The sequence below is a fragment of the Cupriavidus sp. FW305-26 genome, assembly GCF_058787975.1.
In genome coordinates, this window is the sequence record NZ_JBYTAH010000052.1 from 1 (window position 1) to 55267 (window position 55267).

The window sequence follows — 55267 nt, forward strand, 5'->3', positions numbered from 1 at the left end:
CCCCTCTCCCCCCGCTACGAGCGCTATCGCGCACTGACGCTGCGCCGCCACGGCCCCATCCTCGAAATCATCATGGGCGCGGCCCAGTCGGCCAACCAGAAGCTGGCCACGGCGGACGCCAACATGCACCGCGAGCTGGCCGAGATCTGGCGCGACGTATCCGCCGACCCCGAGGTGCGCGTGGCGCTGATCCGCGGCGAGGGCAAGGGCTTCTCCGCCGGCGGCGACCTGGCGCTGGTGGAAGACATGGCCAACGACTTCGAGACCCGCACCCGCGTCTGGCACGAGGCGCGCGACCTGGTCTACAACGTCATCAACTGCGACAAGCCGGTGGTCTCAGCCATGCACGGTCCCGCCGTCGGCGCCGGGCTGGTGGCGGGCCTGCTGGCAGATATCTCGATCGCGGCCAGGAGCGCGCGCATCGTCGACGGCCATACCCGGCTGGGCGTGGCCGCCGGCGACCATGCCGCGATCGTGTGGCCGCTGCTGTGCGGAATGGCCAAGGCCAAGTACTATCTGATGCTGTGCGAGTCGGTCAGCGGCGAGGAAGCCGAGCGGATCGGCCTGGTCTCGCTGGCGGTGGAAGAGGACGAACTGGTGGCGCGCGCCTTCGAGGTGGCCAACCGGCTGGCGGCCGGGTCGCAGACCGCGATCCGCTGGACCAAGTACGCCCTCAACAACTGGCTGCGCATGGCCGGCCCCGCCTTCGACACCTCGCTGGCGCTTGAATTCATGGGCTTTGCCGGCCCCGACGTGCACGAAGGCGTGGCGAGCCTGCGCCAGAAGCGGCCGCCACAGTTCAGGTAACGACGACGCAGCCGCCGGCCCGACGGGCCCTCCTGGCCAATCCCGGGGCTGCGCCGCACACGGAGCGCTCGACCATGTTCGGACAGATTCCCGATTTCACCAACGGCTTCGACTTCATGCGCCGGCTGTGGGGCAGCGGCAGCGGCATGCCCGCCGGCATGATGCCCGGCCTGCAGGCAATGACGCCGCCGATGGACCTCGACGACCTCGACAAGCGCATTGCCGACCTGAAGGCCGTGGAGAGCTGGCTGCAACTGAACACCAACCTGCTGCGCACCACCATCCAGGGCCTGGAAGTGCAGCGCGCCACGCTGGTGGCGCTGCAGACCTTCGGCAACGCGCTGTCGCCCGAGGCCATGCAGTCCGCCATGGAAAACGTCGCGCGCGCGGCCAACACGCCCAGCGCCGCGGCGCCGGAGCGCGACGCCGGCGCGGATGCCGACAGCGGCACGCAACAAGAGCCGCCTGCCGCCGAGCGCCCGCAAGCTGCGGCAAGCGACACCGATTCCGCCTTGCCGCCCAACGCCGCGCTGTGGTGGGACCTGCTGCAACAGCAGTTCAACCAGATCGCCAGCAGCGCCGCCGCGGCCAGCATCGCCCCGTTCGGCATGGGCGGCGTGGGCGGCTTCGGCACCGCAGCCAGCCCCGACGCCGCAGCGCAAGCGGCGGCTGCAAAACCGAAGACGGACGCGCCTGGCACGGCCGCCTCCGCCGGCACGGGCAAGCCCGCCGCCAGGAAAGCGCCGGCAAAGAAGGCGCCGGCCAAAAAGGCGGCCAAGGCAAAACCGGCCAGGGACGCCGGCAACGGCGAGGACAATGGCAAGAACGGGGGCAACAACGGCGCCAACGGCAGCAGCGCAGCCTGACCGCCAGATACTCCGACAAATCGTCCACACCAACGCAATGCACCGCGAGTCCTTCCCGGCCCCCCACCCCGCGTCGCAATCCGGACCCAATCCCGCCGCCACCGCGCTGATCATGATGGGCGGCGGCGCGCGCGCCGCCTACCAGGCGGGCGTGCTGAGCGGGCTGGCGCGCATTGCCGCGCGGCACGGCAAGGGCCATGGCGCGATGCCCTTCGGCATCATCGCCGGAACCTCGGCAGGGGCGATCAACGGCGCCGGGCTGGCAATCCAGGCGGGGGACTTCCAGGCCGCCACGCAGAGCCTGGCGGCGCTGTGGCACAGCATCCACGCCGACGACGTCTACCGCACCGACGTGCTGCGCGTGGGCGTGTCGGGTGCGCGCTGGCTGTCCACGCTGGCGCTGGGCTGGGCCACGCAGCGGCGCGCGCCCCGTGCCCTGTTCGACAACACCCCGCTGGGCAGCATGCTGGGCGAGCTGTTCGAGCCCGAGCGCGTGCAGGCCAGCCTGGACAGCGGTGCGCTGCAGGCCTTCGCGGTCACCGCGCTGTCCTACAGCACCGGGCGCCACGTGACCTTCTACCAGTCGCACCACCGCATCCATCCGTGGCACCGCAGCCAGCGCATTGCGATCCCGGCGCCGATCACGGTTGACCACCTGCTGGCATCCGCGTCGATCCCGTTCCTGTTCCCGGCCATGCCGCTGGAGCTGGACGGCCACCATGAGTGGTTCGGCGACGGCACCATGCGGCAGATGTCGCCGCTGTCGCCGGCGATCCACCTGGGCGCGTCGCGCGTGCTGGCGATCGGCGCGGCCTCGCGCCAGCGCTCGGGCTGGTACGACACCATGCCGGCCGGCGGCTACCCGTCGCTGGCGCAGGTGGGCGGACAGGCGCTCGCCAGCATCTTCCTGGACGGGCTCAACGCCGACCTGGAACGGCTGCTGCATATCAACCGCCTGCTGGCGCGCATGCCGGAGCTGGCCGGCGACCGCGAGGGCTGGCGCCCGGTGCAGGTGATGACGATCTCCCCCAGCGAGCCGATCGAAGCCATTGCCGCCGAGCACCAGAAGCAGCTGCCGCGCACGGTGCGCGCCCTGCTGGCGCCACTGGGCGGCACCGAGGCGCGCGGCGCCGCCTTCGCCAGCTACCTGCTGTTCGAACCCGCCTTCACCCAGGCCCTGATGGCACTGGGCGAGCGCGATGCCGAGGCCCAGGCGGACGAGCTGGCGGCGTTCCTGTTCGGCGTCGTCCCGGGCACGCCACCGGCCGCGCTGCCGGTGGACGAACGCGCGCTTTCGCCCTGAGCACCCGCCCGCACATGGCGTCCTGCCAGGCGCCGCGGCTGGCACATTGACGCCTCGGCGCTCCGCTGATCGCCCGCAATATGCAGCCGGCTGCGCCAAACCGCGTCAAAAAGCGTTGCATTTGCCCCGATCCGGACTAAAAAAGGAGAAGAGAATAATTCGCATCTGGTAGAATCTGCCCGTAATTTCAAAGGCTTACCATGCTCTACCCCGAACTGTTCAAATCGTTGGAAGCCGTCCGCTGGCACATGGACAAGGACATCCCCTGGGACTCCTTTGACGCCAGCATGCTGACGGACGACCAGGCCAAGACCATCCGGATGAATGCGATCACGGAATGGTCCGCCCTGCCCGCGACCGAGATGTTCCTGCGCGACAACCGCCACGATTCTGATTTTTCGGCGTTCATGAGCATCTGGTTCTTTGAGGAACAGAAGCACTCGCTGGTGCTGATGGAGTACCTGCGCCGCTTCCGCCCGGACCTGGTGCCGACCGAGGAAGAACTGCACGCGGTGCGCTTCGAGTTCGACCCGGCCCCGCCGCTGGAAACCCTGATGCTGCATTTCTGCGGCGAGATCCGCCTGAACCACTGGTACCGCCGCGCCGCCGAATGGCACACGGAACCGGTGATCAAGCATATCTACCGCACCCTGTCGCAGGATGAAGCCCGCCATGGCGGCGCCTACCTGCGCTACATGAAGAAATACCTGGCGCAGTTCGGCGACAGCGCGCGCGCCGCCTTTGCCAAGATCGGCGTGCTGATGGCCTCGGCCCGCCGCACCGAGAAGCCGCTGCACCCGACCAACCTGCACGTCAACAAGGCGCTGTTCCCCAACGACACGGTGCAGTCGCGCCTGCCGGATCCGGACTGGCTCGAGCACTGGCTGGACGAGCAGATCCGCTTTGACGAAGGCTGGGAGAAGAAGGTCATCGAACGGATTCTGCACAACATGTCGCTGCTGTTCGAACGCACCTTCGAAACCGTGCAGGACCTGAACCGCTACCGCAAGGAACTGAACGCCAGCCTGCAAGGCTCGGGCGGGGCCCAGCCGGCGCAAGCCTGAGCGGCCAGTCCGGCAGCACGAAAAAAAGCCCCGCCGAAGCGGGGCTTTTCTTTTCCCTTCTTTTGCCTTGACGCATTCCCGACAAATGCGACCCGCGGCGGCGCACCGGACCTGGTCCGGCTGTGGCGGGTATTCTGCGATGCTGATTTCCTTGTCCCGGAAATTCAAGCGCCTGGCATGATAAACGAGCGAGTTGCCACGCAGGTAGTAACCGGTTACTACATCATTCCATTCCCGTCCCGCGCACTGCCGCGCCCTCGCGCGGCGGCGGCAAACCCATGCCTGGCGTCCGTTTGTCGAATAGATTTATATCCGGAAATAGAATATTTAAATCACGCCTCAATTACCCTGGCCATCAATTCGATGTAAATCCAGCATTACGAATTCATTTAATTCGTGGCGTAATGCCTCGCAATTCCGATAACATCGGAATTAGCGCCAGCCGCAGCTGGCAATTCTCCGCAGCGCCATTTACCCGGGTGGCATCGCGGCACTTGGGGCGGCAACGCGCAGGCCGCGCATATCGACGCCGTGCGGCAGGCGCTGCAGGGCGCCTTGCGCGGCATTGCCACCGCGTCGGTGCAGCAGGCCCGGCCGGTCTCCGATCCGGCAGCCAGGGATGTCGCCAACGACGCGGCCATGAGGCTGTGCGTGACGGGGTAACCAGGACCCCGCCGCCGGCGGGGATCCCAAGAAGGGGTACCATCTCGGGCAAGCACGCCGGCTCCGACCAGGGGCCAGCCTCCACTTTCCGATGCCGACCCCATGTCCGTACCCGCTTTCGAATCCAAGCTGACCCTGCCTGACACCCCCGCCGCGCTGGCCGCGCGCATCGCCGCCTTGCCGCGCCCGCTGGTGTTCACCAATGGCGTCTTCGACATCCTGCACCGCGGCCATGCCACCTACCTGGCACAGGCGCGCGCACTGGGCGCAAGCCTGGTGGTTGGCGTCAACAGCGATGCTTCCGTAAAGATGCTGGGCAAGGGCGACGACCGTCCGCTGAACCATGAATCGGACCGCATGGCGCTGCTGGCCGCGCTGGAGTCGGTCGACCTGGTGGCGATGTTCCGCGAACAGACCCCGGTGGAACTGATCCGCCTGGTGCGCCCCGACATCTACGTCAAGGGCGGCGACTACGACATCGACACGCTGGAAGAAACCCGGCTGGTGCGCAGCTGGGGCGGGCAGGCCTACGCCATCCCCTTCCTGCACGACCGCTCGACCACCAAGCTGCTGACCAGGGTGCGCCAGGGCAGCTAAGGCAGCCCAGGGCGCTCAGGAGCAGGCCAGCACGTCCTCGGCGCCGTAGCGCTGGCGCATGGCCTCGAGCCGGGCACGCGCCGCGTGGTCGGCATCGCGCACGCGCAGCCACTGCCGCGTGAGCGGCCGCGCGGCCTCGGTCAGCATGGCGGTACGCACGCCATAGCCGCGCAGGGTATCGAGATATTGCTCGGCACGCTCGCGCTCGCGGAAGAGGCCCAGCGACACCGTATAGGTGGGGGCCTCGGGCGTGCCAGCGGTCACCAGCGAGTACTCGGTCACATTGCGCCGGCGCAGTTCGGCCAGCTTGCGCTCGGCATGCTCGCGCGTGGGCTGCGCGGGCAGATGGACCCACCAGCGCACCTGTTCCTGCCGCGCGAACGCTTCCACGCGCAGCGCGGCGGCGGCCAGGTCTTCAGTGGCGCGGCGCGCCGCCTGGGCGCTGAAGCCACCGATCTCGACGCAAGCTGCCGCCAGCGTGGCGGACGGCAGCGCGCTGCGCGGTGCGGCACCCGCCGCCGGTGCCGACGCCGGCGCCTGCACCCGCATCCGCTCCCCACGAACTTGCTGCTGCAGCCGTTGCGGTTCACGCGGGGTTTCAAACCAGCCGGCCAGCGGGTTCGCGCCGAACACCCCGAGCACCGCCCCCAGCAGCACGGCATTGGCGAGCAGCAGCAACAGCGGGACGATGCGCGGCGAGCGTGGCCGGGCGGGCTGGCCTGGGGCGGTCATGGGTCGGGGCGGATTGAGGCTGTGAGAAGTTGCGCTGCGCGCTAGTCGCCGGCCGATGCCATCGCCATCGCGTGCAGGCCGAGCAGCACCAGATTATCGTGCATCTCGAACGGCACGGCGAGCGCGCCTGCCAGCGCGCCGCGGGCACCGCCGGACAGCAGGCAGCGCACGGGGCCCGGCCCGCGCTCGCCCAGCGCACGCCAGGTGCGTTCGATGGCGCCGGCCTGCGCGGCCAGGCAGCCCGCGGCAATGGCGTCGTGCGTATTGTCGGCCCAGCGCAGGTGCGCGCCGGCCACGGTGCCGGCATCGTCCACGTCTAGCGCCGGCAACTGCGCGGTGTTGCGCGCCAGCGTGCCCAGCATCAGCGCCAGCCCGGGCAGGATCAGGCCGCCCTCGAAGCGCGCGCTGCCATCCGCCGCGGCCGTGACGATATCCAGCGTGGTGGCCGTGCCCGCGGTCACCACCAGCAGTGTGTCGTGCGGCAGCCAGCGGTGCGCGCCGATGGCGCCGACCCAGCGGTCCACGCCCAGTTGCGTGGGCTCGCGGTAGCCGTTGGCCAGGTTGCCGTGCGCGGCGGCGCTGCGCACCCATTGCACCGGCGCACAGCCTCCGAAGGCGTCGGCCAGCGCCGCATCCACGGCGGCCGCGATCACCGGCCCGGCGACGTTGCTGATCCACACCGACGGCATCGGCCCGCTGCCGCGCAGCGCGCGCAGGTCAGCGGCCAGCGCCTGCAGCGCGCCGGCGTCGGCATGGGTAACCGCGCCGCCGTGCTGCCACGGCGTGGGCAGCGCGCCGGTGGCGGGCAGCGCCGCACCGGCTTCGCACCAGGCCCACTTGAGGCGGGTATTGCCGATATCGATCAGCAGGAGCGGCGCGCTCATGCGGTGTCTCCCTGCCCCGGCGCGGGCCGCAGCGACAGCTCGCCGCTGGCGATGCGCTCAAGCCCCGCCGGCGTTTCCAGCAGCAGGTGGCCAGCCTCGTCGACGCCGCGCGCCATGCCTTCGGCGATCACCTTGCCCTCGTGCAGCAGCCGCACCGGCTGGTCGCGGTAGGCATCGGCCGCGGACCAGCGCCGTGCCATCGGCCCGAAACCGTGCGCCAGGAACGCGATGCGCATGGCCGCCAGCCGTTCCAGCAGCGCGGCCAGCAGGCGCGGGGCATCGCGCTGCGCGTCGAAGCCGGGCATGGCCTCGGCCACGCCAGCCAGCTCGCGGCCCAGCGCCGCTTCCATCTGCGCGTCGCGCACCAGGTTCAGGCCGATGCCGATCACGGCCCAGACGCGCTGCGGCCCGGCGGGCACCGACTCGATCAGGATGCCGGCCAGCTTGCGGCCATCGATCTGGAGGTCGTTGGGCCATTTCAGCCCGATCCGTGCGCCGAGTCGCGCATCGACATCGCCCAGGGCCTCGGCCAGCGCCAGGCCCACGGCCAGGCTCAGGCCGCTCAGTTGCGCCGGCGCCAGCGCCAGCGGCAGTGCCACCGAGAAGGTCATGCCTGCCTGCCCCTGCCATGGCCGGCCCTGGCGCCCGCGCCCGGCGGTCTGGCGGTAAGCCAGGCGCAGCCTGGCGGCGTCGGTCCACGGCGCCTGGCGGCAGGCCGCGGTCAGGTCGGCATTGGTGGAGCCGGTTTCCTCCACCAGCTCCAGCGTCCAGTCGCTCAGCGCGGGCGACAGCATGCCGCGCAGCGCGCCGGCATCAATGCGCCAGTTGGCGCCGGATGGGGCGGAAGGGTCGGATGGAGTCGGAGGAACGGCGGACATGCGCGGCAAAGGGTTGGGATCGATGGCGATCGTAGAAAACACAGGCGGGGACGGGGTGCGGCCCGGGTGCCTGCGGCAGATGCCGCATTGTAGCCGCGCCGCCGCCTCGGCACGGCGCGGTCGCGCCAGCGGGGCGGGTGGCTTAGAATCGAGACTCGGCCATCACATCGCATGCCCTTGGAACGCCAGACGACGCCAGACTTCGATATCACGCGCGGGGACGGAACCGTCAGCGTAGCGCTGCGTGGCGACTGGACCGCGCTCGCCCTGGCCGGCTGCCACCAGGCGCGGCAGCTGCGCGCGCAGCTGCATGAGCTGGCGCAGGCGCCAGACAGCGCGCAGTGGTCGCTGGCCGGCGTCGAGCGGCTGGACCATATCGGCGGGCATCTGCTGTGGCAGGCCTGGAACGGCGCGCTGCCGCAGCGGCTCGATGCCAGCGAGGGCCAGCGCCGCGTGTTCGAGCGCATCGCCGCGGTGCAGAACGAGGGGTGGAAGAAGCACATGGTGGACCGCTTCAACCCGGTTACGCTGTTCGGCGCCAACGTGCTGTCGTTCGGCGCGCAGCTGCGCAGCGGCATCACCATGCTGGGCCAGCTGGCCTTCGATCTGCTGCGCTTTGCGGGTGTGCCGCAGCGCGGCCCATGGCGCGAGATCTCGGCCAATATCTACAACGTGGGCTACAAGGCGCTGGGCATCACCGCGCTGGTCGGCTTCCTGATCGGCATCGTGCTGTCCTACCTGTCGGCCAACCAGCTGCGCACCTTCGGCGCCAGCACCTTTATCGTCAACATCCTGGGCATGGCGGTGATCCGCGAGCTGGGCCCGGTGCTGGCGGCGATCCTGATCGCGGGGCGCTCGGGTTCGGCCATCACCGCGCAGATCGGCGTGATGCGCGTGACCGAGGAGCTCGACGCGATGCGCGTGATGGGCATCTCGCACGGCTTCCGGCTGATCATGCCGCGCGTGATCGCGCTGGCCATCGCCATGCCGCTGCTGGTGGCGTGGACCGACGTGATGGCGCTGGCCGGTGGCATGCTGGCCGCGCGCATGCAGTTGGGCATCAGTGCCACCTTCTTCCTGCGCGAGCTGCCCGATGCGGTGCCGGTAGCCAACCTGTGGCTGGGGCTGGGCAAGGGCGTGGTGTTCGGCATCCTGATCGCGCTGACCGCATGCCACTTCGGGCTGCGCATCAAGCCAAATACGCAAAGCCTGGGCGAAGGCACCACCGCCTCGGTGGTGACCGCGATCACCATCGTGATCCTGGCCGACGCGGTCTTCGCCGTCCTGTTCAAGGACGTGGGCCTGTGAGCGCCGCGCCAGCTACCGCCACCCAGGACGGGAAGGTCCAAAAGGACCGCACCCCGGTCATCGAGGTGCGCAACCTGGTCAAGCGCTTCGGCAAGGCCATGGTGCATGACCACGTGAACCTGGACGTCTACCGCGACGAGGTGCTGTCGATCGTGGGCGGGTCCGGCAGCGGCAAGACCGTGCTGCTGCGCCAGATCGTGGGGCTGGAGCGGCCCACCTCGGGCAGCATCAAGGTGTTCGGCGAGGACCCGACCCGGCTGCGCCCGGCGCAGCTGCAGGCGCTGCGCAACCGCTGGGGGCTGCAGTTCCAGCGCGGCGCACTGTTCTCGGCGCTGTCGGTAATCGACAATATCGCGCTGCCGCTGCGTGAGCTGCGCGCGCTGCCCGACAACCTGATCTGCCAGGCCGCGCTGCTCAAGCTGCAGCTGGTGGGCCTGTCGGCGCGCGATGCCGACAAGATGCCGTCGGACCTGTCCGGCGGCATGATCAAGCGCGTGGCGCTGGCGCGCGCGCTGGCGCTGGAGCCCGAGCTGCTGTTCCTGGACGAGCCCACCGCCGGGCTGGACCCGATGGCCTCGGACGACTACGTGGCGCTGATCCGCGAACTGCGCCGCGAACTGGGCCTGACGGTGGTGATGATCACGCACGACCTGGACACGCTGGTGGCGTTGTCCGACCGCGTCGCGGTGCTGGCCGACCACAAGGTGATCGCCGCGGCGCCGATCCCTGAAGTGGTGAAGGTGGACCACCCCTTCATCCGCGAGTATTTCCTGGGCGAGCGCGCCCAGCGCGCCATGCAGGCGCTGCCGCCGCACGCGCAGCCGGATGCGCCGCCCCCTGGAGAAGCATGATGGAAAACAAGTCACACGCATTCCTTGCCGGCGTGTTCACCATCGGGCTGGCCGTGCTGGTGCTGTTCGCGATCTTCTGGTTCAGCACCGACCACGCGGTGCGCGTGCCGTATGACCTGATCACACGCTCCACCGTCAACGGCCTGCAGCCGCAGGGCGATGTGAAATACCGCGGGCTTGCGGTGGGCAAGGTCGAGTCGATCAAGTTCGACCCGCAGGTGCCGGGCCAGATCATTGTGCGCGTCAACGTCAACAAGGACACGCCGATCACGCGCACCACCTATGGCACGCTGGGCTTCCAGGGCGTGACCGGAATCGCCTACGTGCAGCTGGACGACAGCGCTACGCACGACGGCACCACGGCCTCGCCGCCGCTGCCGACCTCGCCCAAGGCGGTGGCCCGCATCGCCATGCGCCCCGGCTTCTTCGAAGAGCTGGAAAAACGCGGCGATTCGCTGCTGACACAGGTCGAGACGATGATGGCCTCGCTCAACGACATGTTCCAGGGCGCCAACCGCGCCGAGCTGATGGCCGCGATCCGCTCGGTGCGCAAGACCGCCGAGGACTACTCGCGGTTGTCCGATTCGCTGGGCCCGGCCGCCAACCGGCTGCCGAAGGTGACCGAGAACCTGAACGCCACGCTGGAATCGACCCGGCGCCTGACGCAGGAGCTGGCCAACCCCAACGGCACAGTGATGCGCACCGTCGACAGCGTCGGGCGCGACCTGCAGGGCGCGGCCTCGTCGGTGCAGTCCGCGGCGGGCACCTTCAGCGAAGAGACCCTGCCGCAGCTCAATGGCCTGGCCCGCGACGCGCGCCAGACCGCGCGCACCTTCGAGCGCGCCGCCGGCCAGTTCAACGAAAGCCCGAGCAGCGTGCTGTTCGGCGCGCCCGCGCCCGCGCCGGGTCCGGGCGAGCCGGGCTTCAGCGCGCCGTAGCGCGGCCCGCATGCCGCCCCTCACCCGATACCGCCAACCGCGAGATACCGCCGTGAACCCTGCGACCGAGATGCCACGCTTGCTCCGATCCGCGATCTCCCGCCTCCAGGCCGCCCTGCTGCTGGCCGCCGCGGGGCTGGCGCTGTCAGGCTGCGCGCTGACGCGCGGCAACGACCCCACCGTCACCTACGACCTCGGCCCGCCGGCCGCCACCACCCCCGGCAACGGGAACCCTGCGCCGGCGCGGCTGCCCAAACTGCGCGTGGCGCAGACCGATGGGCCCAACTGGCTGGATGGCAACGCCCTCTTCTACCGGCTGCAGTATGCGCAGGCGCAGCGCCTGCAGGCCTACGCCACGCAGCGCTGGGTGATGTCGCCCACGCGCCTGTTCGACGAGCGGCTGCGCGAGGCCGTGGCCGCGCGCGGCACGCTGAGCTGGTTCGGCGACAGCAGCGTGCCGGCGCTGAAGGTGGACCTGATCGAGTTCGACCAGGTGTTCGACAGCGCCACCACCAGCGCAGGCGTGGTGCGGCTGCGCGCCACGGTGTTCCAGCATGGCATGCTCGGCCAGCAGACCTTCGAGGCACGCCGGCCCGCTGCCAGCGCCGATGGCGCCGGCGGCGTGAAGGCCCTGGCCGAGGCCAGCGACGCGGTGATCGCGGCGCTGCTCGACTGGATCGGCACGCTGCAGCTAAAGTAGACACGCAAGGAGAAATGCCATGGAGCCGGCTCCCCCGCCGCCCTCCGCGCCGCCCCCGGCGGCTCAGCCAACGCCGGAAGCCACCGGCCCGCAGCACTCGCCGCTGGCCCGAGTGGGGCTGATTTGCTTCACGCTGCTGGTCGTGTACGCCAGCCTGTACCCGTTCTCGGGCTGGGTCGACAACGGCGTTTCGCCGTTTGCCTTCCTGAGCGCGCCCAAGCCCCGCTACATCACCGACTTCGACCTGCTGACCAATGTGCTGGGGTACTTCCCGTTCGGTGCGCTGGTGGTGCTGTCGCTGCATCCGCGCATGTCGGGCGGGCGCGCCACGCTGGTGGCGCTTGTGGCCGGGACGCTGCTGGCGGCCTGCATGGAGGCCTTCCAGACTTGGCTGCCAAGCCGCATCTCTTCCAATATCGACCTGATCACCAATGCGCTGGGCGCGCTGCTGGGCGGCGCGGTGGTGGCGCCGTTCACCCGGGCCCTGATCGACGACGGGCGCCTGACGCGCCTGCGCCATGCGTGGTTCGAGCCGCACGCCAGCTTTGCCATCATCCTGCTGCTGCTGTGGCCGTTTGCGCAGGTGTTTCCGCAAGAGCACCTGTTCGGCATGGGCGGCATCGTGCGCGAATGGCTGACCGACCCAGAGTCCTGGCCGATGCAGGCGCTGCAGATGGTGTTCCCGCAGCTTGAGGCCTGGCAGGACCATTTCGGCCTGCGGCCCGAGGACATGCAGAGCCAGCAGTTGCTGGAATCGCTGGTGACCGCCAGCAGCTGGGTCGGCACCGGCCTGTTCGCCTCGATCGCGATGCGCCGCAGCGCGCCGATGCTGCGCATCCTGGCCGGCCTGCTGGCGGCCGCGCTGCTGCTCAAGGCTACCGCGGCCGAACTGCAGTTTCCGTCCGAGAGCGCTTTTGTCTGGCTGTCCGAGGGCGGGCGCTTTGCCTTGCTGACCAGTTCGCTGGTGCTGGCGCTGCTGCTGTACCTGCCGCGCTGGCTGCGCGCGGTGCTGGCGATGGTGGCACTGATCGTGCTGGTGGTGCTGACCAATGTGCTGCCATCCAACCCCTATGCGTGGATCTCGGAGCAAGGCTGGCGCATGGGCCGCTTCATCCACTTCAACAGCCTGGCGCAATGGCTGGGCTGGCTGTGGCCGTTCCTGGCATTCTGCTATGTGATCTGGCGCTTCGAACAGGTCAGCCTGCGCCGCCATGCCAGGAAAAAAGCCGCGGCGCGCCGTGAGGCGGCCGCGGCCGGTACGCAGGAATAGCGCTGACGGGGCCTAGTGCAACTGCCCGCCTTGCTCGCGCACATCGGCGCGGGTCGACAACGCCGTCGCCACCGCCGCGCGCAATCCCTTCACCAGCGTTTCCTGCGCCAGGCTGGGCTGGCCCGGATGGCGCGCCGCCTGCTCGGGCAGGTAGGGGATATGGATAAAGCCGCCGCGCACGTCGCCATCCGGCTGCTGCGACAGCCGGTGCATCAACCCGTAGAAGACATGGTTGCAGACGAAGGTGCCGGCGGTCTGCGACACCGAGGCCGGCACGCCCGCCGCGCGCATGTCGCGCACCATCGCCTTGATCGGCAGCGTGGCAAAGTAGGCGGCCGGGCCGCCCGCGACGATGGCGGTATCGATCGGCTGGGCGCCGGCGTTGTCGGCAATGCGCGCATCGTCGACATTGATCGCCACGCGCTCCACCGACATCTCGGCGCGCCCGCCGGCCTGGCCCACGGCAATCACCAGCGCGGGCCGCAGCACGTCGACCAGCTCGCCGATGGTATCGATCGCCGCACCGAACACGCACGGCAGCTGCCGCGCCACGATCACCGCGTCGCCCACGCGCTCGCCGTCGAGCGCGCGCACTGCCTCCCATGAGGGATTGATCGGTTCATTCTCGAACGGCTCGAAGCCGGTCAGCAGCACGGTACGCATGGCGAGGCTCCGCGGTTACATCAGGAAGTACAGCAGCGCGATATTGGCCACCAGGATCGCCAGCGCGGTCGGCACCTGCGCGCGGATGACGGCGTTCTTGTCGTCGAGTTCCAGCAGTGCCGCCGGCACGATATTGAAGTTGGCCGCCATCGGCGTCATCAGCGTGCCGCAATAGCCCGAGAACATGCCGATCGCCGCCATCACCGCCGGATTGCCGCCGAACATGCCGACCAGGATCGGCACGCCCACGCCGCCGGTCATCACCGGGAAGGCCGCGAAGCCGTTGCCCATGATCACGGTGAACAGCGCCATGCCCACGCAATAGACCGCCACCGCCACCAGCTTGTAGTCCATGTTGATATAGGCGGTGGACAGGTGCGCCACCGCCTTGCCCACGCCCGCGTCGGCGAACACCAGGCCCAGCATCGCCAGCATCTGCGGCAGCACCAGCGCCCAGCCCAGCGACTCGGTCAGCCGGCGCGACTCGCGCAGGCCCTGCGCCACGGTGTCGCGCGTGAGCCAGCACACCACCGCCAGCGAGATCAGGCAGCCGATCCCCAGCGAGACAAAGGTCACGTTCTTGGGATCGAGCAGCGGCACGCCGGCGATCTTGACGTCCTTGAACAGCATGGTGCCGATCACGGTCACCAGCGGGATCAGCAGCGCCGGGATGAACAGCCTGTTGCCCAGGCGGCGCGCGCTGGCGCGGCGTTCTTCCTCGGGCAGGCTGTGGTGCTTGCCGTGGCCGACGCCGCCGAAGCCCGCAATCAGCGCCATCACCACCGCGCCGATGCCGACCGCGGCCGGCGGCAGCCGGTCGCCGATCAGGAATACGATCGCGTACAGCAGCCAGAACAGGCCGGTGCTGAGGCGGCGCGGATGCTCGCGGTCGGCGAAGGTCATCAGCGCGGTGATCGCCAGCACCAGGCCCGCGAGCCAGTAGAGATATTCGATGGAAATGATCATGGCGGGCTCCTTACTCTGCGCTCTTGGCAGGTACGGCGGCCGCGGCGGCCTTGCCGCCCAGTTCGCGCTCGAGCCAGCGGTCCAGGCGCTTCAGGCGCACGGCGTGGATCAGGAAGGCGCAGATCGCGGTGGGGATGCCCCACACAGCAATATGCAGCGGCTCAACGTCGATGTTCGACGACAGCAGGAAGGTGTGCATCAGCGCGATCGCGCCGAAGGCCACGAAGATGTCCTCGCCAAAGAACAGGCCGACATTGTCGGTGGCGGCGCAGAACGCCAGCACGCGCTGGCGCACCGGCTCGGGCAGGTGGCCGAAGCGGTTCTCGGCCGCGCCCTCGGCCATCGGCGCCAGCAGCGGGCGCACCATCTGCGGGTGCCCGCCCAGGCTGGTCAGGCCGATCGCGGCGGTCAGCTCGCGCACGCCCAGGTAGACGATCAGCAGGCGGCCAACCGTGGCCGAGGCAATGCGCGCGATCCATGCCTGCGCATGTTCGCGCAGCCCGTGCCGCTCCAGCAGGCCGATCACGGCCAGCGGCAGCAGGATGATCAGCGGCAGGTTGCGCGCCTTGACGAAGGCGGTGCCGATCGCCGAGAAGATCTGCATCAGCGGCATCGGCGCGGCCAGCCCCGTGGCCAGCGCGGCGAGCACCACCACCAGCATGGGATTGAAGCGCAGCACGAAGCCGACAATGATGACGCCGACCCCGACAAGGGGCCAGAGATTGACTGCCTGTTCCATAAGAGACACCAAACGAGTGTGACGGAGGCGAGCGGACGGCAGCCGTGTCAGCGCACGACAGCGCCGGCCGCAGTGGATGCTGGCGGTTGAGACGGAGTGCTCAGTCGCCGGCGCGGACCGCGATGCCTTCCGCGCCCAGCCGTTCCCGGATGCGCCGCGCAAAGGCCAGCGCGTGGGCGCCGTCGCCGTGCAGACACACGGTTTCGGCTTGAATCGGTACCCAGGTGCCGTCGATGGCGCGCACGCGTTTCTCGCGCACCATGGTCAGGGTCTGGTTCAGGGCGACTTCCTCGTCCTCATGCAGCGCGCCCGGCGAGCCGCGCTTGACCAGCGTGCCGTCGGGGTTGTAGCCGCGGTCGGCAAAGACCTCCTGCTTGACGCGCAGGCCGGCTTCCCTGGCGATATCGATCATCTGGCTGCCGGCCAGGCCGAAGAACACCAGGTCGGCATCGAAGTCGCGCACCGCGCGCACGATGGCGCGGGCCAGCGCCGGATCGCGCACGGCCTGGTTGTACAGCGCGCCATGCGGCTTGACGTGATGCAGCTCGCCGCCCTGCGCGCGCACGATCGCGTCGAGCGCTCCGATCTGGTACAGCACGTCGGCGTAGACGTGTTCCGGGTCGCGCTGCATCTCGGTGCGGCCGAAGTTCTCGCGGTCCGGGTAGCTCGGGTGCGCCCCGATCGCCACGCCGCGCTCCAGCGCCCACTTCACCGTCTGCACCATGGTGGCCGCGTCGCCCGCGTGCCAGCCGCATGCGATATTGGCCGAACTGATCAGCGCCAGCAGCGCCTCGTCGTTGGCACAGCCTTCGCCAAGGTCAGCGTTCAAATCGATCTGCATTGCCATTCTCCTGTGCGGCGCACTGCGTCGCCCGATTGATGTTGCGCGTGCGCGCCTATGCCGCCACGCGCGTGCTTGCGCGCCGCCGCGCGGCGATGGGCATGCCATCGCCCTGCCACCGCAGCGCCTGGTCGATCTGGCGCAGGTAGCGCTCCAGCTCGGCCTGCGCCGCCTCTGCCTGCGCCAGCGTCACCTGCACGAAACGCACCGGCGCACCCAGCGGCACCTGCGCCAGCCGCCACAGGTCCGCACCGATCACCACGCCGATCTTGGGGTAGCCGCCAGTGGTCTGCGCATCGGCCATCAGCGCGATCGGCTGGCCGCCCGGCGGCACCTGCATCACGCCCGGCACCACGCCATGCGACAGCAAGTCGGCGCTGCGCTCGGCGCGCCGCGCCAGCGCGGGCCCGTTCAGGCGCAGCCCCATGCGGTTGCTGTTGGGCGTGACGGTCCAGTCGGCCTGCCACAGCGCGGCCCGCGAGGCCGCGTCGAAGTCTTCATATTCAGGCCCCGGCAGCATCCGGACCGGCGTGGCCTTGCCCGCGATGCTGGCAGGCAGCGCCCACGCCGGCGCCTGCACGCCGATCCAGTCGGTCTCGGCCGCCAGCCCCGGGCGCCCCGCCGTCAGGCGGTCGCCTTCCTGCAGCGCGCGCCCGCCCAGACCGCCAAAGCCTGACTTCAGGTCGGTGCTGCGCGAGCCCATCACCGGCTCGACCTCGATGCCGCCCGCCACGCACAGGTACACGCGCGTGCCGCCGCGCGTCGACGGCAGCGTCAGCGTCTCGCCCTTGTGCACGTCAAAGGCATGCCACGACCACACCGGCACGCCGTCCAGGTTGGCGCCGCATTCGGCACCAGCCAGCGCCACGCGCATATCGGCATGGAAGCGCAGCGCGGCGCGGCCCAGCGTGAATTCAATGGCGGCACAGCCCGGCGCATTGCCGAGCAGGCGGTTGCCCACCTCCACCGCCAGCATGTCCATGGCCCCGCAACGGCCGACGCCAAAACGGCGAAAGCCGGTACGGCCCAGGTCCTGCACCGAGGCAAGCGCGCCGGGACGAATGATTTCGATCACGCGATGATTTCCTCGGCAACAAAGCGCACGGTATCGCCGGGCGCAAACAGGGACGGCGGATCCCGGTCCGCCACGAAGAGCTCGGCATCGGTGCGCCCGATCAGCTGCCAGCCGCCCGGCAGCACCGCCGGATAGATCCCGGTCTGCTCGCCGCCAATGCCGACCGACCCGGCCGGCACCGCCACCCGCGGCTCACGCCGGCGCGGCGTGGCCAGCTCCGGCGCCAGACCGCCCATATAGGCAAATCCCGGCTGGAAGCCCAGGAAGTAGACGACGTACTCGCCGGCGGCATGGCGGCGCACCACTTCCCGCGGTGTCAGCCCGGTATGGGCCGCCACATCGCCCAGGTCCGGGCCATGCTCGCCGCCGTAGCGCACCGGGATCTCCACCAGCTTGCCGGTGGCATTGCGTGCCTCGCCGGAGGCCCAGGCGAGCTTCAGGTTGCGCTCCAGCGCGTCCACATCGGCGCTGCCGTCGAAGATCACGGTCAGGTTGTTCATGCCCGGCACCACGTCCACCACCCCGCGCCAGTTCTCGGCCCGGGCAGCCATCGCCCAGATCCGGCGCTGGACTTCCAGCGATGCGGGGGGAGCCACGCTGTACAGCAGCGCCTGCTCGGCGAGTCGGTGGACGGTGCAGTTCATGAGATTCCCGGTAGCGCACTTGCTACCAGTTTAGGCAGGCAAGCCGGAATGTGACGTGTTTGTATTTCATCGATAATTTATCGATGAATTCATAATATCGAAATGAGACGAGGAGAAACAGTCAGGATTGACCCTAGGGGCGCAAGGGCCACTGCGACCGGCTGCACCATGGCCGGGCACCAAAGAAAAACGGCCGGGAAATCCCGGCCGTCTCTGCTCGATCAGTGTGCAGCGCTGTCGTTCAGGCAAACCCAGCCTGATGCGCCTGCTGGTCGGCATGGTACGAACTGCGCACCATCGCGCCCACCGCAGCGTGGGTGAAGCCCATCTTGTAAGCCTCTTCCTCGAACATCTTGAAGGTGTCGGGATGCACGTAGCGCAGCACCGGCAAGTGGTGGTTCGACGGCGCCAGGTACTGGCCGATGGTCAGCATGTCGATATCGTGGGCGCGCATGTCGCGCATGACTTCGAGGATTTCCTCGTCGGTCTCGCCCAGGCCCACCATCAGGCCGGACTTGGTCGGCACGTTGGGGTTGCGGCGCTTGAATTCCTGCAGCAGCTTGAGCGAGTGCTCATAGTCCGCGCCCGGGCGCGCCTGCTTGTACAGCCGCGGCACGGTTTCCATGTTGTGATTCATCACGTCCGGCGGGCAAGCCTGCAGGATGTCCAGCGCCTTGTCCAGGCGGCCACGGAAGTCGGGCACCAGCACTTCGATGCGCGTGGCGGGCGACAACTCGCGCGTCTGCGAGATGCAGTCGACATAGTGCTGGGCGCCGCCGTCGCGCAGGTCGTCGCGGTCGACGCTGGTGATCACGACGTAGTTCAGCTTGAGCTGGGCGATGGTGCGGGCCAGGTTGCCCGGCTCGTTCACATCCAGCGGATCGGGGCGGCCGTGGCCGACGTCGCAGAACGGGCAGCGGCGCGTGCACTTGTCGCCCATGATCATGAAGGTCGCGGTGCCCTTGCCGAAGCATTCACCGATGTTGGGGCAGCTCGCTTCCTCGCACACCGTCACCAGGTTGTTGGCACGCAAGATGTCCTTGATCTCGTAGAAGCGTGAGCTGCCGGTGGCGGCCTTGACGCGGATCCAGTCCGGCTTCTTGAGCTTTTCGGCCGGCACGATCTTGATGGGGATGCGTGCGGTCTTGTCGGCCGACTTCTGCTTGCGGGTCGGGTCATACTGCTCCGCGGGGGACTGCGGGGCTTCGCTGGAAGTGGCGATCAGGGCGTCGCTCATACATTTCTCCGCACGCGCTCAGCGTGCATTTCGCTTTTGACTAGGAGGCCAGGGCCGTCTCACCCGGCTGCTTCGCTTCAGCCGGGGCGGCAGTTCCTTCGGCAGCCAGCGCGCGGGCTTCGTGCGCTGCCAGCACCTCGCACAATGCTGCCGCCAGGCGCAGTGCGATTTCCGGTTGTTGTGCCGCGGTCACGGGCAAGGGGGCGCCGTTGGCATCCGCCGCCGCGAAGGTGGCGCCTGCGCTGGCCATGTCGACTGTTTCCAGCCCGGCATAGCCGCAGGGATTGATGCGCAGGAACGGCGACAGGTCCATCTGCACGTTGAGGCTGACGCCGTGGTAGCTGCAGCCGTTGCGGATCTTGAGGCCGAGCGCGGCAATCTTGGCGCCCTGGTGCGGCCCGTCGGACAAATAGATGCCGGGGGCGCCGGGCTTGCGTTCGGCTGCGAGATTATACGCCGCGAGCGTGTCCAGCACCGCCTGCTCGATGCCGTGCACCAGTTCGCGCACCATCAGGCGGCGGCGGCGCAGATCGAGCAGCAAATAGGCCACGACCTGGCCGGGACCGTGATATGTGATCTGCCCGCCACGATCGATCTGCACGACGGGAATCTGGTCGTCCGGGGCGAGCAGGTGCGCGGGGTCGCCCGCCTGGCCCAGGGTGTAGACCGGCGGATGCTCGACCAGCCAGACCTGGTCGGGCGTCTCGGGCGTGCGTGCGGCGGTGAAGGCGCGCATCGCGTCGAAACACGGCTGATAGTCCTCGCGGCCGCGTTCGATGACTTGAATCGGATGCATGGCGAGAGTGTAACGAAAAGGGCCGGCTTGCGCCGGCCCTGCCTCGGTCACTTGTGCTGCCCGCTCAGGGCGTGGACCGGCGGGAATCGTCCGATGCGTCACGCGACCAGACCAGGCGCAGATGCCCGCGGCTGCGGTGTGATGCGGACGATGCCCCGCCGGCCTTCGCCTCAGGATGCAGTGACCTGGTCCTGGTTAGGCGTCCACTCCGTGCCTCGAACCAGACGGCGCAGGCTGCGATATACCAGGTGCGGCACATCAGCCAGCGCCAGCGCCGGGCGGCGGGCTTCCGCGATCAGGGCGAGGCGCACCGGGTGCAGCGCACGCGGGTCAACGCTCAACACCACCTCGTCACCCGAGCGCAGCAGCAGGCTGCCGCCACAACGCAGCCAGTAGTCCTCTGAATCTTTCTCGCGGGTCAGCCATACGTCAGCGCCGCGGGCCTCTTCGACATGCAGGCGCTGGGCAGCATGCACCGACAGCGTGGTGACTTCGCCAGGATTCAGGGTGAACACGGTCGTTGTGAGCACGGTTTTCATGGTGGTTCTCCGTTCAGCCGGCCTCGGCGGGGATACGCCAAACCCAGTACGAATTCGCGGCGGGGTACCGGAACTGGCCCGGCAAGGGGACCAGGCCAGTTAAATCCTCTGAATATCGCCGTGAAGTAAATGACTACTGCGGGGGCCGGTGATGGAATATTAGTGATTGCCCGGCCACTATCAAAACGATATATTTTCTTTGTTCTTGTTAGACAAACTCACATACACACGACCGCCTGGAGACCACCATGGCATGGAAGAGCGCCTGGGAAAAGGACCTGCCGCGCGGCTGGCACCGCGAGCTGCCGCGCCTGCCGGCGCTGACCGCGCTGCGCGCCTTCGAGGCCGCGGCGCGGCACGAGAGCTTTTCGCGCGCGGCCACGGAGCTGTTTGTCACGCACGGCGCGGTCAGCCACCAGATCCGCGCGCTGGAAGACGAACTGGGCATGCCGCTGTTCGAGCGCCACGGCAAGCGTGTCGCGCTGACGCCGTCGGGGCGCCTCTATGCCGAGCGCGTGCGTGACGCGCTGCTGCAGATCGCCGATGCCACGCGCGCGCTGCAGGCCGGCAACCGCGACAAGCGCCTGACCATCAGCACCATGCCGTCGTTTGCCGCGCGCTGGCTGACGCCGCGCATCGGCAGCTTTATCGAGCGCCACCCGGAGCTGGATGTCGAGCTGCTGTCGTCGAACACGCTGGTCAACTTTGCGCACGAGGAAGTCGATATCGCGCTGCGCATGGGCAGCGGCGACTATCCCGGCCTGTATGTGGAACGGCTGCTGGACGACGTCTTCTTCCCGGTCTGCAGCCCCGGCTTCAATGGCGGCCGCCTGCCCGAGCGGCCGCAGGACATGGCGGGGCTGCCGCTGCTGCGCGGCGAGGGCGATCCGTGGAAGCCGTGGTTCGAGGCCGCCGGGCTGGACTGGCCCGAGCCGCGCAAGGGCCTGCTGCTGGAAGATTCCTCGCTGCTGCTGCAGGCCGCGTCCGAAGGCCAGGGCATTGCGCTGATCCGCTCCTCGCTGGCCTACAACGACCTGCTGGCCGGGCGCGTGGTGCGGCTGTTCGATGTCAGCATCCCCTGTCCATGGCTGCTGTACTTCGTATGCGCCCCGGGCTCATTGAACCTGCCCAAGGTGCAGGCGTTCCGCGGCTGGCTGCTGCCCGAGATCGAGCGCTTCCGCGAGGTGCTGGCGCAGTGGGAGTGAACTAGTCTTCCGACGCTTCGCCGGAGTCAGCAGGATCGGCGGCTGCGTCCGCCGCCGGCCTGGCGCGCGCCCGGCCGGCCCGCGGATGGGCCTTGTCGTAGACCTTCGCCAGATGCTGGAAATCGAGCGCGGTATAGACCTGCGTGGTCGAAATGCTGGCATGGCCCAGCATCTCCTGCACCGCGCGCAGGTCCCCCGACGACTGCAGCACGTGGGTGGCAAATGAGTGCCTCAGCATATGGGGATGCACATCGGCCGGCACGCCGGCGCGCAGCGCCTGTTGCTTGAGCCGCAACTGCACCGTGCGCATCGACAGGCGCCGCCCGCGCGGGCCGAGGAACAAGGCGTGGGCATCTTCCGGCAAGGCGCCTGGGCGCAGCAGCGTGTCGCGCACCGCCAGCCAGGCACGCAGCGCCTCGATGGCCTTGCTGCCGACCGGCACCGAGCGCTGGCGCGAACCCTTGCCGGTCACGGTGACTTCCGCTCCGGCCAGGTCGAGCCAGCCGCTGGAGCGGTAGCCGTCGGCATCGGCATAGCGCAGGTCCAGCTGCACCAGCTCGGACAGCCGCAGCCCGCTTGAATAGAACAGCTCATGGACCGCTTGGTCGCGCAGTGCCTGGGCATCCGTGCCGGCAGGATGCGCGACCAGTGCCACCGCATGTTCGACCGACAAGGCCTTGGGCAGTGCGTGGCCAGAGCGCGGCGCGCGCACGCCGTCGACCGGGTTCACCGTGACGCCATGGCCGTGGCGCGCCGCCCACTGGAAGAAACCGCGCCAGGCCGACAAGGTGCGCGCGATGCTGGTGCCGACCAGCCCGGCGCCATGCAGCCGCGCGGCAAAGTTGCGGATATGGTGGGTCTGCAGTGCCAGCAGGGCCACGCCGGGCGCATAACGCGCCGCGTGCCCCTGCAGCACGCGCAGGTCGCGGCTGTAGCTGGTCAGCGTGTGCTCGGCCAGCTTGCGGCTGCCGCGCAGCCAGTCCAGGTAGCGTGTGACCAGCGGCTCGGGTGCCGGCGGCGGGCCGTCGCTGGCAGGAGCGATATCCGCAACCACGCTGCGGGGCGGCCGGCGTGCAGTCATGGCGTCAGGCGTGGGCCGCCGCGCCTCAGTCGCGCAGCCGGTGCAGCGCGGCGCCGGCGACTTCGCCGATCTGCGACAGGTAGGCGGTGCCCATGCCTTCGTGGAAACGGCGCGGATCGGGCGAGCCCAGCACCAGCAGGCCAAAGGCTGCGCCGCGCACGTCGGCACCGGCCTCGGCATCGCCGGCACGCACCGGCACGCGCAGCGTCACCATCGCCAGCGAGGTGATATCGTCGCGCTCCAGCAGCCCCGCGGCCTCGAAGCCGCCGTTGCTGCCGCAGTACGGCGCACGCAGGCCTTCGGCAAAGATGCGCAGGTCTTCGCTGGCGCCCTGCGCCACTTCCATATGGACGTATTGCTCGGCGACATCCCACAGCCTGAGCGCCACCGCCGGCACATCGAACACCTGCTGCAGGCCGTCCTGCACTGCATAGGGCAGCGCGTGCGAATCGGCTTCGGCCAGCAGGCGCAGCTGCCAGGCATGCATGCGTTGCTGGGTGCGGTCGTTGTCATGGCCGTGGCGGACCAGGTCCGCCAGGCGCAGCTCCAGGCCCTTGTTCTTCTCGCGCAGGATTTCCATCTGGCGTTCCTGCAGCGACACGGCGCGGTGGCTGTGCGGGCTGGTCAGCTGCACCGCGGCCAACAGCTCGGCGTGTTCTTCGAAGAATTCGGGGTGGCTCTGCAGGTAGGCGGCAACGTCTTGGGCGTTCATGGGGCGTGGACCGGTAGAGGTAAAGTGGGTGGCAGTTTAGCAAAGGGGACCGGCGGCACAGCCGCGGCCCCCTTTTTACGCAGGCTGCGCTACGTCTGGATCAGCCGCTTCTGCCGCGAAATGCTCATCAGAATGCCGATGCCCGCGCCCAGCGTCACCAGTGCGGTGCCGCCATAGCTCATCAGCGGCAGCGGCACGCCCACCACCGGCAGGATGCCGCTGACCATGCCCATGTTGACGAAGGCATAGGTGAAGAAGATCAGCGTGATCGATCCCGCCAGCAGCCGCGAGAACAGCGTCGGCGCATTGGCCGCGATAAACAGGCCGCGGAAGATCAGCAGCAGGTACAGCACCAGCAGCACCGCATTGCCGATCAGGCCGAACTCTTCCGAGTACACCGCGAAGATAAAGTCGGTGTGCTTTTCCGGGATGAATTCCAGGTGCGTCTGCGTGCCCTTGAGCCAGCCCTTGCCCTCGACCCCGCCGGAGCCGATGGCGATGATCGACTGGATCGTGTGGAAGCCCTTGCCGAGCGGATCGCTGGTCGGGTCCAGCAGCGTGCAGACGCGGTGCTGCTGGTAGTCGTGCAGCACCGGCCAGTTCACGCCCGGCGCGCACATATCGTTCTGGAACGTGATCAGCAGCGTGATCGCCACCACCAGCAGCCCCAGCAGCGGCAGGATCAGCCGCCACGACAGGCCGGCGAAGTAGATCACGTACACGCCCGCGGCCATCACCAGCAGTGCCGTGCCCAGGTCAGGCTGCTTGGCGATCAGGCCGACCGGGATCAGCAGCAGCCCCAGCGCCACCACGAAGTCGAACCACTTGATCACGCCCTCGCGCTTCTGGAAATACCAGGCCAGCATCAGCGGCATCGAGATCTTCATGATCTCGGACGGCTGGATCACCATGCCGACATAGAGCCAGCGGCGCGCGCCCTTGCGGATCAGGCCGAACATGGCCACCGCGATCAGCAGCGCCACTCCGACCGTGTAGATCGGCACCGCCACCCGCATCAGCGTCTGCGTAGGCAGGTAGGCGATCACGATCATCACCACATAAGACAGCAGGATATTGCGCAGCTGATCCTCAACCCGGCCCGGCATGTCGATGGCGGCCGAGTACAGCGCCACGATGCCAGTGGCGAACAGCAGGAAGACGATCAGCGAGAGTGGTTTGTCAAAACCGGTCAGCGCGGTCTTGATCAGGGACAGGACGCGGCGTCGATCCATGCGCGTCTCCTTCAGCGAGTGGCGTCGGCACCGCTGGCTGCCTTGGCAGCCACGGGCTTGACGCGTGGTTTGGGCGCGGGCGCCTTGGCCGGCACGACCGGCGCGGAAGCCGGCGGCGGCACCTTCGGCTTGCTGTGGCCCAGCGCCTGCAGCATGCGTTCATCCAGCGTCTGCACAACCGAGGCCGGTGCGATCGCGGCCGGGTCCAGCGCCGCCGCGATCGCGTCAGACGCCCCGGCATGCGCGCCCGACGCCGCGGCGACCGCGCTGGCGGCCGCGCCGCTGGCCGGCGCGCTGCCGCTCGACATCACCGTGGCGCTGGCAATGCTGGCGGTCTGGCCGGTGGTGAACACGCTCGGCGTTGCCACCGGCGGGCGGCCCGCCATGCGCTCGGCTTCCGGCGGCGCGATGGCTTCCAGCTCCGCCGGCCATTTGCCGGTCAGGTAGTAGTCCATCACCTTGCGCGCGATCGGCGCGGCCACCGCGGCGCCGAAGCCGGCGTTCTCGACGATCAGCGCAATCGCGATCCTGGGGTTGTCCGCGGGCGCGAAGGCCGTGTACAGCGAGTGGTCGCGCTTGCGCTCGTCCAGCGCGTGGTGGTTGTACTTCTCGCCCTTGGCCAGGCTGTAGGTCTGCGCCGTGCCGGTCTTGCCCGCCGATTCGTAGGCGGCGCCGGCGAACACGCGCGCGGCCGTGCCGGAATGCGTCACCGCCACCATGGCGCGCTTGATCACGTTGATGTCGGCCTGCTTGAGCGGGATCGTGTAGCTTTCCTTGGGCACGGTCAGCGTGCGCTTGCGCGTGACCGCATCCTCCACGGCCTTGACCAGGTGGGGCTTCATCACCTTGCCGTCGTTGACGATGACCGAGGTGGCCTGCGCCAGCTGCAGGATGGTGAAGCTGTTGTAGCCCTGGCCGATGCCCAGCGAGATGGTCTCGCCGTCGTACCACTTCTGCTGCTCGGGCTTGCGGTACGCCTTGCGCTTCCACTCGGTCGACGGCAGGATGCCGCGGCTTTCGCCCTCGATGTCGATGCCCGTGATCTGGCCGAAGCCCAGCGGCTTCATGAAGTCATGGATGCCGTTGACGCCCATGTCACGCGCCAGCGCGTAGTAGTAGGTGTCGCACGAATGCACGATCGAGCTGTGCATGTCGACCCAGCCATGGCCGCCCGGCTTGTCGTCGCGGAAGGTATGGTTGCCCAGCGTGAAGAAGCCGGGGTCGGACATGCCCCAGGCCGCGGTGCGCTTGCCGGTGGTCAGCGCGGCCAGCGCCATGAACGGCTTGTAGGTCGAGCCCGGCGGGTAGGTGCCGCGCAGCGGGCGGTTCAGCAGTGGCTTGTCGGGCGAGTTGTTGAGCTCGTTCCAGGTATTGGTGTCGATGCCCTCGACGAACAGGTTGGGGTCGTAGGTCGGCTTGGAGACAAAGGCCAGGATGTCGCCGGTGGACGGCTCGATCGCCACCAGTGCGCCGCGGCGGTTGCCGTAGAGTGCCTCGGCCAGCTGCTGCAGGCGGATGTCCAGCGACAGGATCAGGTTGTTGCCAGGCGTGGCGGGTGAGGTCGAAAGCGTGCGGATGGGGCGCCCGCCCGCGCTCACTTCCACTTCCTCGAAGCCGGTCAGGCCGTGCAGCTCGCTCTCGTAGCTCTGCTCCAGGCCGATCTTGCCGATGTAGTTGGTGCCCTTGTAGTTGTCGGCGTCCTTGCGCGGATCGTATTTGGCGCCGTCGGCATCGTTGGCCTCGTCCATGGCCTCGATGCGTTCCTGGTCGCGCTGCGAGATGCGGCCCAGGTAGCCGATCACGTGCGAAGCCGACTCGCCCAGCGGGTACTGCCGGAACAGCCGCGCGCGCACATCCACGCCCGGGAAGCGGAAGCGCTGCGCGGAGAAGCGCGCCACTTCCTCGTCGCTCAGCTGGCTGCGGATCGGCAGGCTTTCAAAGCTGCGCGACTCTTCCATCAGCCGCTTGAAGCGGCGCCGGTCGCGCGGCTGGATATCCACCAGCGCCGACAGGCCTTCGATGGTGTTGTCCAGCGTATCGCCCAGCTTGGACGGCGTGATCTCCAGCGTGTACGCGGAATAATTGCGCGCCAGCACGATCCCGTTGCGGTCCATGATGATGCCGCGGTTGGGCTCGATCGGCGCCACCGAGATGCGATTGTCCTCGGCCTTGGCCGAGTACTGGTCATGCTTGTACCACTGCAGCCACAGGAAGCGCGTGAACAGCAGGCCAAAGCAGATCACCGTGAACAGGGCCGCGGCCGCCACGCGGATGCGGAAGCGGCCGATTTCCAGTTCGACGTTGCGGATTTCGGTCATGGTACTGCGTTGGCCAGGGATGAGCGTTTAGGTGCGGTCAGGTGCGTGCGGCGTCAGATCGGACGCGTCTCGTCGACATCGCTCGAACGGCGCTGCGGCGCCAGCAGCAGGCTGGTGGCCAGCGGCCACAGCAGCGCCTCGATCGCCGGTGCCAGCAGCAGTTGCCAGCCCGGCAGCGGCGCGCCCATGGCCAGCCGGATCAGCACCGGCACCGCGTGCACGACGAACAGCAGCGGCAGCACGTGCAGCGCCTGGGTATAGACGGTGAACCACAGCACGCGGCGGTGGATGGTGATGGCGAAGTAGGCCAGCAGAGTGTAGGCCAGTGCGTGCTCGCCCAGCAGCCGGGCATCGTGCACGTCCATCAGCAGGCCCAGCAGGAAGGCCACGCCCATGCCCACCTTGCGCGGCTGGTGGATGTTCCAGAACACCAGCACCAGCGCCACCATGTCGGGGACCCACAGCGTGGTGCCCCAGGGCATCAGGTTGAACAGGAACGCCAGCACGAAGCTGAAGGCGATAAAGGCGGGATTGACCGGCCGCAGCAGGTATTGGGGATTGGTCACCGTGGTGCCTCCTTGGCGGGTGCGGCCTTGGCAGCCGCTGCGCTATCGGCGGCAGCGCGTGCCGCAGCGGACTTGGCGCCCTTGACCGGCGCCTCCGGCTTGGCCTCGACCGTTTCCCGCGCGGGAATGGCCGCGTCGTAGCGCACCACCAGCAGCAGGCGGTGCGCGCGCACGCCGGCCACCGGCTCGCAGTACACGCGCGAAAACGCGGTATCGGCCTTGCGCTCGATATGGACGATCTTTGCCACCGGCAGGCCCGGCGGGTAGGTGCCGTCCAGGCCCGAGGTCACCAGCAGGTCGCCCTGCTGCAGGTCGGCGGCGGCGGCCATGAAGCGCAGGTCCAGCTGGCCCGCGCGCGCGCCGCCGAAGGCCACGCTGCGCAGCCCGTTGCGCACCACCTGCACGGGGATGGCCTGGTCCTTGTCGGTGAGCAGCGTCACCTCGGACTGGAACGGCGACACGCGCGTGACCTGCCCCACCACGCCGCGCTCGTCGATCACCGGGTAGCCGGCGCGCAGGCCGTGCTGGCTGCCCTTGTCGATCACGATACGCTGGGTGTAGGGATCGCGCGCGTCATACAGGATCTCGGCGGCCGTCACCGGCGTGGCCGACTGCTGCGCCAGCCCGAGCAGCTTGCGCAGCTGGTTGTTCTCGGACTCCAGCTGCGCCTGGCGCACCGAGGCCTGGGCCTGCTGCACGGCGTTCTGGCGCAGTTCGCGGTTTTCGGTGGCGAGCATCGCCGACGACTGCGCATAGTCGAACATCGTGCGCAGTGCGTCGCGCGGCGTCAGCACCAGGCGTTCGACCGGCATCAGCACGGTGGCGGCAACCTGCCGGCCCACGCTGAGCGCGTCGAAACGGGCATCGACCACCAGCAGCGCCAGCGCGATACCCACGTACAGGACCAGCCTGGCGACAGCCGAGGTGCCTTGCTTGAAGAGCGGCGGAGGGGAGTAATCCATTTACCCGAACAAAGGCCAAAGCCCACGCGGAAACGCCCCGCCGCCCGCCGTGCCGCGCCCGGGTCCCTTGCGGGGACGGGAGCGGCACGGCCGGGCGGCGGGAACTGCCAGGGCCCGGCCCCGGCGGATGAGGCGCCGCGACGCCGCCCTGATCGCTGGATCCGGCAGGCCGCGCATCGCCACGTGAGCGTCCTTCTTACTCGTAGGAGAAGATGCTGCCGAGCTTGTCCATGCGTTCCAGCGCCATGCCGGAACCGCGCACCACGCAGGTCAGCGGGTCTTCGGCCACCAGCACCGGCAGGCCGGTTTCTTCCGCCAGCAGGCGGTCCAGGTCGCGCAGCAGCGCGCCGCCGCCGGTCAGCATCATGCCGCGCTCGGCGATGTCGGCGCCCAGTTCGGGCGGGGTCTGTTCCAGCGCGATCTTCACCGCCGAAACGATCTGGTTCAGCGGATCGGTAAGGGCTTCGAGGATTTCATTGGACGACACGGTGAAGGCGCGCGGGATGCCTTCGGACAGATTGCGGCCCTTGACTTCCATCTCGCGGACTTCGGAGCCCGGGAAGGCCGAGCCGATTTCCTTCTTGATCGCTTCGGCGGTCTGTTCGCCGATCAGCATGCCGTAGTTGCGGCGGATGTAGTTGACGATGGCCTCGTCGAACTTGTCGCCGCCCACGCGCACCGAACCCTTGTAGACCATGCCACCCAGCGAGATGATGCCCACCTCAGTGGTGCCGCCGCCGATATCCACCACCATCGAGCCCGACGGCTCGGACACCGGCAGGCCGGCGCCGATCGCAGCCGACATCGGCTCCTCGATCAGGTAGACCTGGCTGGCACCGGCGCCCAGCGCCGATTCGCGGATGGCGCGGCGCTCGACCTGGGTCGAGCCGCACGGCACGCAGATGATGATGCGCGGGCTCGGGCGCAGCAGCTTGCTGTCGTGCACCATCTTGATGAATTGCTTGAGCATCTGCTCGGTGACGGTGAAGTCGGCGATCACGCCGTCCTTCATCGGGCGGATCGCCTCGATATTGCCCGGCACCTTGCCCAGCATCTGCTTGGCTTCCTTGCCCACCGCCGTGATGGTCTTCTTGGCGTTGGGGCCGCCTTCCTGGCGGATCGCGACGACCGAGGGCTCGTCCAGCACGATGCCCTTGTCGCGCATGTAGATCAGCGTGTTGGCGGTGCCGAGGTCGATCGCCAGGTCGTTGGAGAAGTAGCTGCGGAGAAATCCGAACATCAGGAATCCTGTCTGTGGTGGTGTTCGCGGGTAGGCGAAGCGGCCGGCACCGCGAACGGCCCGGCCACGAAATACGTTGTGTTGAATACGGAATGGTTCCCGGCTTCCCGGTCCGCCCGCCGTCCGGCACGGGGCTGCCCGGGCCGGGATGGAATGGAATGGGAACGGCAATCGCCGGCGCACCGCGCGCGCCGGCCCTACGGGAACCTTTGATTAGACCCCGCGGAAAAGTTCGCGGAAATGTGCAGGCACCGGCGCACCATATCGAATCACTGCGACATGCGCTGGCCGGCCGCAGAGGCCTAATCAGAGGACCCAGGTCCGCCCTTCGGGCGCCTGTGGATGCCAGGCGCAAGCGCGCCGGCCAGCGGCCGGCTTGCGGCCATGTGGCGTAAGCGTTGCCAAGGGTCGGTAACTCGCAATGATACCTTATAATTCCTGCTGCTTCGGGCGTTTACAGCCTGAAAATACCTGTAATTCCGACGACTCCGGGGCGCCACTCCGGCGCCCCCGGTCAGGCCACGGGCCGTGCGACGCAGCCGCCCCATGAGCCAGCCGCCGGCGCAGCCCGCGCCCCCGCATCCGAGCATCCGAACCACCACGCCATGGCCCTCGCTCTATCCGACGTCAAGCGCATCGCCCACCTGGCCCGCATCGAAATCAGCGATGACGAGGCCGCCCAGACGCTTGCGCAGCTGAACAACTTTTTCTCGCTGGTCGAGCAGATGCAGGCGGTCGACACCACCGGTATCGAGCCGCTGGCCCACCCGCTGTCAGCCGTGCGCGACATGGTCCAGCGCCTGCGCGAGGACGTGGTCACCGAATCCGACCGCCGCGCCGACTACCAGCGCCCCGCGCCGGCCACCGAAGACGGCCTGTACCTGGTGCCCAAGGTCATCGAATGACCGCCGCCCGGCCCGGACCCGACGCACCCGTGCATGCCTGTCCGGCGCCGGCCACCCGCCAGTACGCCACCCCCTGATGCCAACCGACTGTCATGCCCTTTTCCGCTGATTCCGTGACCTCCCTGCGCCAGCTAGCCGATGCGCTGGCCGCGCGCTCCGTCTCCGCCGAGGAACTCGCACGCGAGTACCTGGCCCGCATCGAGCAGGCTGCCGCGCTCAACGCGTTTATCCACGTCGATGCCGAGCGGACCCTGGCGCAGGCGCGCGCCGCCGATGAACGCCGCGCCCGCGGCGAGGCCGCGCCGCTGACCGGCGTGCCGATCGCGCACAAGGACGTGTTCGTCACGCGCGGCTGGCGTGCCACCGCCGGCTCGAAGATGCTGGCCAACTATGAAAGCCCGTTCGACGCCACCGTGGTCGAACGCATGGCCGCGGCCGGCATGGTCACGCTGGGCAAGACCAATATGGACGAGTTCGCGATGGGCTCGTCCAACGAGAACTCGCATTTCGGCCCGGTGCGCAACCCCTGGGACACCAGCCGCGTGCCCGGCGGCTCGTCGGGCGGCTCGGCCGCGGCCGTGGCCGCCGGCCTGGCCCCCGCCGCCACCGGCACCGACACCGGCGGCTCGATCCGCCAGCCGTCGTCGTTCTCGGGCATCACCGGCATCAAGCCGACCTACGGCCGCGTGTCGCGCTACGGCATGATCGCCTTCGCCTCGTCGCTGGACCAGGCCGGCCCGATGGCCCATAGCGCCGAAGACTGCGCGCTGCTGCTCAACGCCATGGCCGGCTTCGACCCCAGGGACTCCACCAGCATCACGCCCGCGCAGGGCGGCGTGGACGAGGACTACACCCGCCTGCTGGGCCAGCCGCGCGCCGGCGCCACTACCGAGCGCCCGCTCGCCGGCCTGCGCATCGGCCTGCCGAAGGAATACTTCGGCAAGGGCCTGTCGGCCGACGTCGAGCAGGCCGTGCGCGCCGCGCTGGCCGAGTATGAAAAGCTGGGCGCCACGCTGGTCGAGGTGACGCTGCCAAAGACCGAGCTGTCGATCCCGGTGTACTACGTGATCGCGCCGGCCGAGGCCTCGTCCAACCTGTCGCGCTTTGACGGCGTGCGCTACGGCCACCGCGCGGCCGAATACCGCGACCTGCTCGACATGTACAAGAAGAGCCGTGCCGAAGGCTTCGGCGCCGAGGTCAAGCGCCGCATCATGGTCGGCACCTATGTGCTGTCGCATGGCTACTACGACGCCTACTACCTGCAGGCGCAGAAGATCCGCCGCATCATCGCCGACGACTTCCAGCGTGCCTTCGCCCAGTGCGACGTGATCATGGGGCCGGTGGCGCCGACGGTGGCGTGGAAACTGGGCGAGAAGACCTCGGACCCGGTGCAGATGTACCTGGCCGATATCTTCACGCTGTCGACCAGCCTGGCCGGCCTGCCCGGCATGAGCGTGCCGTGCGGCTTTGGCGACGCCGGCATGCCGGTGGGCCTGCAGCTGATCGGCAACTACTTCGACGAGGCGCGCCTGCTGCAGACCGCGCACGCGTTCCAGCAGGCGACCGACTGGCACCTGCGCCGTCCGGGCAAGGCATGAACATGGCCGCGCGCTCCTCGCTGACCCTGCGCCTGATGGCCGCGGCCGCGCTCGCCGCGGCGGTGGCCGGCTGCATCCCGCTGCCGGGCGGGCTGGGCCGGCCCGCTCCAATCGCCAGCCGCGACATCGACCTGGCCGGCGACTGCCGCCGCACCGAGGAAGACGGCTTCCGCGAAGACGCCCAGCTGCGCGTGTCGGACAACAGCGTGCAGCAGCTGTCGTGGAAGCTGTGGGTAGGCAAGCGCGGCTCGTGCAGCTTCAACCTGGCGGACTTCCGCCAGGTCCAGAAGAAGCCGCATATCGAGCTGCGCGCCAATGACGGCAGCGGCTGCAAGCTGATGGTCTGGCAGGACCCGCGCCGCGTTACGCTGGCGCACGCCAACTGCCAGCAGCGCTGCACCCCCGGCGTCTACGAAGAAGCCTGGCCCGTGATGTTCGAGCCGGGCAGCGGCGCCTGCGCCCGCACGCGCTGAAGCCACCGAAGCCGGCCATGACCCACGCACCCGCCACTCCGCAACGCTCACCGCGCACCGCCCGTCCGGCGGTGGCGGTGCTGCGCGCCGCGGTGGCACTGGGGCTGGGCGCATGGCTGGCCGGCGCATCCGCGCATACACCGGAACTGCCCGCGCCCGCGCTGGCGCAGCCGGCGCCGCTGACGCCCGCCGGCGTGCTGGCGCCGAATGCGGTGAGCCGGGCCGCGCCAGGATCCGCGGCCACGGCACCCGTGCCGGCGCAGCGTGTCCAGCTGCGCGGCGATGCGGCCACGCCCGCGCTCACCGCCTACTGGTTCCTGCCGCGCGAGGGCGCCACCCCGCGCGCGCTGCCGGTGGTGGTGGCGTTGCACGGCTGCGGCGGCCTGCTGTCCGCGCGCCCCGCGCGCGCGAGCGCGGCGGGTGCCGCCGGAACCGCCCAGGCGGACGTTTCCGGACTGCTGCAGCAACGCTACCGCGAATACGCGCACTGGCTGAACGAGCGCGGCTATGCCGTGCTGATGCCCGACAGCTTCAGCGCGCGCGGCAGGCCCCACGGCATCTGCTCCGAACCCATCGACGCGCGCGGCATCGACGACCGCACGCGCCGCGCCGATGCGCTGGCCGCGCTTCGCTGGGTGGCGCAGCAGCCGGCGGTCGACACCGCGCGTATCGTGCTGCTGGGCTGGTCCAACGGCGCGCAGGCGGTGCTGGCCACCGTCGATGCCAGCCGCCCGTGGCCGGCCGGCACGCCCCAGGTGGAGCGCGCGGTGGCGTTCTACCCGGGCTGCAGGCGCGCCGTGCAGCAGCACAACTTCCGCCTGCGCGCGCCTATGCTGCTGATGATCGGCGGCGCCGACGACTGGACGCCCGCCACCCGCTGCGCCATGCTGCAAAGCGCGGTGCTGGCGCGCCAGCCGGGCGCGCGCTTCCGGCTGGAGATCTACCCCGGCGCCTATCACGGCTTTGACGGCACCAGCGAGCTGCATATGCGCCGCGACGTACCGGCGGGCATGCGCAAGACCCAGGGCGTCACCGTCGGCGGCGATGCGGTGGCCCGCGTGGCCGCGCTGGCCCAGCTCGACTCATGGCTTGCCAGCCCCGACCCCTGAGGGCCGGGGCAAGACCAGACTGAACCCCGGGGCGGCTGCGCCGCTCCACCGCAACAGACAGAACCGAAAGAACCGAACAGGAATACCGCCATGCAATGGGAAGTGGTGATCGGCCTCGAAACGCACGCTCAGCTTTCGACGGCCTCCAAGATTTTTTCCGGCACCTCCACCGCCTTCGGGGCCGAGGCCAACACGCAGGCCTCGCCGGTGGACCTGGCGCTGCCGGGCGTGCTGCCGGTGCTCAACAAGGGCGCGGTCGAGCGCGCCATCCAGTTCGGCCTGGCGATCGGCGCCACCATTTCGCCGCGCAGCGTCTTTGCGCGCAAGAACTACTTCTACCCCGACCTGCCCAAGGGCTACCAGATCAGCCAGTATGAGATCCCGGTGGTACAGGGCGGCACCATCACCATCCAGGTCGAAGGCAGGAAGGGCGAGTTCTACGAAAAGACCGTCAACCTGACCCGCGCCCACCTGGAAGAAGACGCGGGCAAGTCCCTGCACGAAGACTTCGCCGGCATGACCGGCATCGACCTGAACCGCGCCGGCACCCCGCTGCTGGAAATCGTCACCGAGCCCGACATGCGCAGCGCCGCCGAAGCCGTGGCCTATGCCAAGGCGCTGCACTCGCTGGTGGTGTGGCTGGGCATCTGCGATGGCAACATGCAGGAAGGCAGCTTCCGCTGCGACGCCAACGTGTCGGTGCGCCCGCTCGGCCAGAAGGAATTCGGCACCCGCCGCGAAATCAAGAACCTGAATTCGTTCCGCTTCCTGCAGCAGGCCATCGAGTACGAAGTGCAGTGGCAGATCGCCGAGATCGAGGACGGCCGCAAGATCCAGCAGGCCACCGTGCTGTTCGACCCGGAAACGGGCGAAACGCGCGCCATGCGCACCAAGGAAGACGCGCACGATTACCGCTACTTCCCAGACCCCGACCTGATGCCGCTGGAAATCGACGCGAGCTGGGTCGAGCGCGTGCGCGGCGAGCTGCCGGAACTGCCGGTGGCGATGCAGGCGCGCTTTGTCTCGCAGTACGGCCTGTCGGCCTATGACGCCACCACGCTGACCGCGACCAAGGCCTTCGCCGCCTACTACGAGGCCGTGGTGGCCGACGCCGGCGCCGCCAACGCCAAGCCCGCGGCCAACTGGCTGATGGGCGATGTGGCCTCGCAGCTGAACCGCGAAGGCATCGCCATCGACGCCGCACCGGTCACGCCGGCGCAACTGGCCAGGCTGCTCGCGCGCATCGCCGACGGCACGGTATCGAACAACACCGCCAAGAAGGACGTGTTCCCGGCGATGTGGGCCGGCGAGCACGGCGGCGATGCCGACGCCATCATCGCGGCCAAGGGCCTGAAGCAGATGTCCGACACCGGCGAGCTGGAGAAGATCATCGACGACGTGCTGGCCGCCAACGCCAGGTCGGTCGAGGAATTCCGCGCGGGCAAGGAGAAGGCGTTCAATGCGCTGGTCGGGCAGGCGATGAAGGCGACCAAGGGCAAGGCCAATCCGGCGCAGGTGAATGAGCTGCTGAAGAAGAAGCTGGGGTAAGGGCTGGCTGACAGGGCCAGCGAACCGCTGCGGCAGGCGTATCCTACTGGCCTGCTCTAAAAGTCAGGAGATCCCCCATGAGCTGGTCCGCCCACCAATACGTCGCCTTCGAAGACGAACGCACCCGCCCGGTCCGCGACCTGGTGGCTGCCATCCCCAATGAGATCGCGCGCAGCGCGGTGGATATCGGCTGCGGGCCGGGCAACTCCACCGAGGTGCTGCTGGCGCGCTATGCGGGGGCGTCGGTGACCGGGCTGGACAGCTCGCAGGACATGGTCGATGCGGCGCGCAAGCGCCTGCCCGCGGTGCAGTTCCGCGTGGCCGACATCGGCGCCTGGGACGAGGCCGGGCCCTATGACGTGATCCTGGCCAATGCCGTGCTGCAGTGGCTGCCTGACCACGCCAGCCTGTTCCCGGCACTGGTATCCAGGCTCGCTCCCGGCGGCACGCTGGCCGTGCAGATGCCGGACAACCTGGAAGAACCCGCGCACCGGCTGATGCGCCAGGTGGCGGCGGAAAGCCCGTGGGCAGAAAAGCTCGCCGGCGCCAGCAAGGCCCGCGCCGAGCGTGCCCCGGCGCAGTGGTACTACGAGCTGTTGCGCCCGCTGTGCCAGCGCGTGGACGTATGGCTGACCACGTACCACCATCCGCTGGCGGGCGGCCCGGCCGCGGTGGTGGAGTGGTTCAAGGGCAGCGGCCTGCGCCCCTTCCTGCAACCGCTGGACGAGGCCGAGCGCGCCGCCTACCTGGCGCGCTACCAGACCGAGATTGCCAAGGCGTACCCGGCGCTGCCGGACGGGTCGGTGCTGCTGCCGTTCCCGCGCCTGTTTATCGTCGCGACGCGCTGAGGCCAGCCCTACGCCGGCTTGTGGCACACCGCTTCGATGTTGTGCCCGTCCGGATCCAGCACGAAGGCGCCGTAGTAGTTGGGGTGGTAGTGCGCGCGGATGCCCGGCGCGCCGTTGTCGCGCCCGCCCGCGGCCAGCGCCGCGCGATGGAAGGCATCGACGGTCTCGCGGCTGTCCACGCGGAAGGCCACATGCAGCGGCGGCTGGTTGGGCGTGCCGCGGTGGATCCAGAAGTCGGGTTGCCCCGGTGGGCCGAAGCCTGCGACATCGGTGCTGCCGGTGACGCTGGCCGGGAATTCCTTGTCCAGCACATAGCCGATGGCGCCCAGCGCCGCCTGGTAGAAGGCGCGGCTCTTGCCGTAGTCACTGACGCTTACGCCGGTGTGGTCGATCATGGGTCGCTTCCTTTCAACGGTGGGAGAGGGCTCAGGCCAGGTCCAGCACGCTCATGGTGGCGTTCAGGCGGCTGACCAGCACCGATTCACCGTGGACGTCGGCGAAGACATCCGCCTCCACCACGATGATCGAACGGCCGGACTTGAGCACATCGGCACGGCAGCGCAGCCGTTCGCTGCGCACGGCCCTGAGCAGGTTGATCTTGAACTCCGCGGTGACCACGTGCTGGCCTGCCTCCAGGATGGTGGATGCCGCCGCGCCCGCGGTGTGGTCCGCGATGGTGGCCTGCACGCCCGCATGGACGATGCCGCCGTGCTGCAGGTGGCGCGGCGCAATGGCCAGCGTGGATTCGCACCAGCCGGGCCCGCAGTCCGCCAGCGTGATGCCGACATCGTTGACAAAGGCGGCCTGGCGAAAGCCCGCCTCGATGGTGTCGCGCAGCAGAAGCCGTTTCTGTTCGGTGGTCATGGCTGTTCCTTGTCGGGTCACTGCATCACCGGGATGTGCGCATTGCAGCGTGAAGGCGCGGGGCTGTCAACCATCCATGCGCCTGTTACGCCGCGCGGAAGCGGGCCGGCGTGCCGTCGCCTACACTGGAAGCATCCGCGACCCGAGTGCGCGCCTGAGCGCATGCAGCCCGCAATGATCGCCGACACCCATCCCCCCACACTGCGCCGCAAGACGCGGCCCGCCGCGGCCTTTGCCGCGCTGACGCAGGCAAGCCTGGCGCGCATCGAAGCGAGCCTGGCCCAGTTGCTGCGCCGCGACGAGCCCGAAGACCTGCACGCGCTGCGCGTGGCGGTGCGCCATGCGCGCGCGGTGCTCTGGGCCCTGGGGCCGTCGTTGCCGCGGCAGGAGCGCGATCGCTGGAAGCATGACCTGCGCATGCTGGCGCGCGCCACCAGCGACGTGCGCGACTGGGACGTATTCCTGGCCGAAACCATTGCCCCGGCACGCAAACTGGAACCGGACGATACCGTGCTGTCGGCCATCGCCGACACCGCCCGAGAGCGCCGCGACACCGCACGGCAAACCATGCTGGCGGCCCTGGCCGGTTACCGTGACTGGCCGCTGCCAGCGCTGCATCGCGACCTGGCGCACCTGGCCCAGCTGGCCGCCCGCACCCGCAATGGCGGTGGCCGCCTCGGGCCCTTTGCGCGCAAGCGCGTGCGCCGCGGCCGCAAGCGCCTGCGCGCGCTGGCAAAGGCCGCACGCCGCGGCGATCCCCGCGCGGTGCATGAGCAGCGCATCGCCGGCAAGCGACTGCGCTATGTGATCGAGGCATTCGAGCCGGTGCTGCCATCCCGCTACACCAGGGACCTGCATCGCAAGCTGGTCAAAGGGCAGGCAAAGCTCGGCCGCCTTGTCGACGGCATCGTCGCGCGCCGGCTGCTGGCCGATTGCCTGCAGGCGCAGGCAATGCCGGACGAGGCGCCGCCGCGCCCGCTGCCCGGTGCCAGCTGACCACCCGCCCGCCATGGCGGCCTGCCCACCGCGTGCCACGCCAACCGCACCCGATCTGCGACAATAGCGCCATGACTGCTCCCCAGGTTCCCATTGCCGCCATCGCCACCGCGCCCGGACGTGGCGGCATCGGCGTGGTGCGCGTGTCGGGCCCCGATGTTGGCCCCGTGATGCGCGCCGTCTGCGGCCAGGCACTGAAGCCGCGCCACGCCACCTACCTGCCGTTCCTCGATGGCCATGGCAAGGTCATCGACCACGGCCTGGCGCTGTATTTCCCGGCGCCCAATTCCTATACCGGCGAGGAAGTGCTCGAGCTGCAGGGCCACGGCGGGCCGGTGGTGATGCAGATGCTGCTGACACGCTGCCTGCAAGCGGGCGACGGCATCGGCCTGCGCCTGGCAGAGCCCGGCGAGTTCACGCGGCGCGCCTTCCTCAACGACAAGCTCGACCTGGCCCAGGCCGAGGCCGTGGCCGACCTGATCGAAGCCAGCACCGAGGCCGCGGCGCGCTCGGCGGCGCGTTCAATGGAGGGCGAATTCTCCAACGCCATCCGCCAGCTTGTGGACAAGGTCATCCACCTGCGCATGCTGGTCGAAGCCACGCTGGACTTCCCCGAAGAAGAGATCGATTTCCTGGAACAGTCCGACGCGCGCGGCCAGCTTGCCACCATCCGCACCGAACTGAGCGGCGTGCTGGCGCAGGCGCGCCAGGGCGCGCTGCTGCGCGAGGGCCTGTCGGTGGTGCTGGCGGGCCAGCCCAACGTGGGCAAGTCGTCGCTGCTGAACGCGCTGGCCGGCGCGGAGCTGGCCATCGTCACGCCCATCGCCGGCACCACGCGCGACCGCGTGCGCGAGACCATCCAGATCGACGGCATCCCGCTGCATATCATCGACACCGCCGGCCTGCGCGAGCATGCCGCCGACGAAGTCGAGCGCATCGGCATCGAACGCACCTGGGACGCTATCCGCCGCGCCGACATCGTGCTGCACCTGGTCGACGCCACCGACTACCTGCGCCATGGCCTGTCAGAGACTGACGACGCCATCGACGACCAGCTCAGCGGCCAGCTGCCGCCGGGCTCGCCGATCGTGCGCATCGTCAACAAGATCGACAAGGCGCCCGCGGTTGGCGATGTCGTCTTCGGCGGCAACCGCCCGCACGTGGTCGCCGCCAACGGCCCCAACCCGACCGAGATCTGGATCTCGGCGCGCACCGGGGCCGGCATTGAACTGCTGCGCCGTGAGCTGCTGCGGCTGGTGGGCTGGCAGTCGGGCAATGAAGGCAACTTCCTGGCGCGCGAGCGGCACCTGACGGCGCTGCGGAATGCGCAATCGCACCTGGATATCGCCGCCGAGCAGGCCGAGCACCAGGCGCAGGCGCTGGACCTGTTTGCCGAAGAACTGCGGCTGGCGCAGGATTGCCTGAACAGCATTACGGGTGAGTTCACCAGTGATGATCTGCTGGGGACGATCTTTACGCGGTTTTGCATCGGAAAATAAGGCGCAGCGCCTGACCTCAATCCAGGCTCAGCTGCGAGGTCTTGATGGTTTCGCTCCAGCGCAAGCGTTCCGCCGTGACAAAGGCGGCGAATCTCTCCTGTGCCTGTCCGCCTGGAATACCGCCCATCCGGCTGATTTCGGTAACCACGTCCGGGGCGCGCAGGACCGCGACCAGGTGCTCATGCAGCCTGGCTGCGATCTCCGGCGGCGTGCCGGCTTTCACAAAGATGCCGATCCACGCCGTCGACAAGAGGTAGCCCACCCCGGTTTCCTCCATGGTCGGCACCTCGGGCAGGCTGGGGATTCGCCGTGCCGACGTCACGGCGAGCGGGCGCAGCTTGCCGGCCCGGATATGCGGCAGGGCCTGGGTCAGGTTGTCAAACTGGAAAGTCGTTTCACCGGCCAGCAGCGCGGTGGTCGCCGGCGTGGAACCGCGATAGGGAACGTGAATGGCATCCGTTCCCGTGCGCTGCTTGAGCAGTTCGCCGGTCAGGTGGCTGGTCTGGCCGATGCCGGAGGAGCCGAAGGACAGCTTTCCCGCCTGCGCCCTCATTTGCGCGACCAGGTCGGCGGCGCTCCGGATCGGCGACTGTGCGTTGACGACCAGGACGCTGGGAAAAGAGATGACATCGGTAATCCCCACCAGGTCGTCCGGCTTGTATGGCAGGGTCTTGTAGGCGCTGTAGTTGATGGCCTGCGGCCCGACATTCCCGGCCAGGAGCGTGTAGCCGTCGGCGGGCGCGCGTAGCGCCGCCTGTGTGCCGATGATGCCCCCGCTGCCGGGCCGGTTGTCCACGATGACAGGCTGGCCAAGGCGAAGGCTCAGTTTCTGCGCGAGCAGGCGGATGGGAATATCGATCGTGCCCCCTGCCGCGCCCGGCACGATGATGGTAACCGGCCGCGCAGGCCACGCCGCGCCCGTTTGCGCGGACACAGCCGGGGCCGCCATCATTGCGCCCAGGGCAGCGGCAAGTGCGAGCGCCAGGCGCCTGGTACTGCGGAGTGCTTGCATGGCATTGCCTCTTTCTTCTCAGTGTTGTCCTGTTCACGCCTGCGAGCGATGGCCGGCATCGACAAAGCGCCCGAGATGCGCCGAGGCATTGCCGAGCAGTGCATCGTTGGCCATCAGGCGCTTGCTGTAGTGACTGATCGGGGTTTCGTCCTGCATGCCGATCGCCCCATGCAGTTGCAGGGCGTCAAGCGCTAGCACACGGCTGGCATGGCCAACCATGTATTTGGCGGCGCTGACGCGGCGCGAGCGCTCGGCCGGCGGCACCAGGGACCAGCCTGCAACGGCTTCGCGCACCAGCTGGCGTGCGGCATGCCAGCCGCGATAGTGGTCGGCCACCCGATGCTGAAGCACTTGCTGCTCTGAAAGGGTGCGGCCGAACTGCTTGCGCATGCGCATGTACTCAACCGTGAGGGCAAGCGATCGCCGCATGGCCCCGATGCTTTCCGCGCAGAGGGCGAGGGTGGCAAGTTCCAGCGCGTCGTCCAGCAACGCCGTGGCGTGGTCCGCGCCGCAGAGCAGCGCGGACGCAGGCAGTTCGACGTTGTCGAAGCGAATGTCCGCCGCGCTGCGCCCGTCGTGGAGCTGATAGGCACGCAGGCCGACACCGGCCGCCTGGCTCGGCACATCGAACAGCGCCAGCCCGCCTTCAGGCAGGCAAGCCGTAACAAACAGATGCTGCGCCTGGGCGGCGCCCATCACCAGCCGGTTGACGCCGTGCAGGCGCCAGTGCGCGCCATCCCGGCGCGCAACGGTTTCAGGATGGTGGACGTCGCGGCGGGACTGGCCCTCGCGATAAGCCAGCGCGCAGCGGGCCTGGCCGCTGGCCAGCGCTGCGAGCAGCGGTTCGCGTCCTTCTGCGTTCTCCGCGCCAAGCAGCACCTGCGTGCCGAGGACCGCGCTCCAGAGCATGGGCTCCACCACCAGGGCCTCGCCGAGCGCTTCCAGCAATGGCATGAGGTCGGACAGGGTGCCGCCCAGGCCGCCGTCGCACTCCGGGATCAGCAGGCCGGTCAGGCCCAGCTCGGCAAGGGCAGCCCATGCGGCAGGGTCGAAGCCGTCCCTGGCAGCCACGGCCTCGCGCCTGCGCTCGAAGCCGTAGTGCTTGTCCAGCCAGCGGCGCAGGGTGCCGTCCATGATCGCCTGCTGCTCGTCCATCTGGTCCTGGCGGGGGCGGTCGATCTCGGTCAGTCCGCCGAACACAGCCTTGGCAACGATCTGGCGTTGTATCTCCGACGAGCCCCCGGCCAGCGTGATGCCACGGTAGCGCCAGTAGTGCAGCGGAAAATTCTCGGCATGGCCAGGAGATAGCGGCTCCGGACTGGGCTCGCCATCGATCGCGCGGGGATCGAAGGGCAATGTTCGGGCGCCCAACGCATCCAGCTTGAACGTGTGCAGGTCCTGCAGCAGCAGGTTGCCATCGAGCTTGAGCAGCGAGGCTTCCAGCTCAGGGCTGCCGCCCTGCTCAGCAAACCGCACTGCCGGCCACCACGCGGCTTCGAGCGCGCGCATGCGAATGTCCAGCTCGGCATGCCGGCGCGCCAGCAAGGCATCGTCGATCTGCGCGCCGGGGCCCGGGCGCCATTTGCCGGCCAGTTTCGCGACGCTGGCCAGCTCCGCCTTGCAGTCTCCCACCCGGGCGACGAACAGGCGCTCGATCACCAGCAGTCCCTTGGCGATGGACCAGCCGGCGTGTTCCACGCCCACCAGGTTGGCCGCGGGCACCCGCACGTCGTCGAAGAACATCTGCACGTGGAAGTGCGCGCCGTTGATAAAGCGGATCGGCCGCACCGTCACGCCCGGTGTGCGCAGGTCCATCAGCAGCACCGAGATGCCCTCTTGCTTGCGTCGGGCAGACGGATCGGTGCGGACCAGCACCAGTGCCCAGTTGGCCCACTGGCCCAGGGTCTGCCAGATCTTGCTGCCGTTGACGACCCATTCGTCGCCATCGCGGCGCGCAACGGTGCGCAAAGACGCTAGGTCGGACCCGGCGTCGGGCTCGGAATAGCCTTGCGCCCAGAAGTCATCGAAGGACAGCATGCCGGGCAGGAAGCGCCGGCACTGCTCGGGCGTGCCATAGCGGATCAGCGTGGGTCCGATGGTATCGATGCCGAGATTGTCATAGCGCGGCGCGTCGCTGGCCGCCAGCTCTTCCCGGAAGATTGCCTGCTCCACCAGCGACCATCCCGGGCCGCCGTACTCCCGCGGCCAGCCAGGTGCCGCCCACCCGCGCGCATGCAGGATCCGCTGCCAGCGCACGGCCTGCTCGCGCGTCACCAGGCAATGGGCGCGCGAAGCGGCCCGGATATCGGGCGGGACCACCTCGCGCAGGAAGCTGCGAACCTCCTGGCGGAATGCTTCGAGGCGATCGGCTCGGGAATGATCTGGCATGGTTGGCCCTTTGATGAAAGCACTGCTGGGTTGCGTTCTCCTGACGGGATCACAGTCACCCTGGCGACCATGCCGGCTTGCGCTTCTCCACGAACGCCGCCACGCCTTCCTTTGCGTCATCGGTTACCGCGATATTCCCGAAGCTCTCCACCGCACCGGCTACGCCGCGGCGGTAGTCGGAGTCGTTGGCGCGCAGGAAGGCGGCGCGGCCCATCCGCACGATGGTGGGCGATTTCTCGCAGAAGGATTGCGCCAGCGCCCGGGCTTCGCGCATGACGTCCGGCTGCGGCACGACGCGGCTGACCAGGCCAAGCCGCCAGGCTTCGTCGGCATCGAATGCGCGCCCGGTGAACAGCAGGTCAAAGGCGCGGTGGCGCCCGACGATGCGCGGCAGATGCGTGTAGTGGATGGCAGGGATCATGCCGACGTCGATCTCGGGATAGCCAAATGTTGCGTCCTCGGCCGCGACGATCATGTCGCACGAGATGGCCAGGGTCATGCCACCGCCGCGCGCCGCACCCTCGACCGCCGCGATCGACGGCTTCTTCAGCTGGAACTGCGCCTCGCACAACCCCACATAGAGTTTCTCCACCAGCGCATAGAGCTGGCTCGGTGAAGACTGCTGCACGGCATCGAGCCGCAGGCCGGCACAGAAGCGGCGCGGGATGGCGCTGCCGAGGATGACGGCGCGCACCGAGTCGTCTTCGGCGGCGCGCCGCAAGGCGCCGATCAGGTCGTCGATCATGGCCTCGTTCAGCGCATTGACTGGCAGGCTGTCCAGCTGGATTTCGGCGACCTGGTCGCGCACGGCATAGCGGATGGAGGACATGGATTCCATTGAGTGGATATGGGACGGGCTTCAGTTGACTTGGGGGCGGGCTTGCCTCGCGCTCACTACGTGACGGATCCGGCGACCGCCACGATGCCGTCGGCCTGGTAGCGCCGGATCATGTCGGGGCCAAAGCCTGCCTCGCGCAGAATTTCCTCGGTGTGCTGCCCCAGCAAGGGCGGCGCGCGGTGCGCCTGCCGCTTGCCGTCGCGAAACCGCACCGGCAAACCCATGTTCCGGACCGTGCCCAGCACCGGGTGTTCCGATTCGACCACCAGCTGCCGCGCCTCCAGCTGCGGGTGGGCAAGGGCCTGGTCGAGTGTGTGGATGGGCGAGCAGGCCACGCCTGCCACGCGCAATGCCTGCAGCCAGAATGCGACCGGCTGCGTGGCGATGCAGCGCTGCACGAGGTCCACGGTGCGCGCGAAGTTGGCCACGCGCGCCGCATTGGTGGCGAACGCGGGGTCATCGACGTGGTCGTGCAGCCCGGCGACCGTGCAGAAGCGGCGCCACTGGGCATCGTTGCCGACGCCGATCATGAGCGGGCCATCCGCTGCATCGAAGGCCTGGTACGGGGCCATGGCGGGGTGCGCGGTCCCCATGCGCGCCGGCGCCCGGCCGGTGCGCCAGTAGTTCTGCGCCATGTAGCCCATGAAGCCGAGCGCGGTATCGAGCAGCGAGACCTCCAGGTAGACGCCGTGCCCGGTCTTTTCGCGTTCGATCAACGCGGCCAGGATGCCGCTGAAGGCATGCATGCCCGTGCCCAGGTCGACCGGAGAGAAACTGGCGCGCGCCAGCTTGCCTGCCGGATCGCCCATGGTGCTAATCATGCCGCTGAACGCCTGCAGCATGACGTCATAGCCGGGCTCGTTGCCGAGCGGGCCGGTGCGGCCATAGCCGGAGATCTCGCAGTAGATCAGGCGGGGATTGCGCGCGCTCAGGCTGTCATGGTCCACGCCCAGCCGGGCCGCGGTGCCTCCGCCGAAGCCCTGCAGCACGATGTCCGCGCCAGCGGCCAGGGTCTGCACGAGCTGCTGTCCCTCGGCGGTCTTGAGGTCGACCGCGATGCTGCGCTTGTTGTGGTTGACCGAAAGGAAGGTTGCCGACTGGCCCTGCTCCTGCGGCAGCCAGGCGCGGGTATCGTCCCCCACGCCGATCGGCTCGACCTTGACGACGTCGGCGCCGAGTTCCCCCAGATACTGGCCGCACAGCGGGCCGGCCAGCACCTTGCTCAGGTCCAGCACGCGAATTCCTTGTAGCGCAAGCATGGGCAGTTTCAATGGATGTAAAGTCGGATGAGAGGGCCGGGTGGCGGCTATTCCGCCCGAATGCCAATGCTGCGGGCCGCGGCAGTCCAGCGTTCAGCATCGCGGTCGACAAAGGCCTGCACTTGCGCCGGGGCGATCAGGAGCGGCTCTGCGCCACGCGCGGCCAGGGCGCGCTGATAGGCGGGATCGGCCAGCGCCCTGGCCAGGGCCTGGCGCTGCGCGGACACGATCTCAGGCGGGGTCCTGGCCGAAGCCTGGAGCGACAGCCAGTACTTCAGGGCCAGGCCGCCGTAGCCCGCCTCCTTCATGGTGGGGACGGCCGGCAACAGCGGCGACCGCTCTGCCGAGGTGATCGCCAGCCCCTTCAGCTTGCCGCCCTGAATCTGGCCCACGCAGGTGGTCATGCTGTCGAACAGGAAGTCCACCTGGCCCGCCATCACATCGCTGCTGGCCGGCGCGCTGCCCTTGTACGGCACTTCAATGGCCGAGAAGCCGGCCAGCCGCTGGAGCAGCGCACCGTAGATATGCGGAGAACTCCCCGGCCCGTAGGTGGCAAAGGTGAGGTTGCCGGGCCGCTGCTTGCCAAGCCTGACCAGGTCGCCCATGGTCGAGACACCGAGCTTGCCCGGATGGACTACCAGCACGTTCGGCACGGTGGCGGCAATGCCGATGGCCACAAAATCGCGCTGCGGCAGGAAGCGCGCGGCTGGGTACATCAGGGGATTGACCGCCTGCATGCCGACCGTGTTCAGCAGCAGGGTATGGCCATCGGCCTCCGTGTCCAGCACGAACTGCGCTCCCAGGTTGCCGCTGGCGCCTGGCTTGTTCTCGACCACGACCGGCTGCGCCAGCACCTGCGCGAGATGCTTCGCGGCCAGGCGCGCGACGAAATCGCCCGGACCTCCCGCCGCGAACGGCACCACGATCCTGACCGGCCTGGAAGGCCAGCCCTGTGCAAACCCGTGCCGGGCCAGCAAGGCGGCGGCAGTGCCGAGCAGCAGGGTGCGGCGGCTGAATGTCATGGCAGTCTCCGGTGTGGTTCCCTTGTCCCTGGCCGGACACGCTTGCCTGGCAGGATGGGAATCTGGTTGCCACTATGGCGCCGGCCTTGCTATAAGTAAAAGACCGTTTCACGATGCCATACATATAATTTTTATATACTGAGCTCCCCGCCTTGTCGCGCGTTTGCTGGAAATCCCATCATGGCCATTGATATACGGGATCTGCGGTGCTTCCTGGCCGTCGTGTCCGCAGGCTCGATCTCGCGGGCGGCCGAGCACATGCATCTGGCCCAGCCGGCGCTGAGCCTCCAGATCAAGCAACTCGAGCAAGAACTACGCGTCAGGCTGTTCGACCGTACCCAGAGGGGCGTGCTACCCACGGCGGCCGGCCTGCGCTTCGTGAGCCACGCCAAGGACATCCTGACCCGCGTCGACCTGGCCTGCGAGGATGTCCGCGACTTCGTGGCCGAGCCGGCGGGCCGTGTCGCGATCGGCCTGCCCCAGTCCATGGCGCAGATCCTGACCCTGGCGCTGGTGCGCGAGACGCTGGCGCGCTGGCAGAAGATCCAGCTCCAGATCATCGAACTGAGCACGGGCTATATCCCGGAGCGCCTGCTCAGCGGGCACATCGACATCGGCCTGACCTTCCAGGTGGATCCTGGCGCCGGGCTGCTGTTCGAGCATCTGCTGGACGAGGACCTGGTCCTGGTGGGACCCCCTGGCGCACTCCATGGGGCGCCGAATGCCAGCGGCAGTCCGGGCACGGTCGGCCAGGTCGCCTTCGCCGAACTGGCTGACTACGCCATGCTCCTGCCGGCCGGGCTGCATGGCCTGCGCGCGCTGATCGACCGCCATGCGAAATCCCATCACGTCAGCTTGCGCGTGCTGGCGGAGGTCAACGCCATTCCGCAGTTGATCGAGCTGGCCGCGGCGGGGGTCGGCTTCACCATCCTGTCCTATGCGTCGGTCCGCCGCGAATTGCGCAGCGGCTTGCTGTCCGCGGCCCGCATCGTCGAGCCCGGCATTTCGCGGCCGGTCTACCTGTGCCGCTCTGCCACCACCCCACTGTCGATGGCCGCATCGACCGTGCAAGCGCTGATTTCCGACACGGTGCAGGCCCTGGTCGCCGACGGCCGCTGGCCGGCACACGCTTCCTGAGGCCAGGCTGGCCTACTGTGCAAGCTACGCCCGGGTAAACTGTCGGGAACACCACAATCGAAGCTGCGATGCGGATTTTTGCATCGCACCTTTCCCCCGCCATGCGCCTCATCCTGATCACCTTCGGTACCCAGGGCGACTGCCGCCCCATCGTCGCGCTGGGCCTCGGCCTGCGCGCCGCCGGCCATGACGTGCTGATGCTGGGCGAACGCTCGGCGGCCACGCTCGCGGCAGAGCACGGCCTCGCCTTCGCGCCGATGGCAGGCGATATCCAGCAGACGCTGGCGCCCGGCGGCGCGCTGCACAAGCTGATGACCGAAGGCGGCAACGTCGCCGAGGCCACGCGCGCATTCGCGCGCATTGCCGAGGACAAAACCGAGGCGTGGATGGCGCAGCTGGCGGAGGCTGCACGCGATGCGGACGGCATCGTGTTCTCGGGGCTGACGGCGTATGTGGCGCTGTCGGTGGGCGAGCAGTTGGGCAAGCCGGTGATCGGCGCGGGCATGTTCCCGATCTCGCCGACGCGGGCCTTTCCGTCCGCGCTGCTGCCGCCGTTCAGGATGCCGGGGTGGGCCAATCGCGCCAGCCACCACGTGATCAACTTCGTGCTGTGGCGCATGTTCCGTAGCGCGACCAATGCTGCGCGCTCCAGGCTGTTCGGCGCGTCGGCGCGCAAGGCGATGTGGGCGGACTTTCCTACGCTGTACGCGATCTCGCCGCAGCTGGTCCCGCGTCCGCATGACTGGCATGACGACTGGCTGGTGAGCGGCGCGTGGACCATGCCGCCGCAGCCGGACTGGCAACCGGACGCGCCGCTGCGCGACTTCCTGGCGGCCGGCGAGGCGCCGCTGTATATCGGCTTTGGCAGCATGGCGGGCTTTGACCGGCACAAGGTGGTGACGGCGCTGGTGCAGGCGGCCGATGGCCGGCGCGCGCTGTTCTATCCGGGCTGGAGCGGCATCGACGTGGCGGCGTTGCCATCCAGCTTCCACGTGGTGGGCGCCACCCCGCATGACTGGCTGCTGCCGCGCGTGTCGGCGGCAATCCATCACGGCGGTGCGGGCACCACGCATGCGGCCGCGGCGGCGGGCGTGCCGGCGATCGTGCTGCCGTTTGCGGGCGACCAGTTCTTCTGGGCGGGCCGGCTGGCGGCACTGGGCGTGGCGCCGCGTCATGTCGCCGGGCACAAGATCGACGCGCCACGGCTGGCGTCGATGATCGCCTTTGCCGACCAGCCGGCCACGCGCGAACGGGCCGCCAGGCTGGGCCGCGCGATGGCCGCCGAGCGTGGCGTCGACCACGGCGTGGCGGCAATTGAGCGCTTTTGCGGCAGGCAGGGCGCATAATCCCGTTCCGCATTCCGCATTCCGCATTCACTGACGCAGGACCTTCCGATGTTGAACCGTACCCAGCAAATCCTTGTTGCCATCGTCGCCGTGGCTGTCCTTGGCATGTTGTGGTTTGCCGGCAATGACCGCCGCGACGATGTCGGCGATGCCGCGCCCGAGGCGCAGGCCGAAGCCAGCGCGGTGCCGGCCAGCGTCGTGCGCGGAATCCCGCGCGATGGCACGCTCGACCCGATCAGCATTGACCCGGAGCGCCCCGCGGACCGGCTGCCGCAGCTCCAGGCCGACACGCTGCTGAATGACTACCGCGACAACCCCAAGGAAGCCGACACCCGCTACCTGGGCCAGTACCTGATCGTCGAAGGCGTCGCCAGCGGCATTCGCCGCGAGCGCGACCAGGTCTTTGTCGATATCCGCACCAACGATCCCGGCGTGAATGTGCGCGCACTGCTGCTGCAACGCCAGATCTGCGGCCCGGCAGGGCGGGTGTGCGAGGTGGAAGCACGAGCCACCATGGTGCGGCGCGGCCAGAAGGTCGCGCTGGAATGCAACGGCGCAGGGCTGGCGGATGGCGCACCGCTGCTGCGCGACTGCCTGCTGCGCGGCGGCGCCAACTGATCGCGCCATCCTAGATTCCGGAGTCCCGCCATGCAATCCGTTCTGTCCGTCCTTGCCATCCTGATCATGGTGGCCACCATCGTCGGCGTGGTTTCGCCCGCCTGGCTCAGCCAGACGCTGTTTGGCGGCAGACCCGTCACGCGGCTGCAGGTCGCAGTGATCGGGGTCTGCCTTGCCGGGCTGTGCCTGGTCCTGGTGGGCCGGCTGGCTCAAGGCGGCGGCGCGGGCGGCTGAGGCGCCACCGCGGCGCAGAAGCGGCCGTTTTGCGCTTCTGTTTGGACGATTGGATCGGCGTGCCGGCGCCTACAGTGTGAAGGTATGCGGTGGCCACTGTGTCTTGCATGGCAGCCCGCCCCAGCCATACAGGACATCCATGTACAAAGCTATGCTGGCCGCAGGCCTTGGCCTGCTGATCACCGGTTGCTCGACCTACCAGGCAGTGACCCCGGTCGACCGGCCCGACCACACCGATCCCCTGGTCGCGTTCCAGGTGCCCGCTGGCGGCGGCCCGCTGGGCAACTACGGCGCCAACGGCACGCTGCTGTGCGTGGTGGTGAACCCGGTCACAGGCAATGACTTTGTCGAGAACTTTCTCTCATCGCTGCGGCGGCGCAATTTTGAGGTGAAGGTGCTGCAGGCGCAGACCTCGATCGCGGCATGCCCGGTGGTGGCGCTGTACACGGCGCGCAGCGCCTGGTACTGGACTGCGTACCTGAACAGCGCGGACATCACCGTGTTCCGCAACGGCGACCGTGTCGGCAAGGCCATCTATAGCGCCAACCGCAGCGCGGGCGGGCTCAACCTGAGCAACTTCGTGCAGCCGTCGTCCAAGCTGGATGAACTGGTCGAACAGCTGTTCCCCGGCATGCTGCCGCCGCCCCCGCCGCCGCCGGGCACGGCCGCCCCGGCGGCCTAGCCTGTCAGCAGTCAACCGGAGGGCCGGACCATGCCTCTCTGCGCAGCATCTTGCCGGGCGCAGCCGCGCCCGGCCCAGCGTACCCGGATCAGCGCTCCAGCCGCCCCAGGCGCACCACGGTCACGCCCGGGCGCAGCTGCCGCAGCGACGGCATCACCAGGACGCAATCCGGATACGGCGTCACCACTGGCTCGCCGTCGCGCCAGCCGATTACGGTCCCGGCCTCGGTAAAGGTCTCCAGCCCGGTATAGGGGCCGGCAAAGCGGAAGTCCATGCTGGTGGCCACCACCGGCTCGGTCACGCGCACCACGCGCTGCGTGGCGGGCAGCGGTTGCAGCCAGCCTGCGGGCAAGTCGCTCGCATCGATCACGCCGGCATGCAGCAGGAAGCGCGCGGTGCTGTCCTGCGCCACGGTCACGGCGGCGGGCTCCCAGTGCTGGCCGCACTCGATCAGCAGTGCATTGCGCGGGCTGGCGGCATCGCCAAAGCCATCGTAGTCGCGCATGCGGCGGCCTTCGGGGTGGCCTTCGTCGACGATCACATCGGCCGGCGCGCCCAGCGCGCGCGCCAGGGCGATGCCCTTGTCGAGCGGGCCGGAGACGATCAGCGGCCGGCTTTTCTCATGCATCGAATGCAGGTCCAGCAGCAGGTCGACGGTGTCGATCACCGGCCGCATGGCGCGCGCGCGGCGCAGCTCCGATGAATCCAGGCTGGCGTCATCCAGCACCCTGGCGGTCCACACGCGGTTGAAATCCTGGTCGACAAAGCGCGATGCGTCGGGCCTGGCGGCATCGAAGCTGTGGTACGCGTCGACGTTGGCAAACGCCAGCGTCAGCCGGCCGCGGCGCGGGCGCAGTCCGTGGTCCAGCAGCGCCTTGACGGCGATGGCGCCGCAGACCTCGTTGCCGTGGGTCAGCGCGTTGACCATCACGTGCGGGCCGGGCTGGCCGCTGTCGAAGGTGTACAGGTAGGGGATGCCGGTATTGCCGGCGGCGTAGGCGCGGATGTCGGGGAACGCGACATCGACTGGGTAGGCGTCGATCGGTGCGGTGGGCTGGGTCATGGGAATCGGTGCGTTCAGGGCGCCTGGCGGGTCGTATGCCTGCGGGGTCGTTGTTGTGAATCGAGTTGAGGAAGGGCGGCGGGCACTTGCAAGAAGCGACGCCGCCCCGCAACCTCACTTATTCATGAATGCCAGCGGTCTGCACGATGGTGCGATAGCGCCCCGTCTCGCGCTTGATAAAGCTGCCGAACTGCGCCGGATTGGCAGGCGCCACTTCCACACCGGCTTCTGCCAGCTTCTTCTTCACATCCGGCATGGCCAGCACGGCCTGCATCTCGGTGTTCAGGCGCTCCACCACCGCTTGCGGCAGCCTGGCCGGGCCCATCAGGCCGAACCACACGCCCATGTCGACGCCCTTGAGCGCGGGCGTCTCGGCCAGCGCGGGCACGTTCGGCGCCACCGGCGAGCGCTTGGCGTTGGTCACGCCGTAGGCCTGCACGCGGCCGGCCTGGATATGCGGCAGCGCCGACGACAGCACCATTACCGCCAGGTCGATCTGGCCGCCGAGCAGGTCGGTAGCCATGGCCGACGCGCCCTTGTACGGCACGTGCGTGATATTGACCTTGCCCTGCTGCTTGATCAGCTCGCCGGCCAGGTTCAGCGGCGTGCCCACGCCCGACGAGGCATACGACAGCTTGCCCGGCTGGGCCTTGGCCAGCGCAATCAGCTCGGCCGCGTTCCTGGCCGCCAGGCCGGGCTTGCCGACCAGCACCATCGGCTGGGTGCCGACGAAGGTCACCGGCACCAGGTCCTTTTCGCCGTCGTAGCGCACGGCGGGGTTGGTCAGGCGGGCGATCGACACTTCACTGCCCGAGCCCATCAGCAGGGTGTAGCCGTCGGCCTCGGCCTTGACCACCTTGGCCGCGCCGATGGTGCCGCCGGCGCCGCCCAGGTTCTCGATCACCACGCTCTGGCCCAGGCGCTTGCCCAGCTCCGGGGCAATGGTCCGGGCCACCAGGTCGACGCTGCCGCCGGCGGTGTAGCCCACCACCAGCGTGATCGGCTTGGCGGGCCAGGCGGAGGCAACGGCGCCGGCGGAAGCGGCAAGGCAGAGTGCGGCAGCGGCCGCGCGCAGGATGGTCTTCATGGTCTTGGCTCTGGGGGTCCCGGAATGGTTGTTGTGGAGCGATGGTAGTGAGCGCGGAACCGGCCCGGCGTGCAGCTTTGGCAAGGGCGGTTGCCGATTCGGCAATGGTGGCCGAAGGCGCATCAGCGCGGTGCCTGCACCGCCGCCTGCCAGAAAGCCTCGGCCAGCGGGCGCATCGGCGCGCGCGGGCGGTACAGGCGGATATCGAGCGCCAGGTCGCCGCCATCATCGCTGCGCGCGCCGCTGATGGCACGCACCAGGCGCCCGGCGTGCAGGTCGTCGGCAATCAGGCGTGCCGGCAGCCAGGCCAGGCCCATGCGCTGGCGCACCATCTCGTGCACCGACTCGGCAAAGTCGCTGACCGCGATCACGTCCAGCCGCGGCGCCAGCTTGCGGCGCGCGATCTCCTGGTTGACCATGCGGCCGAGTGTCAGGGTCTCGGCGTAGGCGATCATGGGCACCGGCTTCGCCGCAGCCTTGCCGGTCGCAAGCCGGTGCAGCGGCGCGCCGCGCGCATCGGCGGCGCTGACGCACACCAGCCGCTCCACGCCGGCCAGGTGGAACTGGTAGCGCGCGTCATCCAGCATCACCGGCAGGTCCGGCGGGCTGTAGCAGAGCAGGAAATCGGCATCGCCCTCGGCAAACATGGCTAGCGCGTCATGCATCGGGAAGGTCGACAGCTGCGTGCGGAAACCGGCCGCCGCGGGGTCGTGCCGCAGCGCCTCGCGCAGGCCCGCCAGCCACGCCGGCACCATCGAGCGCGCCAGGGTCTTGCCGGTGGCGATGGTGACCGTGCTGGCGTCGGCGCGGTGCGCGGCGCGCAGCGCCACGCGGGTCTCGTCCAGCGTGCGCAAGGCGCTCTGCGCGGCTTCCAGGAACTGGCGCCCTTCGGCGGTCAGCCGCACCGGGAACGCGCTGCGGTCGATCAGCGGGGCGCCGGCCCAGACCTCAAGCGCCTGCATGCGCCGGCCAAACGCGGGCGGGGTCACGTTGCGCAGCTCGGCGGCGCGCGCCAGGCTGCCGGCCTGGGCCAGGCAGACGAAGTCTTCAAGCCAGCGGATATGCATGGAAGGCGGACCGTTGAAGGTGGGGCGGCAATGCCCTCATTATCGGCAATACCGGCCGCCACCTTTGCCTGCCGCATTCCTCGGTTAGAATTTTTCGCATGACACTGATCCGGCGCCGCCACCCCTCGTCCCCGACCAGCCAGGCGTCCGACACCACGCCGCCCGCCCCGGAATACACCATCGACGAGCTGGCGCGCGTGGCCGGCACCACGGTGCGCAACGTGCGCTCCTACCAGGACCGCGGCTTGATCGATCCGCCGCAGCGGCGCGGGCGCGTCGGCATCTACACGCAGGCGCACCTGGGACGGCTCAAGCTGATCCACCACCTGCTGGCGCGCGGCTATACGCTGGCCAATATCACCGAGCTGCTCAAGGCCATCGTCGAAGGGCACGACCTGCGCTCGATCCTTGGGTTGGAGACTGCCATCAGCAGCCCGTGGACCAACGAGACGCCGCGGCACTACTCCTACCTGGCGCTGGCGCGGCTGTTCGGCCGCGCGATCTCGCGCCCGGCCCTGGCCAAGGCGATCTCGCTGGGGCTGCTGGAACCGGACGGCCTGGGCTATCTCGCGCGCAGCCCGCGCGCGCTGGCCGCGGGCGCGGAGATCGCCCAGGCGGGCTTTGCGCTGGAAGACGTGCTGGAGATCATCGCGCAGTCGCGCGGGCATTTCCAGGCGGTATCTGACCATATCGTCGCTACCGTGGTGCGCGAGCTGGACCGCTTTGGCATTGGCAAGCTGCCGCCGCCGCAGGACGTGCCGCGGCTGGTGGAGATCCTGTGGCGCATCCGCCCGCTGGCACTGGTGATGGCGGAGACGGAGATGATGCGGGCGCTGGAGATCTCGGCCAACAAATACCTGGGGGACCGGGTGGCGGCGATCATCGAGCATCTGCATGACGAGGAAGATGGCAGCGGCGGGAAGCCATGATTCCGCGCCGGTCCGGCCCCCTCCCCCGCTGTACAGAGCGGGCACACAGGTGACAGGTGTGCGAGGACATGGTTGACGCTTCCCGGCACACGCATCCCACCGCGCTACCTCGCCGCCCTTCCCCGCACCGACTCCTCCAGCAACGACCGCAACTTCGCCAGCGCGCCCGGATCCCCGTGCGCGGCTGAGCGCGCATACCAGATCTTGGCCTGCTCGAGATCCCGGTCGACCACGCCGGGCTCGCCGTGTTCGTAGAAGCTGCCGACGATGTATTGCGCGCCGCCGTCGCCGGCACTGGCCGCGCGGCTGTACCACATGAACGCCTGTCCGTAGTCGCGCGGCACGCCCCGGCCAGTGAAGTAATTCGTCGCCAGCGCCATCTGCGCCTGCACATGCCCGCCCTGTGCCGCCAGTGCATACCAGCGGTTGGCTTCCTCCAGTGACTTCGGCACCAGTTCGCCGCGCTCGTAAAGGTCGCCCCAGGTGTACTGGGCATGCGTCATCTGGTTGTCGGCCGCTTTTTTCAGCCAGACCAGCGCCTCCTGCGGGCGGGCGGCGGTGCCCTCGCCGCGCAGCAGCATCATTGCGTAGTTGAACTGGGCCAGACGGTTGCCCAGCCGGGCCGCATCGGCAAAGCCGCGCAGGGCCTGGTCGAAGTTGCCCGCTTCATACGCGGTGACCGCGTCGCGGGTCTGGACCTGCGCGGGGGCAGGCGGCTGCGGTGCGGAGGCTGCCGCCTGCATGCACAACAGCCATGCGGCGGTGGCGCCGGCGAGCAAGGCGGCAATCGGGGGGCGGGCAATCGACATGGCGGACTCCGGGCACAGCGCCTTCCTGATTCCAGTGTAGAAGTCAGGACACGGCGCCGGTAGGCAGGCGCGAACTCGCCGGAATATCCATGCGAATAATTAATCGGCCACAATATCTGCCACGATCATTCCTCGCACAGATAAAACCAGGTCTTCAGATCCACCCGGCCCGATGCAGCCGCCGCCACAGTCCCCCGCAGGCGACCGCGGTCACGCCGATCACTGCCGGGTAGGCGAAGTGGAATTTCAGTTCAGGCAT

56 protein-coding genes (1 of these 56 cut by a window edge) are annotated in these 55267 nt (G+C 68.9%); 25 read left to right on the plus strand and 31 right to left on the minus strand.

Annotated elements, in window-relative coordinates; all coding sequences use genetic code 11:
* The 5 genes from AC3WQZ_RS24625 to rfaE2 all read left to right on the plus strand — a co-directional run.
* A partial coding sequence (locus tag AC3WQZ_RS24625; protein WP_492298587.1) for an enoyl-CoA hydratase/isomerase family protein occupies positions 1-807 on the plus strand: 807 nt, incomplete at its 5' end.
* A 74-nt stretch (positions 808-881) separates the two neighbouring features.
* Positions 882-1673 carry a polyhydroxybutyrate granule multifunctional regulator PhaM gene (gene phaM, locus AC3WQZ_RS24630; protein WP_492298588.1) on the plus strand — a complete coding sequence of 264 codons (792 nt, stop codon included), beginning with the start codon at positions 882-884 and terminating at the stop codon, positions 1671-1673.
* 37 nt (positions 1674-1710) lie between these two features.
* Positions 1711-2976 carry a patatin-like phospholipase family protein gene (locus AC3WQZ_RS24635; RefSeq protein ID WP_010811506.1) on the plus strand — a complete coding sequence of 422 codons (1266 nt, stop codon included), beginning with the start codon at positions 1711-1713 and terminating at the stop codon, positions 2974-2976.
* A 200-nt stretch (positions 2977-3176) separates the two neighbouring features.
* Positions 3177-4040, plus strand: coding sequence for a ferritin family protein (locus tag AC3WQZ_RS24640; RefSeq protein WP_010811505.1), 864 nt, complete (start codon positions 3177-3179; stop codon positions 4038-4040).
* Between the two features lie 765 nt (positions 4041-4805).
* The gene (gene rfaE2, locus AC3WQZ_RS24645) at positions 4806-5300 is read left to right on the plus strand and encodes a D-glycero-beta-D-manno-heptose 1-phosphate adenylyltransferase (RefSeq protein WP_010811504.1); all 495 of its coding nucleotides are present in this window, start codon (positions 4806-4808) and stop codon (positions 5298-5300) included.
* 15 nt (positions 5301-5315) lie between these two features.
* On the opposite strand, the gene AC3WQZ_RS24650 is transcribed toward rfaE2, so the two are convergent.
* The 3 genes from AC3WQZ_RS24650 to AC3WQZ_RS24660 are packed head-to-tail and all read right to left on the minus strand — an operon-like array spanning position 5316 to position 7794.
* The gene (locus AC3WQZ_RS24650; protein ID WP_010811503.1) at positions 5316-6032 is read right to left on the minus strand and encodes an SPOR domain-containing protein; all 717 of its coding nucleotides are present in this window, start codon (positions 6030-6032) and stop codon (positions 5316-5318) included.
* A gap of 41 nt (positions 6033-6073) precedes the next feature.
* Positions 6074-6916 (minus strand): type III pantothenate kinase, encoded by an 843-nt coding sequence (locus AC3WQZ_RS24655; RefSeq protein ID WP_492301426.1) that lies wholly within the window; start codon positions 6914-6916, stop codon positions 6074-6076.
* Positions 6913-7794: a biotin--[acetyl-CoA-carboxylase] ligase gene (locus tag AC3WQZ_RS24660; RefSeq protein WP_037025304.1), complete on the minus strand. Its 882-nt coding sequence runs from the start codon at positions 7792-7794 to the stop codon at positions 6913-6915. The genes AC3WQZ_RS24655 and AC3WQZ_RS24660 overlap by 4 nt, the downstream gene beginning before the upstream one ends.
* Positions 7795-7965: 171 nt before the next feature.
* Here AC3WQZ_RS24660 and AC3WQZ_RS24665 point away from each other — a divergent pair, with 171 nt between their 5' ends.
* The 5 genes from AC3WQZ_RS24665 (at position 7966) to AC3WQZ_RS24685 (ending at position 12861) form a co-directional block, all read left to right on the plus strand.
* Positions 7966-9102 carry an MlaE family ABC transporter permease gene (locus AC3WQZ_RS24665; protein ID WP_492301428.1) on the plus strand — a complete coding sequence of 379 codons (1137 nt, stop codon included), beginning with the start codon at positions 7966-7968 and terminating at the stop codon, positions 9100-9102.
* Positions 9099-9953, plus strand: a complete 855-nt coding sequence (locus AC3WQZ_RS24670; protein ID WP_010811499.1) for an ABC transporter ATP-binding protein — start codon at positions 9099-9101, stop codon at positions 9951-9953. The genes AC3WQZ_RS24665 and AC3WQZ_RS24670 overlap by 4 nt, the downstream gene beginning before the upstream one ends.
* Positions 9950-10891, plus strand: coding sequence for an MlaD family protein (locus tag AC3WQZ_RS24675; protein ID WP_011614365.1), 942 nt, complete (start codon positions 9950-9952; stop codon positions 10889-10891). Before AC3WQZ_RS24670 ends, AC3WQZ_RS24675 begins: the two co-directional genes overlap by 4 nt.
* A 70-nt stretch (positions 10892-10961) precedes the next feature.
* Entirely contained in the window at positions 10962-11591 is a 630-nt protein-coding gene (locus AC3WQZ_RS24680; protein WP_492294104.1) for an ABC-type transport auxiliary lipoprotein family protein, read from the plus strand.
* A gap of 19 nt (positions 11592-11610) precedes the next feature.
* Positions 11611-12861 (plus strand): VanZ family protein, encoded by a 1251-nt coding sequence (locus AC3WQZ_RS24685; protein WP_010811496.1) that lies wholly within the window; start codon positions 11611-11613, stop codon positions 12859-12861.
* A gap of 12 nt (positions 12862-12873) precedes the next feature.
* Here AC3WQZ_RS24685 and pcp read toward each other — a convergent pair whose 3' ends face one another.
* The 9 genes from pcp to AC3WQZ_RS24730 all read right to left on the minus strand — a co-directional run bounded on the left by pcp (position 12874) and on the right by AC3WQZ_RS24730 (position 20361).
* Entirely contained in the window at positions 12874-13524 is a 651-nt protein-coding gene (pcp, locus tag AC3WQZ_RS24690; RefSeq protein WP_010811495.1) for a pyroglutamyl-peptidase I, read from the minus strand.
* Between the two features lie 15 nt (positions 13525-13539).
* The gene (locus AC3WQZ_RS24695; protein WP_010811494.1) at positions 13540-14490 is read right to left on the minus strand and encodes a DUF979 domain-containing protein; all 951 of its coding nucleotides are present in this window, start codon (positions 14488-14490) and stop codon (positions 13540-13542) included.
* A 10-nt stretch (positions 14491-14500) separates the two neighbouring features.
* Entirely contained in the window at positions 14501-15229 is a 729-nt protein-coding gene (locus AC3WQZ_RS24700) for a DUF969 domain-containing protein (RefSeq protein WP_010811493.1), read from the minus strand.
* Between the two features lie 100 nt (positions 15230-15329).
* On the minus strand, positions 15330-16070 hold the full coding sequence (gene pxpA, locus AC3WQZ_RS24705) for a 5-oxoprolinase subunit PxpA (RefSeq protein ID WP_011614362.1): 741 nt from the start codon (positions 16068-16070) through the stop codon (positions 15330-15332).
* 55 nt (positions 16071-16125) lie between these two features.
* The gene (locus tag AC3WQZ_RS24710; protein WP_011614361.1) at positions 16126-17145 is read right to left on the minus strand and encodes a 5-oxoprolinase subunit C family protein; all 1020 of its coding nucleotides are present in this window, start codon (positions 17143-17145) and stop codon (positions 16126-16128) included.
* Positions 17142-17789, minus strand: coding sequence for a 5-oxoprolinase subunit PxpB (gene pxpB / locus AC3WQZ_RS24715; protein ID WP_058697476.1), 648 nt, complete (start codon positions 17787-17789; stop codon positions 17142-17144). Before pxpB ends, AC3WQZ_RS24710 begins: the two co-directional genes overlap by 4 nt.
* A 241-nt stretch (positions 17790-18030) precedes the next feature.
* Positions 18031-19026, minus strand: a complete 996-nt coding sequence (lipA, locus tag AC3WQZ_RS24720) for a lipoyl synthase (protein WP_010811489.1) — start codon at positions 19024-19026, stop codon at positions 18031-18033.
* Positions 19027-19066: 40 nt separating this feature from the next.
* A complete protein-coding gene (gene lipB / locus AC3WQZ_RS24725) occupies positions 19067-19822 on the minus strand; it encodes a lipoyl(octanoyl) transferase LipB (protein ID WP_010811488.1) in 756 nt (251 codons plus the stop codon).
* Positions 19823-19992: 170 nt separating this feature from the next.
* On the minus strand, positions 19993-20361 hold the full coding sequence (locus tag AC3WQZ_RS24730) for a DUF2917 domain-containing protein (protein WP_010811487.1): 369 nt from the start codon (positions 20359-20361) through the stop codon (positions 19993-19995).
* Positions 20362-20609: 248 nt separating this feature from the next.
* Between AC3WQZ_RS24730 and AC3WQZ_RS24735 the strand changes: the two genes are divergently transcribed.
* Complete coding sequence (locus AC3WQZ_RS24735) at positions 20610-21566, plus strand: transcriptional regulator GcvA (RefSeq protein ID WP_010811486.1); 957 nt, start codon at positions 20610-20612, stop codon at positions 21564-21566.
* Position 21567: 1 nt separating this feature from the next.
* On the opposite strand, the gene AC3WQZ_RS24740 is transcribed toward AC3WQZ_RS24735, so the two are convergent.
* The 7 genes from AC3WQZ_RS24740 to AC3WQZ_RS24770 all read right to left on the minus strand — a co-directional run bounded on the left by AC3WQZ_RS24740 (position 21568) and on the right by AC3WQZ_RS24770 (position 29677).
* Positions 21568-22647, minus strand: coding sequence for a tyrosine recombinase XerC (locus tag AC3WQZ_RS24740; RefSeq protein ID WP_010811485.1), 1080 nt, complete (start codon positions 22645-22647; stop codon positions 21568-21570).
* 25 nt (positions 22648-22672) lie between these two features.
* Positions 22673-23359 (minus strand): DUF484 family protein, encoded by a 687-nt coding sequence (locus AC3WQZ_RS24745; protein ID WP_010811484.1) that lies wholly within the window; start codon positions 23357-23359, stop codon positions 22673-22675.
* 89 nt (positions 23360-23448) lie between these two features.
* Positions 23449-24591 carry a rod shape-determining protein RodA gene (rodA, locus tag AC3WQZ_RS24750; RefSeq protein WP_010811483.1) on the minus strand — a complete coding sequence of 381 codons (1143 nt, stop codon included), beginning with the start codon at positions 24589-24591 and terminating at the stop codon, positions 23449-23451.
* An 11-nt stretch (positions 24592-24602) separates the two neighbouring features.
* Positions 24603-26909, minus strand: a complete 2307-nt coding sequence (gene mrdA, locus AC3WQZ_RS24755; protein ID WP_492301431.1) for a penicillin-binding protein 2 — start codon at positions 26907-26909, stop codon at positions 24603-24605.
* 53 nt (positions 26910-26962) lie between these two features.
* Complete coding sequence (gene mreD / locus AC3WQZ_RS24760) at positions 26963-27475, minus strand: rod shape-determining protein MreD (RefSeq protein WP_010811481.1); 513 nt, start codon at positions 27473-27475, stop codon at positions 26963-26965.
* Entirely contained in the window at positions 27472-28437 is a 966-nt protein-coding gene (gene mreC / locus AC3WQZ_RS24765; protein WP_010811480.1) for a rod shape-determining protein MreC, read from the minus strand. The genes mreD and mreC overlap by 4 nt, the downstream gene beginning before the upstream one ends.
* Positions 28438-28633: 196 nt before the next feature.
* Positions 28634-29677: a rod shape-determining protein gene (locus tag AC3WQZ_RS24770; protein WP_008648066.1), complete on the minus strand. Its 1044-nt coding sequence runs from the start codon at positions 29675-29677 to the stop codon at positions 28634-28636.
* Positions 29678-30282: 605 nt separating this feature from the next.
* Here AC3WQZ_RS24770 and gatC point away from each other — a divergent pair.
* From gatC to tam, 6 genes are all read left to right on the plus strand, one after another.
* Positions 30283-30582 (plus strand): Asp-tRNA(Asn)/Glu-tRNA(Gln) amidotransferase subunit GatC, encoded by a 300-nt coding sequence (gene gatC / locus AC3WQZ_RS24775; protein ID WP_010811479.1) that lies wholly within the window; start codon positions 30283-30285, stop codon positions 30580-30582.
* Between the two features lie 92 nt (positions 30583-30674).
* Positions 30675-32180 (plus strand): Asp-tRNA(Asn)/Glu-tRNA(Gln) amidotransferase subunit GatA, encoded by a 1506-nt coding sequence (gatA, locus tag AC3WQZ_RS24780; protein ID WP_492301433.1) that lies wholly within the window; start codon positions 30675-30677, stop codon positions 32178-32180.
* Positions 32177-32653 (plus strand): hypothetical protein, encoded by a 477-nt coding sequence (locus AC3WQZ_RS24785; RefSeq protein WP_492301434.1) that lies wholly within the window; start codon positions 32177-32179, stop codon positions 32651-32653. Before gatA ends, AC3WQZ_RS24785 begins: the two co-directional genes overlap by 4 nt.
* 17 nt (positions 32654-32670) lie before the next feature.
* A complete protein-coding gene (locus tag AC3WQZ_RS24790) occupies positions 32671-33762 on the plus strand; it encodes a dienelactone hydrolase family protein (RefSeq protein ID WP_010811476.1) in 1092 nt (363 codons plus the stop codon).
* 90 nt (positions 33763-33852) lie between these two features.
* Positions 33853-35310: an Asp-tRNA(Asn)/Glu-tRNA(Gln) amidotransferase subunit GatB gene (gatB, locus tag AC3WQZ_RS24795; protein WP_011614355.1), complete on the plus strand. Its 1458-nt coding sequence runs from the start codon at positions 33853-33855 to the stop codon at positions 35308-35310.
* A gap of 77 nt (positions 35311-35387) precedes the next feature.
* Positions 35388-36158: a trans-aconitate 2-methyltransferase gene (tam, locus tag AC3WQZ_RS24800; protein ID WP_058697473.1), complete on the plus strand. Its 771-nt coding sequence runs from the start codon at positions 35388-35390 to the stop codon at positions 36156-36158.
* An 8-nt stretch (positions 36159-36166) separates the two neighbouring features.
* On the opposite strand, the gene AC3WQZ_RS24805 is transcribed toward tam, so the two are convergent.
* Together AC3WQZ_RS24805 and AC3WQZ_RS24810 are read right to left on the minus strand one after the other, a co-directional pair.
* On the minus strand, positions 36167-36553 hold the full coding sequence (locus AC3WQZ_RS24805) for a VOC family protein (RefSeq protein WP_010811473.1): 387 nt from the start codon (positions 36551-36553) through the stop codon (positions 36167-36169).
* 31 nt (positions 36554-36584) lie between these two features.
* The gene (locus AC3WQZ_RS24810; RefSeq protein WP_492301436.1) at positions 36585-37022 is read right to left on the minus strand and encodes a PaaI family thioesterase; all 438 of its coding nucleotides are present in this window, start codon (positions 37020-37022) and stop codon (positions 36585-36587) included.
* 174 nt (positions 37023-37196) lie between these two features.
* Here AC3WQZ_RS24810 and AC3WQZ_RS24815 point away from each other — a divergent pair, with 174 nt between their 5' ends.
* Together AC3WQZ_RS24815 and mnmE are read left to right on the plus strand one after the other, a co-directional pair.
* Entirely contained in the window at positions 37197-38018 is an 822-nt protein-coding gene (locus AC3WQZ_RS24815; protein WP_492301438.1) for a CHAD domain-containing protein, read from the plus strand.
* A gap of 71 nt (positions 38019-38089) precedes the next feature.
* Complete coding sequence (gene mnmE / locus AC3WQZ_RS24820) at positions 38090-39517, plus strand: tRNA uridine-5-carboxymethylaminomethyl(34) synthesis GTPase MnmE (protein ID WP_058697470.1); 1428 nt, start codon at positions 38090-38092, stop codon at positions 39515-39517.
* Between the two features lie 16 nt (positions 39518-39533).
* Here mnmE and AC3WQZ_RS24825 read toward each other — a convergent pair whose 3' ends face one another.
* The 5 genes from AC3WQZ_RS24825 to AC3WQZ_RS24845 all read right to left on the minus strand — a co-directional run bounded on the left by AC3WQZ_RS24825 (position 39534) and on the right by AC3WQZ_RS24845 (position 46036).
* Positions 39534-40529, minus strand: a complete 996-nt coding sequence (locus AC3WQZ_RS24825) for a tripartite tricarboxylate transporter substrate binding protein (RefSeq protein ID WP_492301440.1) — start codon at positions 40527-40529, stop codon at positions 39534-39536.
* Positions 40530-40562: 33 nt separating this feature from the next.
* The gene (locus AC3WQZ_RS24830) at positions 40563-42917 is read right to left on the minus strand and encodes an acyl-CoA dehydrogenase family protein (protein WP_011614350.1); all 2355 of its coding nucleotides are present in this window, start codon (positions 42915-42917) and stop codon (positions 40563-40565) included.
* Between the two features lie 55 nt (positions 42918-42972).
* The gene (locus AC3WQZ_RS24835; RefSeq protein ID WP_010811467.1) at positions 42973-43746 is read right to left on the minus strand and encodes an enoyl-CoA hydratase/isomerase family protein; all 774 of its coding nucleotides are present in this window, start codon (positions 43744-43746) and stop codon (positions 42973-42975) included.
* A gap of 65 nt (positions 43747-43811) precedes the next feature.
* Positions 43812-45014, minus strand: a complete 1203-nt coding sequence (locus tag AC3WQZ_RS24840; RefSeq protein ID WP_492301442.1) for a CaiB/BaiF CoA transferase family protein — start codon at positions 45012-45014, stop codon at positions 43812-43814.
* A 47-nt stretch (positions 45015-45061) separates the two neighbouring features.
* Positions 45062-46036, minus strand: a complete 975-nt coding sequence (locus tag AC3WQZ_RS24845) for a Bug family tripartite tricarboxylate transporter substrate binding protein (RefSeq protein WP_439671152.1) — start codon at positions 46034-46036, stop codon at positions 45062-45064.
* Between the two features lie 180 nt (positions 46037-46216).
* On the opposite strand from AC3WQZ_RS24845, the gene AC3WQZ_RS24850 reads away from it, so the two are divergent.
* The 5 genes from AC3WQZ_RS24850 (at position 46217) to AC3WQZ_RS24870 (ending at position 50053) form a co-directional block, all read left to right on the plus strand.
* On the plus strand, positions 46217-47173 hold the full coding sequence (locus tag AC3WQZ_RS24850; RefSeq protein WP_011614346.1) for a LysR family transcriptional regulator: 957 nt from the start codon (positions 46217-46219) through the stop codon (positions 47171-47173).
* Positions 47174-47274: 101 nt separating this feature from the next.
* Positions 47275-48519: a glycosyltransferase gene (locus AC3WQZ_RS24855; protein WP_492301444.1), complete on the plus strand. Its 1245-nt coding sequence runs from the start codon at positions 47275-47277 to the stop codon at positions 48517-48519.
* Between the two features lie 48 nt (positions 48520-48567).
* Positions 48568-49137 carry an OB-fold putative lipoprotein gene (locus AC3WQZ_RS24860; RefSeq protein ID WP_010811462.1) on the plus strand — a complete coding sequence of 190 codons (570 nt, stop codon included), beginning with the start codon at positions 48568-48570 and terminating at the stop codon, positions 49135-49137.
* Positions 49138-49167: 30 nt separating this feature from the next.
* Complete coding sequence (locus tag AC3WQZ_RS24865; RefSeq protein WP_010811461.1) at positions 49168-49371, plus strand: hypothetical protein; 204 nt, start codon at positions 49168-49170, stop codon at positions 49369-49371.
* Between the two features lie 139 nt (positions 49372-49510).
* Positions 49511-50053, plus strand: coding sequence for an Sbal_3080 family lipoprotein (locus AC3WQZ_RS24870; RefSeq protein ID WP_439671150.1), 543 nt, complete (start codon positions 49511-49513; stop codon positions 50051-50053).
* Between the two features lie 88 nt (positions 50054-50141).
* Here the strand turns inward: AC3WQZ_RS24870 and AC3WQZ_RS24875 are convergent, their stop codons facing one another.
* From AC3WQZ_RS24875 to AC3WQZ_RS24885, 3 genes are all read right to left on the minus strand, one after another.
* On the minus strand, positions 50142-51116 hold the full coding sequence (locus AC3WQZ_RS24875; RefSeq protein ID WP_058697467.1) for a M14 family metallopeptidase: 975 nt from the start codon (positions 51114-51116) through the stop codon (positions 50142-50144).
* Between the two features lie 118 nt (positions 51117-51234).
* A complete protein-coding gene (locus AC3WQZ_RS24880; protein WP_011614342.1) occupies positions 51235-52203 on the minus strand; it encodes a Bug family tripartite tricarboxylate transporter substrate binding protein in 969 nt (322 codons plus the stop codon).
* Between the two features lie 122 nt (positions 52204-52325).
* Positions 52326-53270 carry a LysR family transcriptional regulator gene (locus AC3WQZ_RS24885; RefSeq protein ID WP_010811457.1) on the minus strand — a complete coding sequence of 315 codons (945 nt, stop codon included), beginning with the start codon at positions 53268-53270 and terminating at the stop codon, positions 52326-52328.
* A 98-nt stretch (positions 53271-53368) separates the two neighbouring features.
* On the opposite strand from AC3WQZ_RS24885, the gene AC3WQZ_RS24890 reads away from it, so the two are divergent.
* The gene (locus AC3WQZ_RS24890; RefSeq protein WP_010811456.1) at positions 53369-54199 is read left to right on the plus strand and encodes a MerR family transcriptional regulator; all 831 of its coding nucleotides are present in this window, start codon (positions 53369-53371) and stop codon (positions 54197-54199) included.
* 104 nt (positions 54200-54303) lie between these two features.
* Here the strand turns inward: AC3WQZ_RS24890 and AC3WQZ_RS24895 are convergent, their stop codons facing one another.
* Positions 54304-55008, minus strand: coding sequence for a tetratricopeptide repeat protein (locus AC3WQZ_RS24895; protein WP_010811455.1), 705 nt, complete (start codon positions 55006-55008; stop codon positions 54304-54306).
* A gap of 154 nt (positions 55009-55162) precedes the next feature.
* A protein-coding gene (locus AC3WQZ_RS24900) for a magnesium and cobalt transport protein CorA (RefSeq protein WP_011614341.1) crosses the window boundary here: on the minus strand, positions 55163-55267 show its 3' end. The gene runs 867 nt beyond the window's last position; only the last 105 of its 972 coding nucleotides appear in the window; the start codon falls outside the window, past its right edge; the stop codon is at positions 55163-55165.

Coding starts and splice junctions, on each gene's coding strand:
- AC3WQZ_RS24860 (WP_010811462.1), top strand. CDS start 48,568: ATGTTGAACCGTACCCAGCAAATCCTTGTTGCCATCGTCGCCGTGGCT.
- AC3WQZ_RS24695 (WP_010811494.1), bottom strand. CDS start 14,490: ATGATCATTTCCATCGAATATCTCTACTGGCTCGCGGGCCTGGTGCTG.
- AC3WQZ_RS24785 (WP_492301434.1), top strand. CDS start 32,177: ATGAACATGGCCGCGCGCTCCTCGCTGACCCTGCGCCTGATGGCCGCG.
- AC3WQZ_RS24790 (WP_010811476.1), top strand. CDS start 32,671: ATGACCCACGCACCCGCCACTCCGCAACGCTCACCGCGCACCGCCCGT.
- AC3WQZ_RS24635 (WP_010811506.1), top strand. CDS start 1,711: ATGCACCGCGAGTCCTTCCCGGCCCCCCACCCCGCGTCGCAATCCGGA.
- AC3WQZ_RS24855 (WP_492301444.1), top strand. CDS start 47,275: ATGCGCCTCATCCTGATCACCTTCGGTACCCAGGGCGACTGCCGCCCC.
- mnmE (WP_058697470.1), top strand. CDS start 38,090: ATGACTGCTCCCCAGGTTCCCATTGCCGCCATCGCCACCGCGCCCGGA.
- AC3WQZ_RS24745 (WP_010811484.1), bottom strand. CDS start 23,359: ATGAACGCCCAAGACGTTGCCGCCTACCTGCAGAGCCACCCCGAATTC.
- mreC (WP_010811480.1), bottom strand. CDS start 28,437: ATGGATTACTCCCCTCCGCCGCTCTTCAAGCAAGGCACCTCGGCTGTC.
- AC3WQZ_RS24875 (WP_058697467.1), bottom strand. CDS start 51,116: ATGACCCAGCCCACCGCACCGATCGACGCCTACCCAGTCGATGTCGCG.
- AC3WQZ_RS24675 (WP_011614365.1), top strand. CDS start 9,950: ATGATGGAAAACAAGTCACACGCATTCCTTGCCGGCGTGTTCACCATC.
- pxpA (WP_011614362.1), bottom strand. CDS start 16,070: ATGCAGATCGATTTGAACGCTGACCTTGGCGAAGGCTGTGCCAACGAC.
- AC3WQZ_RS24815 (WP_492301438.1), top strand. CDS start 37,197: ATGATCGCCGACACCCATCCCCCCACACTGCGCCGCAAGACGCGGCCC.
- AC3WQZ_RS24835 (WP_010811467.1), bottom strand. CDS start 43,746: ATGTCCTCCATCCGCTATGCCGTGCGCGACCAGGTCGCCGAAATCCAG.
- AC3WQZ_RS24870 (WP_439671150.1), top strand. CDS start 49,511: ATGTACAAAGCTATGCTGGCCGCAGGCCTTGGCCTGCTGATCACCGGT.
- gatC (WP_010811479.1), top strand. CDS start 30,283: ATGGCCCTCGCTCTATCCGACGTCAAGCGCATCGCCCACCTGGCCCGC.
- AC3WQZ_RS24885 (WP_010811457.1), bottom strand. CDS start 53,270: ATGCATATCCGCTGGCTTGAAGACTTCGTCTGCCTGGCCCAGGCCGGC.
- AC3WQZ_RS24770 (WP_008648066.1), bottom strand. CDS start 29,677: ATGTTCGGATTTCTCCGCAGCTACTTCTCCAACGACCTGGCGATCGAC.
- AC3WQZ_RS24850 (WP_011614346.1), top strand. CDS start 46,217: ATGGCCATTGATATACGGGATCTGCGGTGCTTCCTGGCCGTCGTGTCC.
- AC3WQZ_RS24735 (WP_010811486.1), top strand. CDS start 20,610: ATGGCATGGAAGAGCGCCTGGGAAAAGGACCTGCCGCGCGGCTGGCAC.
- AC3WQZ_RS24650 (WP_010811503.1), bottom strand. CDS start 6,032: ATGACCGCCCCAGGCCAGCCCGCCCGGCCACGCTCGCCGCGCATCGTC.
- mrdA (WP_492301431.1), bottom strand. CDS start 26,909: ATGACCGAAATCCGCAACGTCGAACTGGAAATCGGCCGCTTCCGCATC.
- lipA (WP_010811489.1), bottom strand. CDS start 19,026: ATGAGCGACGCCCTGATCGCCACTTCCAGCGAAGCCCCGCAGTCCCCC.
- tam (WP_058697473.1), top strand. CDS start 35,388: ATGAGCTGGTCCGCCCACCAATACGTCGCCTTCGAAGACGAACGCACC.
- AC3WQZ_RS24730 (WP_010811487.1), bottom strand. CDS start 20,361: ATGAAAACCGTGCTCACAACGACCGTGTTCACCCTGAATCCTGGCGAA.
- AC3WQZ_RS24825 (WP_492301440.1), bottom strand. CDS start 40,529: ATGCAAGCACTCCGCAGTACCAGGCGCCTGGCGCTCGCACTTGCCGCT.
- rodA (WP_010811483.1), bottom strand. CDS start 24,591: ATGGATCGACGCCGCGTCCTGTCCCTGATCAAGACCGCGCTGACCGGT.
- pcp (WP_010811495.1), bottom strand. CDS start 13,524: ATGCGTACCGTGCTGCTGACCGGCTTCGAGCCGTTCGAGAATGAACCG.
- AC3WQZ_RS24865 (WP_010811461.1), top strand. CDS start 49,168: ATGCAATCCGTTCTGTCCGTCCTTGCCATCCTGATCATGGTGGCCACC.
- phaM (WP_492298588.1), top strand. CDS start 882: ATGTTCGGACAGATTCCCGATTTCACCAACGGCTTCGACTTCATGCGC.
- AC3WQZ_RS24660 (WP_037025304.1), bottom strand. CDS start 7,794: ATGTCCGCCGTTCCTCCGACTCCATCCGACCCTTCCGCCCCATCCGGC.
- gatA (WP_492301433.1), top strand. CDS start 30,675: ATGCCCTTTTCCGCTGATTCCGTGACCTCCCTGCGCCAGCTAGCCGAT.
- AC3WQZ_RS24830 (WP_011614350.1), bottom strand. CDS start 42,917: ATGCCAGATCATTCCCGAGCCGATCGCCTCGAAGCATTCCGCCAGGAG.
- AC3WQZ_RS24655 (WP_492301426.1), bottom strand. CDS start 6,916: ATGAGCGCGCCGCTCCTGCTGATCGATATCGGCAATACCCGCCTCAAG.
- AC3WQZ_RS24680 (WP_492294104.1), top strand. CDS start 10,962: ATGCCACGCTTGCTCCGATCCGCGATCTCCCGCCTCCAGGCCGCCCTG.
- AC3WQZ_RS24805 (WP_010811473.1), bottom strand. CDS start 36,553: ATGATCGACCACACCGGCGTAAGCGTCAGTGACTACGGCAAGAGCCGC.
- gatB (WP_011614355.1), top strand. CDS start 33,853: ATGCAATGGGAAGTGGTGATCGGCCTCGAAACGCACGCTCAGCTTTCG.
- AC3WQZ_RS24840 (WP_492301442.1), bottom strand. CDS start 45,014: ATGCTTGCGCTACAAGGAATTCGCGTGCTGGACCTGAGCAAGGTGCTG.
- lipB (WP_010811488.1), bottom strand. CDS start 19,822: ATGCATCCGATTCAAGTCATCGAACGCGGCCGCGAGGACTATCAGCCG.
- AC3WQZ_RS24880 (WP_011614342.1), bottom strand. CDS start 52,203: ATGAAGACCATCCTGCGCGCGGCCGCTGCCGCACTCTGCCTTGCCGCT.
- AC3WQZ_RS24895 (WP_010811455.1), bottom strand. CDS start 55,008: ATGTCGATTGCCCGCCCCCCGATTGCCGCCTTGCTCGCCGGCGCCACC.
- pxpB (WP_058697476.1), bottom strand. CDS start 17,789: ATGAACTGCACCGTCCACCGACTCGCCGAGCAGGCGCTGCTGTACAGC.
- AC3WQZ_RS24640 (WP_010811505.1), top strand. CDS start 3,177: ATGCTCTACCCCGAACTGTTCAAATCGTTGGAAGCCGTCCGCTGGCAC.
- AC3WQZ_RS24685 (WP_010811496.1), top strand. CDS start 11,611: ATGGAGCCGGCTCCCCCGCCGCCCTCCGCGCCGCCCCCGGCGGCTCAG.
- AC3WQZ_RS24665 (WP_492301428.1), top strand. CDS start 7,966: ATGCCCTTGGAACGCCAGACGACGCCAGACTTCGATATCACGCGCGGG.
- AC3WQZ_RS24890 (WP_010811456.1), top strand. CDS start 53,369: ATGACACTGATCCGGCGCCGCCACCCCTCGTCCCCGACCAGCCAGGCG.
- AC3WQZ_RS24845 (WP_439671152.1), bottom strand. CDS start 46,036: ATGACATTCAGCCGCCGCACCCTGCTGCTCGGCACTGCCGCCGCCTTG.
- AC3WQZ_RS24740 (WP_010811485.1), bottom strand. CDS start 22,647: ATGACTGCACGCCGGCCGCCCCGCAGCGTGGTTGCGGATATCGCTCCT.
- AC3WQZ_RS24810 (WP_492301436.1), bottom strand. CDS start 37,022: ATGACCACCGAACAGAAACGGCTTCTGCTGCGCGACACCATCGAGGCG.
- AC3WQZ_RS24700 (WP_010811493.1), bottom strand. CDS start 15,229: ATGGAACAGGCAGTCAATCTCTGGCCCCTTGTCGGGGTCGGCGTCATC.
- rfaE2 (WP_010811504.1), top strand. CDS start 4,806: ATGTCCGTACCCGCTTTCGAATCCAAGCTGACCCTGCCTGACACCCCC.